Source organism: Streptomyces sp. NPDC058619, from assembly GCF_042717785.1.
In the GTDB taxonomy this organism is placed as follows: domain Bacteria; phylum Actinomycetota; class Actinomycetes; order Streptomycetales; family Streptomycetaceae; genus Streptomyces.
In genome coordinates, this window is sequence record NZ_JBHXQN010000039.1 from 1 (window position 1) to 55,555 (window position 55,555).

Annotated in this window: 53 protein-coding genes and 3 pseudogenes (1 of these 56 cut by a window edge); 33 read left to right on the forward strand and 23 right to left on the reverse strand. The window is 72.6% G+C overall.

Features of this window, described 5'->3' with window-relative positions:
- Window positions 1-114: 114 nt before the first annotated feature.
- Complete coding sequence (locus tag ACFWTC_RS28350; RefSeq protein WP_383920139.1) at window positions 115-561, reverse strand: nitroreductase family deazaflavin-dependent oxidoreductase; 447 nt, start codon at window positions 559-561, stop codon at window positions 115-117.
- A gap of 107 nt (window positions 562-668) precedes the next feature.
- Between ACFWTC_RS28350 and ACFWTC_RS28355 the strand changes: the two genes are divergently transcribed.
- Both ACFWTC_RS28355 and ACFWTC_RS28360 read left to right on the forward strand, forming a co-directional pair.
- On the forward strand, window positions 669-1,670 hold the full coding sequence (locus ACFWTC_RS28355; RefSeq protein WP_384028979.1) for a LysR substrate-binding domain-containing protein: 1,002 nt from the start codon (window positions 669-671) through the stop codon (window positions 1,668-1,670).
- Between the two features lie 73 nt (window positions 1,671-1,743).
- A complete protein-coding gene (locus tag ACFWTC_RS28360) occupies window positions 1,744-2,397 on the forward strand; it encodes a TOPRIM nucleotidyl transferase/hydrolase domain-containing protein (protein ID WP_384028977.1) in 654 nt (217 codons plus the stop codon).
- 135 nt (window positions 2,398-2,532) lie between these two features.
- On the opposite strand, the gene ACFWTC_RS28365 is transcribed toward ACFWTC_RS28360, so the two are convergent.
- Together ACFWTC_RS28365 and ACFWTC_RS28370 are read right to left on the reverse strand one after the other, a co-directional pair.
- Entirely contained in the window at window positions 2,533-3,399 is an 867-nt protein-coding gene (locus ACFWTC_RS28365) for a GyrI-like domain-containing protein (RefSeq protein ID WP_383920131.1), read from the reverse strand.
- Between the two features lie 199 nt (window positions 3,400-3,598).
- Window positions 3,599-3,784, reverse strand: a complete 186-nt coding sequence (locus ACFWTC_RS28370) for a hypothetical protein (RefSeq protein ID WP_383920129.1) — start codon at window positions 3,782-3,784, stop codon at window positions 3,599-3,601.
- 188 nt (window positions 3,785-3,972) lie between these two features.
- On the opposite strand from ACFWTC_RS28370, the gene ACFWTC_RS28375 reads away from it, so the two are divergent.
- Complete coding sequence (locus tag ACFWTC_RS28375) at window positions 3,973-5,340, forward strand: carbohydrate-binding protein (RefSeq protein ID WP_384028975.1); 1,368 nt, start codon at window positions 3,973-3,975, stop codon at window positions 5,338-5,340.
- Between the two features lie 172 nt (window positions 5,341-5,512).
- Here the strand turns inward: ACFWTC_RS28375 and ACFWTC_RS28380 are convergent, their stop codons facing one another.
- Genes ACFWTC_RS28380 through ACFWTC_RS28390 form a run of 3 tightly spaced genes read right to left on the reverse strand, consistent with a single transcriptional unit; the run spans window position 5,513 to window position 9,434 of the window.
- Window positions 5,513-6,520, reverse strand: a complete 1,008-nt coding sequence (locus tag ACFWTC_RS28380; protein ID WP_383920123.1) for a YdcF family protein — start codon at window positions 6,518-6,520, stop codon at window positions 5,513-5,515.
- Between the two features lie 5 nt (window positions 6,521-6,525).
- Complete coding sequence (locus tag ACFWTC_RS28385) at window positions 6,526-8,124, reverse strand: amidohydrolase family protein (protein WP_383920120.1); 1,599 nt, start codon at window positions 8,122-8,124, stop codon at window positions 6,526-6,528.
- Between the two features lie 11 nt (window positions 8,125-8,135).
- Entirely contained in the window at window positions 8,136-9,434 is a 1,299-nt protein-coding gene (locus ACFWTC_RS28390) for an amino acid deaminase (protein ID WP_383920117.1), read from the reverse strand.
- 175 nt (window positions 9,435-9,609) lie between these two features.
- Between ACFWTC_RS28390 and ACFWTC_RS28395 the strand changes: the two genes are divergently transcribed.
- The gene (locus ACFWTC_RS28395) at window positions 9,610-10,377 is read left to right on the forward strand and encodes an IclR family transcriptional regulator (RefSeq protein ID WP_383920114.1); all 768 of its coding nucleotides are present in this window, start codon (window positions 9,610-9,612) and stop codon (window positions 10,375-10,377) included.
- The gene (locus tag ACFWTC_RS28400; protein ID WP_383920111.1) at window positions 10,374-10,793 is read left to right on the forward strand and encodes a RidA family protein; all 420 of its coding nucleotides are present in this window, start codon (window positions 10,374-10,376) and stop codon (window positions 10,791-10,793) included. The genes ACFWTC_RS28395 and ACFWTC_RS28400 overlap by 4 nt, the downstream gene beginning before the upstream one ends.
- Before the next feature lie 106 nt (window positions 10,794-10,899).
- Here the strand turns inward: ACFWTC_RS28400 and ACFWTC_RS28405 are convergent, their stop codons facing one another.
- Entirely contained in the window at window positions 10,900-12,234 is a 1,335-nt protein-coding gene (locus ACFWTC_RS28405; RefSeq protein WP_384028973.1) for a M14 family metallopeptidase, read from the reverse strand.
- A 125-nt stretch (window positions 12,235-12,359) separates the two neighbouring features.
- The gene (locus ACFWTC_RS28410) at window positions 12,360-14,057 is read right to left on the reverse strand and encodes a chitinase (protein WP_384028971.1); all 1,698 of its coding nucleotides are present in this window, start codon (window positions 14,055-14,057) and stop codon (window positions 12,360-12,362) included.
- Between the two features lie 399 nt (window positions 14,058-14,456).
- Between ACFWTC_RS28410 and ACFWTC_RS28415 the strand changes: the two genes are divergently transcribed.
- From ACFWTC_RS28415 to ACFWTC_RS28480, 14 genes are all read left to right on the forward strand, one after another.
- The gene (locus ACFWTC_RS28415) at window positions 14,457-15,404 is read left to right on the forward strand and encodes a hypothetical protein (RefSeq protein WP_384028969.1); all 948 of its coding nucleotides are present in this window, start codon (window positions 14,457-14,459) and stop codon (window positions 15,402-15,404) included.
- Between the two features lie 48 nt (window positions 15,405-15,452).
- A complete protein-coding gene (gene cpaB, locus ACFWTC_RS28420; RefSeq protein WP_383920101.1) occupies window positions 15,453-16,154 on the forward strand; it encodes a Flp pilus assembly protein CpaB in 702 nt (233 codons plus the stop codon).
- 28 nt (window positions 16,155-16,182) lie between these two features.
- On the forward strand, window positions 16,183-17,442 hold the full coding sequence (locus ACFWTC_RS28425; RefSeq protein ID WP_383920098.1) for a CpaE family protein: 1,260 nt from the start codon (window positions 16,183-16,185) through the stop codon (window positions 17,440-17,442).
- A gap of 3 nt (window positions 17,443-17,445) precedes the next feature.
- Window positions 17,446-17,826, forward strand: coding sequence for a TadE/TadG family type IV pilus assembly protein (locus ACFWTC_RS28430; protein WP_384028967.1), 381 nt, complete (start codon window positions 17,446-17,448; stop codon window positions 17,824-17,826).
- Window position 17,827: 1 nt separating this feature from the next.
- On the forward strand, window positions 17,828-18,208 hold the full coding sequence (locus ACFWTC_RS28435; RefSeq protein WP_384028965.1) for a TadE/TadG family type IV pilus assembly protein: 381 nt from the start codon (window positions 17,828-17,830) through the stop codon (window positions 18,206-18,208).
- 2 nt (window positions 18,209-18,210) lie between these two features.
- Window positions 18,211-19,557 carry a CpaF family protein gene (locus ACFWTC_RS28440; protein ID WP_384028963.1) on the forward strand — a complete coding sequence of 449 codons (1,347 nt, stop codon included), beginning with the start codon at window positions 18,211-18,213 and terminating at the stop codon, window positions 19,555-19,557.
- Complete coding sequence (locus tag ACFWTC_RS28445) at window positions 19,554-20,489, forward strand: type II secretion system F family protein (protein ID WP_383920091.1); 936 nt, start codon at window positions 19,554-19,556, stop codon at window positions 20,487-20,489. Before ACFWTC_RS28440 ends, ACFWTC_RS28445 begins: the two co-directional genes overlap by 4 nt.
- Before the next feature lie 13 nt (window positions 20,490-20,502).
- Window positions 20,503-21,393: a DUF5936 domain-containing protein gene (locus tag ACFWTC_RS28450; protein WP_384028983.1), complete on the forward strand. Its 891-nt coding sequence runs from the start codon at window positions 20,503-20,505 to the stop codon at window positions 21,391-21,393.
- A 3-nt stretch (window positions 21,394-21,396) separates the two neighbouring features.
- Window positions 21,397-22,755, forward strand: coding sequence for a sensor histidine kinase (locus ACFWTC_RS28455; RefSeq protein ID WP_384028961.1), 1,359 nt, complete (start codon window positions 21,397-21,399; stop codon window positions 22,753-22,755).
- Window positions 22,752-23,438 carry a response regulator gene (locus ACFWTC_RS28460; RefSeq protein ID WP_384028959.1) on the forward strand — a complete coding sequence of 229 codons (687 nt, stop codon included), beginning with the start codon at window positions 22,752-22,754 and terminating at the stop codon, window positions 23,436-23,438. Before ACFWTC_RS28455 ends, ACFWTC_RS28460 begins: the two co-directional genes overlap by 4 nt.
- A gap of 110 nt (window positions 23,439-23,548) precedes the next feature.
- Window positions 23,549-23,794, forward strand: a complete 246-nt coding sequence (locus tag ACFWTC_RS28465; RefSeq protein ID WP_383920082.1) for a hypothetical protein — start codon at window positions 23,549-23,551, stop codon at window positions 23,792-23,794.
- The gene (locus tag ACFWTC_RS28470) at window positions 23,794-24,453 is read left to right on the forward strand and encodes a pilus assembly protein TadG-related protein (RefSeq protein ID WP_383920079.1); all 660 of its coding nucleotides are present in this window, start codon (window positions 23,794-23,796) and stop codon (window positions 24,451-24,453) included. The genes ACFWTC_RS28465 and ACFWTC_RS28470 overlap by 1 nt, the downstream gene beginning before the upstream one ends.
- A 30-nt stretch (window positions 24,454-24,483) precedes the next feature.
- Window positions 24,484-25,077, forward strand: a complete 594-nt coding sequence (locus ACFWTC_RS28475) for a hypothetical protein (RefSeq protein WP_383920076.1) — start codon at window positions 24,484-24,486, stop codon at window positions 25,075-25,077.
- A 4-nt stretch (window positions 25,078-25,081) separates the two neighbouring features.
- Entirely contained in the window at window positions 25,082-25,717 is a 636-nt protein-coding gene (locus ACFWTC_RS28480; RefSeq protein ID WP_383920075.1) for an OmpA family protein, read from the forward strand.
- A gap of 54 nt (window positions 25,718-25,771) precedes the next feature.
- Here the strand turns inward: ACFWTC_RS28480 and ACFWTC_RS28485 are convergent.
- Window positions 25,772-25,861: pseudogene (locus ACFWTC_RS28485) on the reverse strand (TetR family transcriptional regulator); the annotation flags it as partial.
- 8 nt (window positions 25,862-25,869) lie between these two features.
- Between ACFWTC_RS28485 and ACFWTC_RS28490 the strand changes: the two are divergent.
- The 4 genes and pseudogenes from ACFWTC_RS28490 to ACFWTC_RS28505 all read left to right on the forward strand — a co-directional run.
- Window positions 25,870-26,151, forward strand: a pseudogene (locus ACFWTC_RS28490) (hypothetical protein); the annotation flags it as partial.
- Window positions 26,073-26,618: pseudogene (locus ACFWTC_RS28495) on the forward strand (polysaccharide deacetylase family protein); the annotation flags it as partial. The pseudogenes ACFWTC_RS28490 and ACFWTC_RS28495, both read left to right, overlap by 79 nt.
- 99 nt (window positions 26,619-26,717) lie before the next feature.
- Window positions 26,718-27,041, forward strand: a complete 324-nt coding sequence (locus tag ACFWTC_RS28500; protein WP_383920072.1) for a nuclear transport factor 2 family protein — start codon at window positions 26,718-26,720, stop codon at window positions 27,039-27,041.
- A 212-nt stretch (window positions 27,042-27,253) separates the two neighbouring features.
- Window positions 27,254-27,880 (forward strand): hypothetical protein, encoded by a 627-nt coding sequence (locus ACFWTC_RS28505; RefSeq protein ID WP_383920069.1) that lies wholly within the window; start codon window positions 27,254-27,256, stop codon window positions 27,878-27,880.
- A gap of 215 nt (window positions 27,881-28,095) precedes the next feature.
- Here the strand turns inward: ACFWTC_RS28505 and ACFWTC_RS28510 are convergent, their stop codons facing one another.
- From ACFWTC_RS28510 to ACFWTC_RS28520, 3 genes are all read right to left on the reverse strand, one after another.
- Window positions 28,096-29,379 carry an extracellular solute-binding protein gene (locus tag ACFWTC_RS28510; protein WP_383920066.1) on the reverse strand — a complete coding sequence of 428 codons (1,284 nt, stop codon included), beginning with the start codon at window positions 29,377-29,379 and terminating at the stop codon, window positions 28,096-28,098.
- A 265-nt stretch (window positions 29,380-29,644) separates the two neighbouring features.
- Window positions 29,645-30,262 (reverse strand): SMI1/KNR4 family protein, encoded by a 618-nt coding sequence (locus ACFWTC_RS28515; protein WP_383920064.1) that lies wholly within the window; start codon window positions 30,260-30,262, stop codon window positions 29,645-29,647.
- A 59-nt stretch (window positions 30,263-30,321) separates the two neighbouring features.
- A complete protein-coding gene (locus ACFWTC_RS28520; protein ID WP_383920062.1) occupies window positions 30,322-30,690 on the reverse strand; it encodes a DUF192 domain-containing protein in 369 nt (122 codons plus the stop codon).
- 314 nt (window positions 30,691-31,004) lie between these two features.
- On the opposite strand from ACFWTC_RS28520, the gene ACFWTC_RS28525 reads away from it, so the two are divergent.
- The gene (locus ACFWTC_RS28525; protein ID WP_383920059.1) at window positions 31,005-31,814 is read left to right on the forward strand and encodes a prepilin peptidase; all 810 of its coding nucleotides are present in this window, start codon (window positions 31,005-31,007) and stop codon (window positions 31,812-31,814) included.
- A gap of 143 nt (window positions 31,815-31,957) precedes the next feature.
- Here ACFWTC_RS28525 and mgrA read toward each other — a convergent pair whose 3' ends face one another.
- Window positions 31,958-32,995: an L-glyceraldehyde 3-phosphate reductase gene (gene mgrA, locus ACFWTC_RS28530; RefSeq protein ID WP_384028957.1), complete on the reverse strand. Its 1,038-nt coding sequence runs from the start codon at window positions 32,993-32,995 to the stop codon at window positions 31,958-31,960.
- 125 nt (window positions 32,996-33,120) lie between these two features.
- On the opposite strand from mgrA, the gene ACFWTC_RS28535 reads away from it, so the two are divergent.
- The 6 genes from ACFWTC_RS28535 to ACFWTC_RS28560 all read left to right on the forward strand — a co-directional run bounded on the left by ACFWTC_RS28535 (window position 33,121) and on the right by ACFWTC_RS28560 (window position 39,595).
- The gene (locus ACFWTC_RS28535; protein ID WP_267718261.1) at window positions 33,121-33,882 is read left to right on the forward strand and encodes an isoprenyl transferase; all 762 of its coding nucleotides are present in this window, start codon (window positions 33,121-33,123) and stop codon (window positions 33,880-33,882) included.
- 332 nt (window positions 33,883-34,214) lie between these two features.
- Complete coding sequence (locus tag ACFWTC_RS28540) at window positions 34,215-35,531, forward strand: PhoH family protein (protein ID WP_383920053.1); 1,317 nt, start codon at window positions 34,215-34,217, stop codon at window positions 35,529-35,531.
- Between the two features lie 404 nt (window positions 35,532-35,935).
- Window positions 35,936-36,673, forward strand: a complete 738-nt coding sequence (locus tag ACFWTC_RS28545; protein ID WP_384028981.1) for a transglycosylase SLT domain-containing protein — start codon at window positions 35,936-35,938, stop codon at window positions 36,671-36,673.
- Between the two features lie 114 nt (window positions 36,674-36,787).
- The gene (locus tag ACFWTC_RS28550) at window positions 36,788-38,119 is read left to right on the forward strand and encodes an AI-2E family transporter (protein WP_384028955.1); all 1,332 of its coding nucleotides are present in this window, start codon (window positions 36,788-36,790) and stop codon (window positions 38,117-38,119) included.
- A 23-nt stretch (window positions 38,120-38,142) separates the two neighbouring features.
- Window positions 38,143-38,877, forward strand: coding sequence for a hypothetical protein (locus tag ACFWTC_RS28555; RefSeq protein WP_383920048.1), 735 nt, complete (start codon window positions 38,143-38,145; stop codon window positions 38,875-38,877).
- Window positions 38,878-38,896: 19 nt separating this feature from the next.
- Window positions 38,897-39,595, forward strand: a complete 699-nt coding sequence (locus tag ACFWTC_RS28560; RefSeq protein WP_384028953.1) for a hypothetical protein — start codon at window positions 38,897-38,899, stop codon at window positions 39,593-39,595.
- Between the two features lie 99 nt (window positions 39,596-39,694).
- Here ACFWTC_RS28560 and ACFWTC_RS28565 read toward each other — a convergent pair whose 3' ends face one another.
- Both ACFWTC_RS28565 and ACFWTC_RS28570 read right to left on the reverse strand, forming a co-directional pair.
- Entirely contained in the window at window positions 39,695-40,240 is a 546-nt protein-coding gene (locus tag ACFWTC_RS28565; RefSeq protein ID WP_384028951.1) for an alkyl hydroperoxide reductase, read from the reverse strand.
- Between the two features lie 3 nt (window positions 40,241-40,243).
- Window positions 40,244-40,798, reverse strand: coding sequence for a peroxiredoxin (locus ACFWTC_RS28570; RefSeq protein WP_383920040.1), 555 nt, complete (start codon window positions 40,796-40,798; stop codon window positions 40,244-40,246).
- A 135-nt stretch (window positions 40,799-40,933) separates the two neighbouring features.
- Between ACFWTC_RS28570 and ACFWTC_RS28575 the strand changes: the two genes are divergently transcribed.
- On the forward strand, window positions 40,934-41,884 hold the full coding sequence (locus ACFWTC_RS28575) for a hydrogen peroxide-inducible genes activator (protein ID WP_383920037.1): 951 nt from the start codon (window positions 40,934-40,936) through the stop codon (window positions 41,882-41,884).
- A 40-nt stretch (window positions 41,885-41,924) separates the two neighbouring features.
- Here the strand turns inward: ACFWTC_RS28575 and ACFWTC_RS28580 are convergent, their stop codons facing one another.
- From ACFWTC_RS28580 to ACFWTC_RS28600, 5 genes are all read right to left on the reverse strand, one after another.
- Entirely contained in the window at window positions 41,925-44,282 is a 2,358-nt protein-coding gene (locus ACFWTC_RS28580; protein ID WP_384028949.1) for an ABC transporter permease, read from the reverse strand.
- A complete protein-coding gene (locus ACFWTC_RS28585) occupies window positions 44,279-44,965 on the reverse strand; it encodes an ABC transporter ATP-binding protein (protein ID WP_383920031.1) in 687 nt (228 codons plus the stop codon). The genes ACFWTC_RS28580 and ACFWTC_RS28585 overlap by 4 nt, the downstream gene beginning before the upstream one ends.
- Window positions 44,962-45,486: a PadR family transcriptional regulator gene (locus tag ACFWTC_RS28590; protein ID WP_383920028.1), complete on the reverse strand. Its 525-nt coding sequence runs from the start codon at window positions 45,484-45,486 to the stop codon at window positions 44,962-44,964. Before ACFWTC_RS28590 ends, ACFWTC_RS28585 begins: the two co-directional genes overlap by 4 nt.
- Window positions 45,487-45,692: 206 nt before the next feature.
- Window positions 45,693-45,977: a hypothetical protein gene (locus tag ACFWTC_RS28595; protein WP_383920025.1), complete on the reverse strand. Its 285-nt coding sequence runs from the start codon at window positions 45,975-45,977 to the stop codon at window positions 45,693-45,695.
- Complete coding sequence (locus tag ACFWTC_RS28600) at window positions 45,974-46,882, reverse strand: SPFH domain-containing protein (protein WP_383920022.1); 909 nt, start codon at window positions 46,880-46,882, stop codon at window positions 45,974-45,976. The genes ACFWTC_RS28595 and ACFWTC_RS28600 overlap by 4 nt, the downstream gene beginning before the upstream one ends.
- A 232-nt stretch (window positions 46,883-47,114) precedes the next feature.
- Between ACFWTC_RS28600 and ACFWTC_RS28605 the strand changes: the two genes are divergently transcribed.
- Complete coding sequence (locus tag ACFWTC_RS28605) at window positions 47,115-49,391, forward strand: transglycosylase domain-containing protein (protein WP_383920019.1); 2,277 nt, start codon at window positions 47,115-47,117, stop codon at window positions 49,389-49,391.
- Window positions 49,392-49,538: 147 nt separating this feature from the next.
- Here the strand turns inward: ACFWTC_RS28605 and ACFWTC_RS28610 are convergent, their stop codons facing one another.
- From ACFWTC_RS28610 to ACFWTC_RS28620, 3 genes are all read right to left on the reverse strand, one after another.
- On the reverse strand, window positions 49,539-51,887 hold the full coding sequence (locus ACFWTC_RS28610) for a SpoIIE family protein phosphatase (RefSeq protein WP_384028947.1): 2,349 nt from the start codon (window positions 51,885-51,887) through the stop codon (window positions 49,539-49,541).
- Window positions 51,888-52,187: 300 nt separating this feature from the next.
- On the reverse strand, window positions 52,188-52,889 hold the full coding sequence (locus ACFWTC_RS28615) for a DUF402 domain-containing protein (RefSeq protein WP_383933015.1): 702 nt from the start codon (window positions 52,887-52,889) through the stop codon (window positions 52,188-52,190).
- Between the two features lie 111 nt (window positions 52,890-53,000).
- The gene (locus tag ACFWTC_RS28620; protein ID WP_383933017.1) at window positions 53,001-54,404 is read right to left on the reverse strand and encodes a class II fumarate hydratase; all 1,404 of its coding nucleotides are present in this window, start codon (window positions 54,402-54,404) and stop codon (window positions 53,001-53,003) included.
- Window positions 54,405-54,512: 108 nt separating this feature from the next.
- Between ACFWTC_RS28620 and ACFWTC_RS28625 the strand changes: the two genes are divergently transcribed.
- Window positions 54,513-55,555 carry the 5' portion of a ricin-type beta-trefoil lectin domain protein gene (locus ACFWTC_RS28625; RefSeq protein ID WP_384028945.1) on the forward strand. Its footprint extends 493 nt past the window's final position, so only the first 1,043 of its 1,536 coding nucleotides appear in the window; its start codon is at window positions 54,513-54,515; its stop codon lies off the right edge, out of view.

A 55,555-nucleotide genomic window follows, 5' to 3' on the forward strand; every position in this document is an offset into this window, starting at 1 on the left:
TCTGGCACAACGACAAAACCGATCAACCCATCAAACGGTCACTGACCGCCTACGATCACTGACCGCAACGACACCCCTTGGACTCATTCATCTAGGGGCTCCGGCCGCCACCGGTCAGAACGGTTCCAGGACGACCAGGGGGATCTCCCGGTCCGTGGCCGCCTGGTCCTCCTCGTACGCGGGCCACAGGCCCGTCATCAGGTACCAGTACGTCTCCCGCTCCGCCGGCCCGGCGGTGTGGGCCGTGGCCCGGCGCAGGGTCGCGCCGGCCTGGAAGCGGACCTCGGGGTGCGCGGTGAGGTTGTGGTACCAGGCGGGGTGGTGCGGGGTGCCGTAGCCCGAGGCCATCAGGATGAGGCGGCCCGCGTCCTCGCCGTAGATCAGCGGGGTGCGGACGGCGCGGCCGGTGGCGCGGCCGACCGTGGTGAGGAGGAGGGTGTGGACGCCGTGCCAGAGGTGGCCGTCGGCGCCGACGGAGGCGACGTACGCGCGTACGTGGTCGAGCTGCGGGCCTGGTCGCGGGTCCACGGGGTGGTCCCAGTCGACGTCGAGTGCGTGCATTCACCTGTCCTTTGGGTTGTGGCCCCCGGGCGGCTAACGAGCATTCACCGATTCTGGATGCGGCCGACCCGTAGCGCCCGCCCACTGGTCTGAACCAAGCTCGTGGCATGGACCTGGAGCTGAGGCACCTCAAGATCGTCAGGGCCGTCGCGGACGCCGGCAGCCTGACGCGGGCCGCCACCGCGCTGGGGATCGCGCAGCCCGCGCTCAGCACGCAGTTGAAGCGGATCGAACGGGCGCTGGGCGGGGCGCTGTTCGTGCGCGGCCGGGAGGGCGTACGGGCCACGCCGCTCGGGGAGCTGGTGCTGGACCGGGCCCGCGTCGTGCTGCCCGCGGTGTGCGAACTCCAGGAGGAGGCGGTGCGGTTCGCCCGGCAGGGGGCGGAGGGGTACCGGCTCGGCGGGACGCACGGGCCGCTGCTCGGCGGGCTCGTGGACCGGCTGGCGCGCGAGGAGCCCGGGGTGCCCGTGACCACGTACACCTCCTGGTCCGAGAAGGACGTCGCCGGGGGCGTCGCCGACGGGCGCCTGGACTTCGCGCTGGTCGGGGTCTGCGGGGAGAGCGCGCCGCCGGAGCCGGGGCGCCTGGCCTGGATGGAGGTGGCGCGGGACGCGGTGTACGTGATGCTCGCCGAGGACCATCCGCTGGCCGCCCGGCGGGAGATCGACCTGGCGGAACTGGCCGCCGAGGCCTGGACGGACGTGCCGGGCGATGGGTGCTTCGGGGACTGCTTCGCGGCGGCGTGCGTACGGGCCGGGTTCACGCCCGCCTGCGTCTACGAGACCGACACCGCCTCCTGCGTGCACCTCGTGCAGGTCGGGCGGGCGGTCGGGCTGTGCCGGGCCACGTTCCCGGTCACCCCGGGGGTGGTCGCCCGGCCGCTGGCCGGGACCCCGCTGGTGTGGCGGCACCTGCTGGGGTGGCACCCGGCGGCGCGGGCGGCGGGCCGGGCCGCGGACGTACTGGAGCACGCCCGGGCCGCGCACGCGCAGGCCCTGGCCGGCTCGGCCGGGGCGGCGGGCGGAGCCGGCGGCGGTCCCGGGGACGGCTCCGGGACCGGGCCGGCGGCCGCGGCGGTGAGGACGCCGGCCCGGCCCGCCCCCCGCTGACGGCCGGGGCGGAGGCGGCCGGGGCCGTGGAAACGCCCGTGCCGCGGAGCCGGTGACCGGGCAGACTCACCGCATGGCGGATACGGCGGGCACGGCAGGCACGGCAGGCACGGCGGACACCGAGGCGTTCCGGGACGCGGTCGGCGGCTGGGCGGCGGGCGGCCCCGGCGGGACCGCGGGTGACCTCGCCGCGCGGCTGGGGGTGCGTACGGCGGTGCTGCTGGAGGGGCTGAGCGACCTCGCGGCCGTCGAGGCGCTGGCCGGGGCCCGGGGCCGCGACCTCGCCGCCGAAGGGGTGTGCGTCGTGTCGATGGGCGGGGCCATGAGCGTCGCCCGCTACGCCGGCCTCCTCGGGCCGCCCGGCCTCGGCCTGCGCCTGACGGGCCTGTGCGACGCGGGCGAACAGGGCTTCTACGAACGCGGCCTGGAGCGGGCGGGGGCGCCGTACCGGGGCTTCTTCGTGTGCGCGGCCGACCTGGAGGACGAGCTGATCCGCGCGCTCGGCACGGACCGGGTCGAGGAGGTCATCGGGGCCGAGGGTGACCTCCGTGCCTGGCAGACCTTCCTGCGCCAGCCGGCGCAGCACGGCCGGCCCCGGCCGCAGCAGCTGCGCCGCTTCCTCGGCACGAAGAAGGGCCGCAAGATCCGCTACAGCCGCCTCCTGGTCGAGGCCCTCGCCCCCGACCGGGTCCCGGCTCCGCTCGACGACCTCCTGGCGGCGCTCTGACCTCCTGGCGAGACGCTGTCCGGCTGTCCGGCTGCGGCTTTCGGGCTGACCGGCTGACCGGCTGCGGCTGTCCGGCTGACCGGCCAGCCGTCCGGCCGGTCGGCGTACGCCCGCCCGTCCGCCCCCGCCGACGCGTCAGGCCCGCTCCCGCTCCACCGGGAGCCACAGCTCGGCGTCCGCCCGCGTCCCGTCCGGGGACAGCCGGGTGCGCAGGATCTCCGGGCCGGGCCGGCCGCGGTAGGGGTTCGAGGGGAACCACTCCGCGTACACGTCCCGCCAGAGGTACTGGAGGGCCTCCGGAACCGGCCCCGAGGTGGTGAACACCGCCCAGGTGCCCGCCGGAACGGGGAGGACGGTCGTGCCCTCGGGGGCCGGGGCGGAGGTGATCACCCCGTGGTAGTAGTCGAGTTCGGTGCCCTCGGCGCGGCCTGGGTCCAGGTCGTCGCAGACCGCGACGGCGCCCTGCGGCTCCTGGTCCGACAGCTCCTCCAGACGCTGCCGGGCCTCCGGGTCGAGACCGCGGACGAAATCGATGATCGCCCGGTTCGGCCCGAGGTGGACCAGGGGGACCCGGGCCTTGAAGCCGACCACGGTGAAGTCCGGCCTGTCCACGACGCGGTAGTGCATGCTGCTGTTCCCTTCGACGGTGAGACGGAAGGCCAACCGGGGCTGTGAGACGAGCGCGCAGCCCGTGCGGCGCGCCTCGCCGGGCCCGACGCCGTGCACGGCGCGGAACGCCCGCGCGAACGCCTCGCCCGAGCCGTAGCCGTAGCGCACCGCGATGTCCAGCAGCGGATCCCGCCCGGCGAGCACGTCGGCCCCCGCGACCGTGAGGCGCCGGCGCCGGACGTACTCCGACAGCGGCATGCCCGCCAGCGCCGAGAACATCCGGCGCAGGTGGTACTCCGAGGTGGTCGCGGTGCGCGCCAGGGCCGCCACGTCGACGGACCCCGTGAGGTCGCCCTCGATCTGTTCCATGGCGCGGTTCAGTCGCTCCAGCACGTCCGGTTCCCTTCGTTCCTTGTGCTCACCACGCTAGGCGGGCAGCGGCCGGCCGGACCCGACATCCTGTGCCCGTTCCGGTCGGGTGCGCGCGGCGTTCCGGTCGGGTGTGCGCGGCGGGCAGGCCGGCGGGCGCACGCGAGAGCCCCGGCCCGGGGGCGACCCGGGCCGGGGCTGTCTTCAGCATCCGCGTCGAGCGCTACGGCAGGTAGCGCTCGATGACCTGCGGACCCTCCTTCTCGATCATCTGGCGTGCCTTTTCGAGCCGCTCCGGAGTCGGCTCCATCCCGCGCACCATCACGAGGTCTTCGGGGTCGTACGGCCGCTCGCCGCCCGAAAAGAGCCGGTCGGGCTGCTGGGGCTGCTGATCCGCTGCACTGTCCATCGCGTACCTCCTCCGATGCCCCCTGGGGCCATCCTGCGGCGCCCGCCCCATGAACGCACCCCGGGGCGGGTCCGGCCCGGTTGCCCGCCCCGGGCATACCGCCGGGGGAGGGGCCAACCGACAGCTCCCGTACGGTGGTTCGGATTTCTACGGTTTCGGTGACCCCCACCGAACCGAGGAGATCCCCCATGCTCAAGCGACACGCCCGCGCGGCGTGTACCGCCCTGGCCGCCGCCGGGCTGCTGCTGGCCGCGGCGGGCGGCGCCACCGCCGGCCCCGCCCCCGCGACCCCGGCCCCCGCCGCGGGCACCTCCGCCGCCGCCACCCTGCGTACCGCCGAAGCGCCCCCCGAGCTGCTCGCCGCCCTGCAGCGGGACCTCGGCCTGACCCCCACGCAGGCCAAGGCCCGACTCGCCCACGAGGCCGAGGCGGGGGCCACCGCCGCCCTGCTCCGGGACCGCCTCGGCGCCGCCTTCGCCGGGGCCTGGGTGGACGGCGCCGACGCCGCCACCCTCACCGTGGCCACCACCCGGGCCGCCGACGCCGCCGCGATACGGGCCACCGGGGCCCGGGCCGCCGTCGTCACCCGGACCCTGGCCGACCTGGACGCAGCCAAAGCCGTACTGGACCGGGCCGCCGACGCCGCGACCCCGGTCCGGTACGCCGACCCGCGCACCAACCGCCTGGTCGTCGAGGAGACCCGGGCGGGGGCGGCGGCCCGGCTGCTGGCCGTCACCGGCACCGACGCGGCCCTGGTCACCGTGGTGCGTACGGCCGGGGCCCCGCGGCCGCTGTACGACCTGCGCGGCGGCGACGCCTACTACATGAACGGCAGCGGGCGCTGCTCCGTCGGCTTCCCGGTCACCAAGGGCACGGTGAACGGCTTCGCCACCGCCGGCCACTGCGGCCGCGCCGGCACCACGACCAGCGGCTTCAACCAGGTCGCCCAGGGGTCCTTCCAGGCCTCGGTCTTCCCCGGCAACGACATGGCCTGGGTCGCCGCGAACGCCCAGTGGACCGCCACCCCGTACGTCAAGGGCAGCGGCGGCGCGAACGTGCAGGTCACCGGCTCGGTGCTGCAGCCCGTCGGGGCCTCGGTCTGCCGCTCCGGCTCGACCACCGGCTGGCACTGCGGGACGATCCAGCAGCACAACACCAGCGTCACCTACCCCGAGGGCACCATCTCGGGCGTGACCCGCACGACGGTCTGCGCCGAGCCCGGCGACTCCGGCGGCTCCTACATCTCCGGCAGCCAGGCCCAGGGCGTCACCTCGGGCGGCTCCGGGAACTGCTCCAGCGGCGGCACCACCTTCTTCCAGCCGCTGAACCCGATCCTGTCCGCGTACGGCCTCACCCTCAGGACCACGAGCGGTGGCCCGGGCCCCGGCCCCGGTCCCGGCGACCCCGAGCCGGGCGGCACCTGGAAGGCGGGCACGGTCTACGCGACCGGCGCCTCCGTCACCCACGGCGGCGCGACCTACCGCTGCCTCCAGGGGCACCAGGCCCAGACGGGCTGGGAGCCGCCGGTCGTCCCCGCGCTCTGGCAGCGCGTCTGACCGGCGCGCCCCGCCCGGGGACAGGGGTGCCGTGGCTGCCAAGGGGGGAGTCACGGCGCCCCCGCCCGCACGTCCCGGCCCGGCCCGCCCTCAGGCCCGTACGTCCGCCCGGCCCGCGCCCAGGCCCGTACGTCCGCCCGGCCGGCCCCTCGGGTCCGCCCGGCCGCGGTGGTCAGGAGGCGTACGTCGCCGCCACCCCGGCCGCGACCATCAGCCCGCAGATGCCCAGGTTCACGGTCCGGTGCTCCCAGAACACCGCGACGAACTCGCGCAGGGTGGCGCTCGGCCAGAAGTACCGGGCCGTCGGCGATCCCACCACCTGGCCGTTGACGCCCGCCTTGCGGGCCATCATCGCGGCCCGGAAGGCGTGGAAGTTGTTGGTGACCACCACGCACCGGTAGCCGGGGTCGTCCGCGCGCATGAGCTCCCGGCTGAACTGCATGTTCTCCTCGGTCGTCGTCGACCGGTCCTCCAGCGCGACGTGCTCCTCCGGGACGCCGTCCGCGATCAGCCAGTCCGCCATCGCCCGGGCCTCGGACACCTTCTCGTCCGTCCCCTTGCCGCCGGAGACCAGCAGCACCGGCGGGCGGCCGCCGCGGGCCAGCTGGGCCGCGTAGATCTGCCGGCCCTTGCGCAGCCGCGAGGCCAGCAGCGGCGGCACCTGGTCCCCGCAGACCAGGCCCGAGCCGAGCATGACCACGTGGTCGACGTCGCCGCGGACCTTGATGCGGCCGTAGAGGTAGGCGTAGCCGAGGAAGCACATGAAGATGAAGGAGACGTAGGCGGCGACCGCGCTGACGACCGCCGCGACGCCGGTCACCGCGGTCGAGTCGAAGGCCCCCGCGGCGGCCACCAGCGCGATCACCGCGAAGATCCCCAGACCCGCCAGCATCGACAGCAGGTTGGGCAGGTAGGCGCCCTCCTTGCGGACCATGGTCACGCCGTTGGCGACGAGGAAGACGCCCAGGGCCAGGATGCCGAGGGCGGGCAGGCCGAACACCACCAGCAGCACGAGCAGCGCGGCCCAGCCGGGCAGCTTGTCCACCTGGAGGAGCAGGGCGGACGACAAGGTGATGAACGTCAGGCCGAGCAGGACGGCGTTGCGGAACCTGCGACGGTCGTGGCGGGCACTGACGCAGAAGGAGAGGAAGAAGAGCGAGGCGAGGGCGAAGGCGACCATGCCGTTCATCGTATGGGTCGGACGGGGGCCGGCGCGGAGCTGCGACGTACCGACCGACCTGCGAGGACGTCCGTGCGGCGGCCCTCGTGGATCACCGGCCGGCCGTCGATGAACACGTACGGGATCCCGGTCGGCAGGACGCGCGGACGCTCGTACGTGGAGCCGGCCGCGACCGTGTCCGGATCGAAGAGGACGAGGTCGGCCCGGAAGCCCTCCCGGACCAGGCCCCGGTCGGGCAGTCGCAGCCGGGCCGCCGGGCGGCCGGCGAGGTGCGCGACGCACTCCTCCAGCGGGAGGACCCCCAGTTCGCGGACGTAGTGGCCGAGGTAGTGCGGGAAGGTGCCGTAGGCGCGCGGGTGCGGCTTCGCGCCCTGGAGGATGCCGTCGGAGCCGCCCGTGTGGACCCGGTGGCGCATGATCGCCCGGACGTTCCCCTCGTGGCCGACGTGCTGGAGGACCGTCGGCGCCAGCCGGTCGTCCAGCAGCAGCCGCCGGGCGGTGTCCCAGCCGTCGACGCGCCGGCCGACGTGCGCGGCGAGGGCCGGGTCCCCGACGCCCGAGATCTCGACCGTCGACCAGTCGACGGGCACCCCGTGGCAGCCGTCGGCCCCCTCGACCTCCAGCGCGTGGCGGATGCGGCGGGCCACGGCGTCGTCGCGCAGCCGGGCCAGCACCGCCTCGGGGCCGCCCTCGTTCGCCCAGCTGGGCAGCAGGGCGACCAGAGTGGTGCAGCCGGGGGTGTACGGGTAGCTGTCGAGGGTGATGTCACAGCCCCGGGCCAGGGCCGCGTCGAGGAGCGCGAGGAGTTCGGGGGCCCGGCCCGCGTTCTCGCCGAAGTTCATCGTGGCGTGCGCGAGGTGCAGCGCGCAGCCGGCCTCCCGGGTCAGCTCGACCATCTCGGCGTACGCGTCGAGGGCGCGGTGGCCGTAACTGCGGTGGTGGGGGCAGTAGTAGCCGCCGTGCCGCGCCACCACCCGGCACAGTTCGGTCAGTTCGGCGCCGTCGGCGTACATGCCGGGCGTGTACGTGAGCCCGGAGGACATGCCGACCGCGCCCTGGGCCAGGCCCTCGTCGACGAGTTCCCGCATCCGGTCCAGCTCGGCCGCGGTGGCGGGCCGGTCGTCCCAGCCGAGGGCGTACGCGCGGACCGTGCCCTGGGGGACGAGGTAGGCGGCGTTCACGGCGATGCCGCGGCCCCCGTGGGCGCGGTCGAGACGGTCGAGGTAGCCGCCGACGGTGCGCCAGTCGAAGTCGACGTCGTCGCCGGGGCCGTTCCAGCCCGCGATGGCCGTGCGGACCCCGTCGAGGGTGCGCTCGTCGGCGGGCGCGTACGACAGGCCGTCCTGGCCCAGGACTTCGAGGGTGACGCCCTGGGCGGCCTTCGCACTGTGGTCCGGGTCGCGGAGCAGGGCGAGGTCGCTGTGGGCGTGCATGTCGACGAAGCCGGGGGCCAGGGCGAGGCCGTGCGCGTCGAGCGTGCGGCGCCCGCCGCCCGGGATCCGGCCGATCGCGGCGATCCGGCCCCCGTGCACGCCGACGTCCGCGGTGTACGAGGGCCCGCCCGTGCCGTCGACGACGCGGGCCCCCCGGATGACGAGGTCCATGCGGTCGCGGCCTAGAAGAAGGTGCGGACGTAGTCGGTGACCGTGCCGTCGGCCTCCACGACCGGGATGAGCGGCCACTTCTCGAAGATCGTGCACGGGTGGGACATGCCGAGCGCCACCCAGTCGCCGACCTCCAGGTCCCCGGCGGAGTCGGTCTCCAGCCAGGTGTGCTGGTCGGACAGCTTCACCACGCGGACCCCGGTCGCGGGCCGCTCGGTCCCGTCGAGCGCGTCGCGGACCAGCTCGGCCTCCGGCAGGCCCAGGTCGTAGGCGATGTCGCGCTTGCCGGCGTTGACGAACGCCTGCGTGGGGGAGGGGCGGGAGACCACCTGGGTCCACAGGCGGAACGCGGGGCGCAGCCCGCCCTCCTCCGGGATCCGGTTGAAGGGCGTCAGGCGGGTGTACCAGCCGTGGTCGTGGGAGACGTACGCGCCGGAGCGCAGCAGCTTCAGCACCGGGCGGGAGAGCGCGGGGAGCGCGGCGAAGACGTCGGCGACGGCGTCGAACCAGGCGGAGCCGCCGGCACTGACGACGATCTCGTCCAGGTCCGCGGGGAACCGTCCGGCCCCGTCGAACTCGGCGGCGAGGGAGGTCAGGCGGCGCAGGTAGGCGTGGACGGTGTCCTCGTCGGCGCCCGGGACCTCGGCCTCGTACCCGGCGACGCCGACGAGGCGCAGGGTGTCCGTGGCGGCGACGGCGTCGGCGACGGCGCGGCAGTCCTCGTCCGTACGGGCGCCGGTGCGGGCGCCCTCGCCGGCGCCGAGCTCGACGACGACGTCCACGACGGCCGGCTGCCCCCGCAGGGCGCGGTCCATGAGGTGCACCCCGCGCACGGAGTCGACGTAGCAGACGAAGCGGAAGCCGGGGTCGGCGGCGAGTTCGGCGGCGACCCAGCGCAGGGCGGCGGGGTCGACGAGCTCGTTGGCGAGGAAGATCCGCCGGATGCCGAAGGCGCGGTAGACGCGGGCCTGGTGGGGGACGGCGGCGGTGATGCCCCAGGCGCCGTGGTCGAGCTGGCGGCGGAAGAGCTGGGGGGACATGCACGTCTTGCCGTGGGGCGCGAAGGCCAGGGCGTGCCGGGCGGCGTAGGTGCCCAGCGCGGTGAGGTTGTGCTCCAGCGCGTCGGCGTCGAGGGTCAGCACGGGGGTGGTGAACCCGCCGGTGTACAGCCCGCGGCGCTGCGCGGCGAGTTCGCCCACGGTGAGGCCGGCGGCCTGGGCGTCCGGGGGGAGGCCCTTGAACCGGTGGTCGACCGGCTCGTCGGCGAGGTCCTTGACGGGGTCGCTGGCGGGGTCGCTGGCGCTGGCCATGCGGGTGCCTCCCGGGTGTGTGTTGCAGTGCCTGCAACAGTCGTTGCGTAGATCGTTGCATGCTGTCTAACATCCCGGTTGACGGCGGGTCAACGTCTGCGGCGTCGCCGCCGGGGCTCCGCCCCGGACCCCGCGCCTCAAACGCCGGCGGGGCTGAGATCGGGGAGGGGACCGGATGAGCCAGTCGGTGGAGAGGGCGCTCGGCATCCTGCCGTTGCTCGCGCGGGGGCCCGCGGGGCTCGGGGCGGTGGCCGACGCGCTCGGCGTGCACAAGAGCACCGCCCTGCGGCTGCTGCGGACCCTGCACGCCCACGGCCTCGTCTACCGCCAGCCCGACGGCCGCTACCGCCTCGGCGCGAGCCTGTTCGCGCTGGCCGCCGAGGCCATCGAGAACCTCGACGTCCGCGAGATCGCCCACCCCCACCTCGTGGAGCTGAACCGGGCCACCGGGCACACCGTCCACCTCGCCCTGCACCAGGACGACGAGGTCGTCTACATCGACAAGGTCGACAGCCGCTACCCGGTCCGCATGTACTCCCGCATCGGCAAGCCCGTCCCCCTCACGGTCGCCGCCGTCGCCAAGCTGCTGCTGGCCGACCTCCCCGAGGCCGAGCGCCGGGCGCTCGCGGCGCGGGTCGAGTACCCCCGCTACACCTCGCGCTCCACCCCCGACGCGCAGGCCTTCCTGCGCGAGCTGGACCTCGTACGGGAACAGGGCTGGGCCACCGACCTCGGCGGCCACGAGGAGTCCATCAACTGCCTGGGCGCGCCCGTGTACGGGCCGGACGGGCGCGTCGTCGCCGCGCTGTCGGTGTCCGCGCCCGGCGTGGTGGTCGCGGCCGAGGCGCTCCTCGAACTGCGGCCCCTGGTCCTGCGTACCGCCGACACCATCAGCCAGGAGTACTCCGGCTCCGGCTCCGATCCGAACAGGGACCCCGCATGAGCGACACGACCGCCAAGACCGCGATCACCCCCGGCACGCACACCACGCCGCCGGCGAAGTTCTCGCACGGCGTGCGCAAGGGCAACATCCTCCAGGTCGCCGGCCAGGTCGGCTTCCTCCCGCACGTCGACGGGCAGCCGCCGACGCCCGCGGGCCCGACCCTGCGCGAGCAGACCCTCCAGACGCTGGAGAACGTCCGCTCGGTCCTGGAGGCCGGCGGCGCCGGCTGGGACGACGTGATGATGATCCGCGTCTACCTCACGGACACGGACCACTTCGCCGAGATGAACGGCATCTACAACGCCTACTTCGAGGAGCAGGGCCTGAAGGAGGCCCCGGCCGCCCGCACCACGGTCTACGTCGGCCTGCCGGCCGGGCTGCTCGTCGAGATCGACGCCCTCGCCGTCCTGGGCTGAGCGGACGCGCCCGGGGCAGCGGCCGGGAGGGGCGCCCCGCACGGCGCGCGGGAGGGGCGCCCCCCTGGCGGTGAGGCGCCCCGGTCACGTGGCGGTCAGGCCGCGGTCAGGCGCAGTACTGCGCCTCCTTGCCGATCGAGCGGTACATGCAGTCGGCGTTCTCCAGCAGCTGGAGGACGGCCTCCTTGTTGCGCGACGTCTCGCGGTCGATGACCTCGTCGGGCGGGTAGAAGCCGCCGCCGCCCGCGCTCGACGGGTACAGCTCGAAGGTGTAGGCGAAGATCTTCTGGCTGCCCCACAGCCAGTCGTCGATCGTCCCGTCCGTGATGTACAGGTCGCTCGACTGCTCCGGCGTGTAGCCGTTGCTCGCCGCCATGCCCGTACCGATCTTCTTGAAGACGGCGAGGTCGTCGGCGGTGAGGCCGGGCGCGGTGTCGTTGTACGTCCAGCCGAAGGGCCAGAGCACCAGCTGGCTGTAGGTGTGGAAGTCGATCGAGGCCTTGATCTGCTGCTTGCCGCCGATCACCCGGCTGCGGACGAAGTCGGAGACGACCTTCACCTCGGGCGCCGACTCGGCGGCCGCGCCGCGGTAGGTCTCGGAGCTCTTGCTGCTGCTGGAGCCGCCGCAGCAGCCCCACTTGTAGTTCCAGTTCCGGTTCTGGTCGGTGCCGACGTAGGAGGAGCCGGAGTTGGGCTGGCGGTTCTTGCGCCAGGAGCGGTAGGAGCCGGTGGCGATGTCGTACTCGCCGCCGTCGGGGTTGAGGTCCGGGATGATCCAGATCTCGCGGCCGTTGACGGCGTTGGTGACCCGGGACTCGCTGCCGTACTTGGAGCCCAGCTCCTTGAGGAGGTAGAGGGCCATTTCCACGGTCAGGTGCTCGCGGGCGTGCTGGTGCGCGGTGAACATCACCTCGGGTTCGGCCTCGTCGGTCGCGACGTTGTCGCTGATCTTGATGGCGACGAGGTCGCGGCCCTGGTACGACTTCCCGATGACCCGCTTGCTCATGATCGAGGGGTACTGGGCGATGCGCTGGTCGATCTCCGCGCTGGCCTCGGCGTAGTTGTGGTAGCGGGAGTCCGCCGAGGGGAAGTCCATCGTGCCCGACGCGATCCCGGGCAGTGAGCGGTCGGGCGGCCCGGGGAGGGCCGTGAGCTGGTAGCCGAGCCTCCGCAGGCTCTTGGCCTGCATCGTGTCGGCGCTGACGACGACGGTGTGGTCGTCCACCTCGTCGATCGACACCCCGGTGCGGAGCAGGGCCGTGCGGTCGGTGACCGTGGAGGGCCCGTGGATCCGGTACTGGACGATCGCCTCGTCCTGGGTGGCGGTGGACGGAGCGGCCGGTGACGAGGCCGTGGCGCTCATTCCGTACGCGGGCGCGCCGAGCGCGAGCGCCAGCAGGGCGGCCGTGACGGCAGCCCTCCGGCGGGTGTGGAGCCGCATGCGTTCTCCTGGGTGGGGAGTGTGGGGGTAGCCGTGCGGACGCGCACAGCGTGCTCTTGTGGCATGTTCTGGTCAAGAGCCCGCCGTGTCCGCCGTACCGATCCGGCCACCCCCACACCTACCGCCTACGGGAGGGCGTGGACCTTCGGACCCACCGCGTTGGACCAGGCACTACCCGCCTTGGCGTCCCAGTTCGTCGACCAGGTCATCGCGCCGCGGAGCCCCGGGTAGGTCTTGGAGGGCTTGAACGTTCCGCAGTTCGTGCCCCGGGCCAGGCAGTCCAGGGCGTTGTTGACGATGGTCGGGGAGACGTAGCCGCTGCCCGCGCCGCTCGGCGAGGCCGGGACGCCGATCCCCACCTGGGAGGGGGCGAGGCCGCCTTCCAGCTGGATGCAGGCGAGCGCGGTGAGGAAGTCCACCGTGCCCTGGGAGTAGACCTTGCCGTCGCAGCCGTTCATCGAGCCGCTGTTGTAGTACTGCATGTTGACGACGGTGAGGATGTCCTTGATGTTCAGCGCCGTCTTGAAGTAGCCGCCCGCCGTCGACTGCATGTCGATGGTCTGCGGGGCCATGGTGATGACCAGCGAGGGACCGGCCTTCTGCGACAGCGCGCGCAGCGCCTGCGTCATGTAGGTCGGGTTGATGCCGTTCTCCAGGTCGATGTCGATCCCGGTGAAGCCGTACTCCTGCATCAGCGCCCAGGCGGAGTTCGCGAGGTTGGTCGCGGAAGCCGAGTCGTTGACCGTGATCGTGCCCTTCTCCCCGCCGACGGAGAGGATGACGGACTTGCCCGCCGTCTTTTTCGCGGCGATGTCGGCCTTGAACTGGGCGACGGTGTAGCCGTTCAGCCCGGCCGAGTCGAGGTTGAAGGTGATGCCGCCCGGCGTGGCCGTGGCGTCGGCGAAGGAGACGGCGATGATGTCGTACTGCGCCGAGACGTCGGAGATCCTCTGGACGGTGGCGCCGTTGTCGAAGTTCTGCCAGTAGCCGGTCAGCGCGTGCTTGGGCACCGACGGGTTCGGGTCGGGGTTGCCGCCGCCCCCGGTGGTGGTGCCGGTCACCGCTGCGGACTTGGGGCCCTCGCCCGCCGCGTTGTGGGCGCTCACCTGGAAGGAGTACGAGGTGGAGGCGGCGAGCCCGGTGATCTGGGCGGAGGCCGACGTGACGGACTGGACGCGGACGCCGTCCTGGTACACGTGGTAGCCGGCCGCCCCGCTCACGGCGTTCCACGAAAGGGTGAGGCCGCTCGCGCTCTGGCCGGAAACGGCGGTCCCGGCCGGGGAGCCGGGGATGCCCGGGCCGGGGTCGGTCCCGCCGCCCCCGTCCGGGCCGAAGACGCTGAACCCGTCGGCGAAGTAGGCGGGCTGGCCGTACCAGCCGTGCGTGTAGACGGTGACCTGGGTGGTGTTCGGGCCGGTGGAGAAGGTGGTGGAGAGCTTCTGCCAGCCGGAGCCCGAGCCGGGGGTCCAGGTGGAGACGTCCTGGGTGCCGGTCCCGGTCGCGCCGAGGTAGACGTAGCTGCCCTGGACCTGGGTGCTCAGCGTGTACGTCGAGTTCGGCTTGACCGTGACGCTCTGGCTGCAGCGCGCGTTGTCGGACCCGGCCGGGGTGGCCTTGAGGGCGCCGGCCCCGGCGTGCACCGGGGAGGAGACGACGGCGCCGCTCCCGCCGGAACAGGACCAGTTGGCGAGGCCGGACTCGAAGCCCCCGTTGCGGGCGACGTTGATGTCCGCGGCTTGCGCGGTACCGGTGGCGAGGGCGGTCAGGCCGCCGGCGGTGAGCGTGGCGGCGCCCAGCAGGGCGAGGGAGCGTATGCGGTTCACGTGGGCTCCGGTGGGGGGAGTGAAGGGGTGGGGAGGGTGCGGGCCGCGTGGGGGAGGGCGACTGAAGGCCTGCGGTGCCAAGTTGGTCCAGACCAATCTCCGTGTCAAGGGTCTTTGCTATCTGGCTTGAAATGGCCGGAGTGTCGATCCTTGTTGTCCGGGTTTCCGGCCACCTGTGACACCTGCCCGCGGTACGGGAATCGGCAAGGCCCTGCCCTGCCAGGGGCGACGCGGATATGGTGCTGGAGCAAGGGGGAAGCGCGTCGATCGTTTGCGGTCGCGCAGGGTTTGGGCGTACGCGGCGAGCGGGATGCGCGTGCGCGACACGGGCGCGGAAGCGCCCGCAGGGGCACCGCCCAGCGGCAGCTGGGGGCGTACGGGGTGAACAGGGGGACTCGCGTGCCGACCGCCATCGCTGTCACCAGCGCCGACCTGGTACTGCCGGCCCCCGACCGGCACACGCCGGGCGCCGCCGTACTGGAGCCGCCCGGGCGGCTCGACCTCGACGGCGCGCTCACCGGGACGGCCGCGCTCCTGGAGCGCCACGGCCACCTGGTCGCCGTCGTGCCGTCCTGGCTGCCCCGCGCCGCCGTCCAGCGGCTGCACACCGTACGGGCCATCCTGGAAACCGACCGGATAGCGCTCCTCGACGTCGACCTCCCCCCGCTGGGAACGGCCCTGCTGGTCCGTCAGCTGCGCCAGCTCAGCGTCTTCGACTTCAGCCCCGGGGTCATCGCCTCGGCGGCCCGGCTGCTGTCCCACTACATCTACGCGGGCGCCCTGCTGGGCTCCGTGGCGAAGCTCGACCGGATCCCCGTCAGCCTCAAGGCCCACGCCCGGTCCTGGTCGCCGAGCGCCCAGTTCGCCGTACTCGCCCACCCGGCCCCGCACCTGGCCCGGCTGTCCGGCGCCGGCGGGGGCCGCACCGGCGGCAGCCACGGGGCCGGCCACGGCGCGGGCCGCGCGAAGGGCTCCGGCGGGGCGGCGGCCGCCCTGCCCGCCGGACCCGAGTTCGCCACGCACCTCACCTTCGCCCGCGGCCAGCTCGCCTCCGACTGGGTCACGGCCGAACTGGCCCCCGCCTGGCAGGTGCAGGGCGTCATGGAGAACCCCCTCCCGGCCGACTCCGCGGGCTGGTGGGGCACGCCCAAGCTGGTCGAGTTCGCCGCCGGCATCCCGGACCCGTCCGTCCTCTACCAGCTGGTCGCCTCGGTCCGCCGGGAGGAGTGCCGCTGGTGCGGCCTCGAACTCATCGGCGACCGCTGCGGCTTCTGCGCCGCGCCGCTCACGGCACCGCCGCCGCCGCCGCCGGCCGAGCCGGCGAGCACCGCCCGCTCCAGACGCTGACCGACCCGACCGCACGAACGAACGAAGAACGGCGAGGTAGTACGGACCATGAACTCACGCCAGCGCCGCGGCGTCATCCTGCTGCTCCTGTCGGTCCTCTGCGCACTGGGAGCCTTCGCCGGAGTCCTCGTGGTGATCGGCGACGTCAACTCCAAGGTCGGGGCCGAGGTCGTCGCCTACCGCGCCAAGGGGGACATCGCACCGTACAGCCCGCTCACGGCGGGCCAGTTCGAGGAAGTCACCATCCCCAGGCGCTGGCTGTCCCAGACGGCCGTCACCCACCTCGGCGCGCTCGACAACAAGATCGCGCTCACCACCCTGAAGAAGGGCTCGCTGCTCCAGGCCGACATGTTCGTCGACCGGCCGCAGCTCCAGCCCGGCGAGCAGGAGATCGCCATCATGATCGACGCGGCCACGGGCGTGGCTGGCAAGATCACCTCCGGGGCCAAGGTCAACATCATCGCCACCTTCAAGGGCGCCAAGGACACCGACCCCGCCCGCTCGGTGATCATCGTGGCCAACGCCCGCGTCCTGGGCGTCGGCAAACTCACCGCCCTGGAGAAGAACGCCGACCGCAGCGGACCCGCCGAGGCCGTCCCGATCACCTTCGCCCTGAACACCAAGGACACCCAGCGCGTCGCGTACGCCGAGTCCTTCGCGGAGCACGTACGCCTGGCCCTGGTCGCCCCCGGAACCGACTCGGCGCCCAGCCCGAGCGACCGCACGTACACCCTCGACGGGGACAAGTGAGGCCCGGCCCGGGCGAAAGGAGAGCGCAATGACCACCCGAATCCTCCCCGCGGTCGGCGACCCGGACGCGGCCCGCGCCATCGTCACGCTCCTCAGCCAGCTCCCCGCCGCCGAGCCCGCAGCCCCCGTGCCCGACTCCACCTCGCTGCTCGACACCCTGGCCCGGATGGCCTCCGAGTCGATCGACGAGCTCCCCGAGGTCGTCCTGGTCCACGAGCGGATCGGCCCGGCCCCGGCCCTGGAGCTCATCCGGGAAGTCGCGCTGCGCTTCCCGGCGGTGGGCGTCGTCCTGGTCTCCTCCGACGCCGGCCCCGGCCTCTTCTCCGCCGCCATGGACTCCGGCGCGCGCGGCCTCATCGGGCTGCCCCTCTCCTACGAGGAACTCGCCGCCCGCGTCCAGGCCGCAGCCCAGTGGTCCGTGGGCGTACGCCGCCACCTGGGCCGCAGCCCCGAGGCCTTCACCGGCCCGGGCGGCCGGGTGGTCACGGTCACCGGCGCCAAGGGCGGGGTCGGCGCCACCTTCACCGCCGTCCAGTTCGCCCTGGCCGCGGCCGCCTCGGGGCGGCGTACCGCGCTGGTCGACCTGGACCTCCAGGCCGGGGACGTGGGCTCGTACCTCGACGTGCAGTTCCGCCGCTCCATCGCCGACCTGGCCGGCATCCAGGACATCTCCCCGCGCGTGCTCCAGGACGCGGTCTACGACGACCGCACCGGCCTGGCCCTGCTGCTGGCCCCCGCGGACGGCGAACGGGGCGAGGAGGTCGACGACCGGGCCGCCCGGCACGTCATCGCCGCCCTGCGCGGCCGCTACGAGCTCGTCGTCATCGACTGCGGCACGCAGATGACGGGCGCGAACGCCGCCGCCGTGGAGATGGCGGACGTCGCCGTCCTGGTCACCACCCCGGACGTGGTCGCCGTACGGGCGGCGAAGCGGATGGTGCGGATGTGGGAGCGGCTCCAGGTGCGCAAGGCAGAGGACACCGCGATGGTCGTCAACCGGTGGAGCAAGCACACCGAGATCCAGCCCGCCCTGATCGAGAAGATCACCAAGACCCGCGCCACCCGGACCCCGGTCCCGGCGGCGTTCAAGGAACTCCAGGCGGTGGTCGACGCGGGCCGCGTCCAGGACCTCGACAACCGCTCCACGGTCAAGCAGGCCCTGTGGACCCTCGCCGGCGAACTGGGCCTCCTCTCCACCCCGGACAACCCGGCGCAGCCCCCGGACGGCGCCCTGGCGGTCCGCGCGGCGGGGCCGGTGGCGCGGCTGCGCCGCGGCCGGGAGGGCTGAACCGTGGCCGCCCGGAGGGGAACGCGCGCGCGGGGCAGCGCCCGCGACCGCGGCCAGGTGGCCGTGGAGTTCGTCGGCACGGTCCCGCTGATCCTGCTGCTCGTGGCGGCGGTGTGGGAGTGCGTACTGATCGGGTACGCGTTCTCCCTGGCGGGCAACGCGGCGGACGAGGCGGCCCGGGCGGGGGCGGTGACGGGCGACGCGGCGTGCGTGGCGGCGGCGGGGGAGCACGTGGGATCCGCCTGGGGCATGGACGTGGACTGCGGCCCGGCGGGCGACCTCTACACGGCGAGGGTCACGCTCAAGATCCCCGTCTTCTACCCCGGACTCAACTTCGGCGCGATCGACGGCACCGCCGGAGCGGCCATGGAGAGGGAGGACTGACGTGGACAGGCGACGCGTGCGCTCCGACCGGGGCCAAGTGGCCCTGGAGTACATCGGCTTCGTCCCCATCCTGCTGTTCGTCGCGCTCTGCGCCATCCAGCTCGGCTGGGTCGCCTACGCCGAGGAACAGGCCGGCACGGCCGCCCGTGCGGCCGCGCGCGTACAGGCCCAGAAGGGCTCCGGAGGGGAGAGCGCCGGGCGGGCGGCCATCAGCGGCGGCCTGGCCTCGTCCGCCCGGTTCGACTGGTACACGTCCGCCGACGCCGTCAGCGTGAAGGTCACCCTCACGGCCAAGTCCATCCTGCCCGGACTCGACGCGCACGAGGCGTCGAGCACCGCCGTCATGCCCAACGACGACCCGACGCTCCCGAAGGGCCCCTGACCATGAGCCTGCGTTCCCGGGTCAACATTCCGGACGACCGCCACGGCCCCCGCGAGGACGGCCGGCTCGTCTCCTCCTACCGCGCCAAGCTGCTGGAGGAGATCGACCTCGCCGAGATGTCGGCGCTCGCGCCGGCCGAGCGCCGGGCGCGCCTGGAGCGCGTACTGGGCCACATCATCAGCCGCGAGGGACCGGTCCTCTCCACCGTCGAGCGCGCCCAGCTGATCCGGCGCGTCGTCGACGAGGCCCTCGGGCTCGGCGTGCTCGAACCGCTGCTGGAGGACGCCTCCATCTCCGAGATCATGGTCAACGGCCCCGACCAGATCTTCGTCGAGCGGGGCGGCCGCGTCGAACAGCTCCCGCTGCGCTTCGCCTCGCACGAGCAGCTGATGCAGACCATCGAGCGCATCGTCTCCACCGTCAACCGCCGTGTGGACGAGGCCAATCCGATGGTCGACGCCCGCCTGCCCAGCGGCGAGCGCGTCAACGTCATCATCCCGCCGCTCTCCCTGACCGGCGCCACCCTCACCATCCGCCGCTTCCCGCGCGCCTTCACCCTGCACGAGATGATCGGCCTCGGCTCCCTCGACGAGCAGATGCTCCTGCTCCTGTCCGGGCTGGTCCAGGCGAAGATGAACCTGATCGTCTCGGGCGCCACCGGCACCGGCAAGACCACCCTCCTCAACGCCCTCTCCGGGCTGATCCCGGAGGGCGAGCGCGTCATCACCATCGAGGACTCCGCCGAGCTCCAGCTCCAGCAGGCCCACGTCATCCGGCTCGAATCCCGGCCGGCGAACGTCGAGGGCAAGGGCCAGATCACCATCCGCGACCTGGTCCGCAACTCCCTGCGCATGCGCCCCGACCGCATCATCGTCGGCGAGGTCCGCGGCGGAGAGACCCTCGACATGCTCCAGGCCATGTCCACCGGCCACGACGGCTCGCTCGCCACCGTCCACGCGAACAGCGCCGAGGACGCGCTGATGCGCCTGCAGACCCTCGCGTCGATGTCCGAGGTGGAAGTGCCCTTCGAGGCGCTCCAGGACCAGATCAACAGCGCCGTGAACGTCGTCGTCCAGCTCACCCGCTTCGGCGACGGGTCCCGCCGCATCACGGAGATCGCCATCCTCGACTCGCACGGCCGCGAACCCTTCCGGATCACCACCGTCTGCCGCTACGTCGCCCAGCCCATGGGGGCCGACGCGCGCGTCCACGGCCGCTTCGAGTACTACCCGCTGCCGCGCCGGATCGCGGACCGCCTCTACATGAACAACCAGCCGATCCCGCAGGCCTTCGGGGTCGCCCTGTCCGACGACCCGCTCACCGCCCGCATCACCCGGACCGCCCTGTGAACCCGACCGTTCTGCTCACCCTCGGCGCCACCCTGCTGGCCTGCCTGTTCGTCATCCTCGGTGTGCACGCGTACGCCGCCGGCCGCGCGCAGCGCGCCGCCCTGGTCGAACGCCTCACGTCGGCCGGCGCACCCGAGCCGACGGGCCGCCGCCGCTTCCCCGGAGTGGACCGGCGGCTGCGCCGGACCAAGCTCGGCCGCCGCATCGAGGTCAGGCTGGCGACGACGGGCCTGGACATGACCCCGGGCGAGTTCTTCGTCTACATGCTGCTGGGCGTCGGCGGGGTCTGGCTGATCGCGGCCGCGCTGCTGGCCCCGTTCTTCGGCCCGGTGGCCGGCCTGATCGGGCTCTGGTCGGCGAACGCCTTCCTCACCTGGCAGCGCTCCCGCCGCACCGAGCGGTTCATCAACCAGCTCCCGGAACTCGCCCGGATCCTGGCCAACGCCACCCAGGCCGGCCTGGCGCTGCGTACGGCCATCGGGATCGCCGCCGACGAGCTGGAGGCCCCGGCGGGCGAGGAACTCGGCCGGGTCGCCGACCGGCTCGCCCTCGGCCACTCCATCGACGAGTCCCTCGGCGAACTCGCGGAACGCCTCCCGTCCCGGGAACTGGTCGTGCTCGTCTCCACGCTCGTCCTGTCCGCCCGCGCGGGCGGCACGATCGTCGAGAGCCTGCGCAACCTCACCGTGACGCTGGAGCAGCGCAAGGAGACCCGCCGCGAGATCCGTACGCAGCTCTCCCAGGTGACGGTGACCGCGTACCTCGTGCCGGCCATCGGGCTCGGCTCGCTGCTGCTGGTCGACATGATGATGCCGGGTGCGCTGGACCGGATGACGGGGGCCTTCATCGGGCAGAGCGCGGTCCTGGTCGCGCTCGGCCTCTTCACCCTCGGATTCGTCCTCATCCGCCGCCTGTCCAAGATCGACGTGTGAGGGGGCCGACGTGATCACCGTGCTCCTCGCCCTGCTCATGGCGCTGTCCGTCCTCGGCGCCTTCCACGGCATCCGGCTCTACCGGGCCGACGTGAAACTGCCGACCGACCTCGCGCTGGCCCTGGAGGTCGGCGCGACGCGCACCACGGCGGTCGGCTCGCTGGTGGACCGGATGGGCATCCGCTGGGCGCCGCTGGTGCTGCGCCTGATGGGCCCGGACCGGGTGGCGCGCAAACGCCGCCAGATCGACATGGCGGGCAACCCGGCCGGCCTCACCATCGACCGGTACGCGGCGCGCCGCGCCGTGTACGGCCTGCTGGGCGGGCTCGGCGCCTTCTCGATGCTGATCAACGGGCAGTTGGTGGCGGCCCTGCTGATGGTCGCCTTCGGCCTGTTCTGGATCGAGGCCGGCCTCTGGTCGGCCATCCGCGTCCGCCGGGACCACATCGAGCGCACCCTGCCGGACTTCCTGGACGTGCTCGCGGTCGTGGTCAGCGCCGGTCTCGGCTTCCGGCAGGCGCTGGAGCGCGTGGCGCACAAGTACGAGGGCCCGTGGGCGGACGAGATCCGGATCACCCTCCAGCAGATGGACATGGGCGTCGGCCGCCGCCAGGCCTTCGACGAACTGCGCCGGCGCAACGACTCCGAGCAGGTCGCCCAGTTCGTCACCGCGCTGCAGCAGGGCGAGGAGCTGGGCTCCCCGATCGTGGAGACCCTCATCGCGATCGCCGAGGACATGCGCCGTACGGACGCCCAGAACGCCCGCCGGCGCGCGGCGCGGGCCGTCCCGAAGGCCACGTTCGCCGTCACGATGTTCATGCTCCCGGGCACGCTGATCCTGCTCGTCTGCGGCTTCGTCTACGGGGCGAACGTCGACTTCGGCGCGCTGCTCGGGGGCGGGTGAACCATGGCGGCACTGGACGTCGCGTCGGACGCGGCGCTGGACGGCGCACGGGCGGGGTGGTGCGCGGCGGCGGCCCGGTGGGTGCGGGCGACGTGGCCTGCCGGGGTGGCCAGGACTGCCGGGGCGGCCCGGCCTGCCCCGGAGGCGGCCCGGCCGGGAGGCGGCCCGTCGTTCGCGCTCCAGGTCAACGCCCTCCAGGCGCTGTGCCGACAGGTGTTCGCGTTCCGGCTGGTGATGATCGCGCTGGGCGCGCCGCTGGCGCTGGGCCGGACCGCCCCCGGCGGGCCGACGTACCTGGTGGGCGCGGCCGTACTGGTCACGTTCATGCTCTCGTACGCCCTCTTCCGCGACTGGGAGCGCTTCGGCCCGCTGCTGCTCCGGCGCCGCTGGCTCCTCGTACCGGACATGGCGTTCAGCGGACTGCTGCTGGTCACGGCGACGCCGGAGTCCCCGCTCGGGCTGGTCGCCGTCTGCACCCCGCTGCTGGCCGGCCTGCTCTATGGCTGGCGCGGCTCGGCGCTCTACGCGGCCGTCCAGGCGGTCGTCGTGGCCGCCCTCGCCCACGGGCCGGTCCTGCCGGCCCTGTGCCTCCTGGCGGGCGCGGCGGGGGTGTGCCTGCGCGACCTCCTGTTCCGCTTCGGCGCGGCCGGCCGGGACCTGACCGAGACCCGCGCCCGCCTGGCGGCCGCCGAGGCGGTCCGGGCCGAACGGAAGCACCTGGCCCGGGAGATGCACGACTCGGTGGCCAAGACCCTGTACGGGCTCGCCCTGGCCGCGGACGCCCTCGCCCGCACCTCCGACCCGGCGGCGGTCCGCCGCCAGGCGGACCTGCTCGCGGACGCGGCCCGCCGCGCGGCGACGGAGTCCCGGGAGCTCCTGACGGACCTGCGCCGGGACACGGACGCGCGCGCGGCCGGTCCGGGAGCGCCGTCGGGCGCCCCGATCGTGTCCGCGCTCCGCACGCTGCTGCGCTCCGCGACGGAGGCGGGCACGGGCGAACTGAAGGTCACGGGCGTGACGCCGTCCGTCCCGTCCCCGGTGGCCCGGCACCTCGTATCGGTGGCGGCGGAGGCGCTGGAGAACGTACGCCGCCACGCGGACGCGGCCCGCGTGGTGGTGGAACTGGCGACCGGCGGCGCCGAACTCACCCTCACCGTCACCGACGACGGCCGCGGCCTGCCGGCCGGCGGGGCCGACCTCGCCGCCCTGCGCGGCCAAGGCCACTTCGGCCTGCTCGGCATGGCGGAACGCGCGGCGGCGATCGGAGCCCGCCTCGGGCTCGGCCCGCGCCCGGACGGCCCCGGCACCAGGGTCCGCCTGACCCTCCCCCTGGCCGCCCTGACCCCGGAGGGGCGCCCGTGACCCCGACCCGCGTCCTGGTCGCCGACGACAACCCGGTCGTCCGGGCGGGGCTGGCCGCGCTCCTGGCCACGACGGAGGACCTGACGGTCGTCGCCGAGGCGGTGGACGGCCGGGAGGCCCTGGTCCTGACCCGGAGCCACTCCCCGGACGTGGTCCTGCTGGACGTCCGGATGCCGGGGGTCGACGGCATGTCGGCCCTGCCGCACCTGGTCCGGCTGGCGCCGGTGCTGATGCTGACGTACAGCCAGGAGGAGAACCTGGTCCGGGAGGCGCTGCTCCTGGGCGCGGGCGGCTACCTGGTGCACGGCGAGTTCACGTCCGACGACCTGGTCCGCGCGGTCCGTGACGTCCGCGTGGGCCGCGCCCACTTCACGCCGACGGCGGCCAACGCGTTGGTCACGGAACTCCGGTCCTCTTCGCAACAGCAACGAACTGTGGGACAGTCTTCTGAGCGGATCCACAACTCCGTTGCATTCGGCTTGAGTTCCCGGGAGGTGGAGATCATGGACCTGATCGCGTCCGGGATGAACAACCAGCGGATCGCGGCTGCGTGCTTCATCAGTGAGAAGACCGTCAAGAACCACATCAACCGCATCTTCGCCAAGCTCCAGAGCACCACCCGCAGCGAGGCGATAGCCCGCTGGCTGGGAATCGCCCGTCCAGGAGTGACCGGCCATGGGTAGACAGAGTGCGCAGTGGGTCCGTAATTGGGCCCCGGGACCCTTGGTAACGACCGGTGACTCGCCGTACCGTCCGCAAACCAACAGCGGTACCGGCCCGGGAGGGACCCCCCATGTCACACAGCTCGCTGCTGAAGGCGACCGTCGGTGCGAAGATCCGCCTGACCACCTGGTCGGACACGACGATCACCCGAATTCGCCAACGCCACGCGAACCTCGACCGAGGCCAGACCGCGTTCGAGTACCTGGGCATCATCCTGGTGGTGATCGTGATCATCGGAGCCGTAGTCGGTTCCGGCGTCGGTTCGGAGATCACCAAGCGGATCAAGCAGGCAGTGACGGACATCAAAGCCGGCTAGTGCCCACGCGCAGAAAGTACACAGGCGACCAAGGGCAGGCCTTCCCCATCTATGTAGTGGTGGTGGCAGGCCTGCTCTTTGCCGCGTTTGTCTTCTTCGTCGTGGGCCAGGCTTCGGTCACCCGGAGCGACGCGCAGGGTGCAGCCGACGCGGCTGCACTTGCAGGCGCGAGGGCAGCCAGAGACGGCGCGTTGGTCGGTCTCGATCTCGGTGCGTTGAAGCCTGGGGACTGGGAGGAGTTCCTGAGGGGGAAGTTGCTCACCGGTAACGGCGCCTGCGCTGCAGCCGTGGATTTCGCAGCCAGGAACGGTGCGGAGGCTCAGTGTCAGGCGCCGATCCCCCGTGTCACGGTTGCGGTGAAGACGCACCGGACGGTGGGCAACTCGGTGGTCCCCGGCACGGACGGCATGCATGGCACGGCCGACGCGGCAGCCGTGATCGAACCCCTCTGCCTGTTGGCGGTGGCACCTGCGCCTAGTGCGACCCCCATACAAGGCGGCGCTACGCCGGCCCCGACTTCCACTCCGACACCTCCCCCTGCATCGGACCCCGTCACATTCAAGTGCCAGGGCGGCAAGTCCATCGAGGTCAACCCGCTGAAGCCTGGATCTTTGCGCGCGCTGTCGCGGAACCTCTTCAGCGTGCGACTGGTCGACTGACAGCGAACGAGAGACAAGGAGCCTGTGTACATGAGCATTCGGCAGTTGGTGAAGGTCCGTGGGGGAGCGGCCGCAGTGGTTGCGGCGGTCTTCGCCCTGACGTTGGCCGGGTGTGGCGGTAGTGGTGACGACGGCAAGCAGAAAGATCCTAAGCAGCCCTCGGCCCCTCAGTCTGCGGTTGCGGGCGCTCCGACCCCGGGCTCGAGCCAGGGGCAGATTTCGCAACCGGTCGAGGTGATCGCCACGCTGAACGGTGAAGCAGGCATGGCTCTTGTCATCAACTCGGTACGCCGAGAACCCGGTGGCTTCCTCACCGTCAACGGGCAGATCAAGAACACGGGTAGTCAGTCTTACAAGGACACAGTGGCGTGGCGTGGAATCGAGTTGAAGGGCACCGGAGAGTCGGTGGCGGGAGCGACCCTGGTCGACAAGGTGGGCAAGAAGCGCTACTACGTGCTTCGTGACACGGAGGCCAGGTGCCTGTGCACTACGGGGGTCTCCAGCGTTGATGCCGGCCAGGTGATCCCCTTCTTCGCCCAGTTCCCGGCACCGCCCGCCTCCACCGGCGAGGTGGAGTTCAGCCTCCCCACCTTCGCTACGGCCACCGTCAAAATCTCCGGGTGACCTCATGAAAACAAGCCATCGCGCAGCAGCAGCCACGGCGATCTCCGCTCTCGCCATCGGAGCAGCCCATCTCATCGGCGCCACCGCCGCCCACGCGGACGACGTCAAGCCGTCCGTGCCCCCCGGCACCGAGCCGTCCGCGTCCGCCCCCGTTGCCATCGACTCCAACGCCCCCGGGCTGAAGATCCCGCAGGGCGGAACCCTCGCGCCGGTCAAGGTGCTGGACATCGCCGAGGTCGTCGAGGACCTCGGCGGGGAGCAGCGGCGGCAGGAGACGAACCAGACCGTCATGATGGCGCTCCAGTCCGAGGTGCTGTTCCCCGAGAACAGCGCGGTCTTCAACGCGCAGGCCGCCGCCCGGATCCAGGCCATCGCCAACGAGATCAACCAGCAGAAGGCGACCCGCATCCGCGTCTTCGGGTTCACCGACGACCAGGGCAGCTACGAGCACGGCCAGGTGCTGTCCAAGCAGCGGGCCGACGCCGTGCAGTCGGAGCTGGCCAAGACGGTGACCGCCCCCGGCGTCGTGTACGACGTGCGCGGGTACAGCGAGGACTACCCGGTCGCCGACAACAGCACCGAGGAAGGCCAGAAGAAGAACCGCCGCGTGGAGATCACCTTCCCGCGCAGCGAGAAGTAGCGGACGCCCGCCCCCCGGCCGGCCCTGCGGCGGGCCAGGGGCGGGCAGCGTTCGCTACGCGTCGTGGTGGGCCTGCGTGATGAGGTCCGTCGCGACCTCCAGCGCCCGGCGGGTCTCCTCCGGGTCGCCCTCCACGTGCTGGAGGAACATCTTTGGACGCCGCGAGCCTGGCCAAGCTGCCCGAAGCCGTACGCGACGCCTGCCAGCACGCGGTGGCCGCCGGCACCCACTCGGCGTTCCTGCTCGGCGCGGCCATCGCCGTACCGGACTTCGCGGCCGCCTGGTTCGTCAAGGAGGTCCCGCTGCGCGGGGGCGGACCCGCGGCCCCGGCCGCGGACGCGGACGACGAGCAGGCGGCCCCCAGGCCGAGGCCCACCCCGACCTGGTCAAGCGGGTCGCCGCGGCGGGCCACCGCCTCTGTGACCACACCATGAACCACGACACCGCCATGGACAAGAAGCCGGTCGCCTACCAGGAGCAGCAGATCCTGGACGCGAAGAAGCTGATCGAAGCGGCCGCGGGCGGCGCGAGAGTGGGGTACTACCGGGCCCCCGGCGGCGCGTTCACGCCCGACAGCCGGCGCATCGCCGCCGCGAACGGGATGCGGCCGCTCGGCTGGAACGTCGACACGAAGGACTTCGGCAAGCCCGGCGCGGGCGCCATCGTCGAGGCCGTGAAGCGCGAGATCGGCAACGGCCCGACGGTCCTCTTCCACGACGGCGGCGGCAACCGCGCGCAGACCGTCGAGGCGCTCGACGGGGTGCTCGCCTGGCTGAAGCAGCAGGGCCGGCCGACCGGCTTCCCGGTCCGCACCGCCCCCGACGCCGTCGAAGCCCCCGGTGGCGCGGAGGCGGGCGCAGCCTCCGGAGCCGCGGAGTCCGGCGGGGGCAAGGCCTCCTGACACGCCGTCCGGGGCGAACGGGTGACGGTCGGCGCCCCGGCCCGCCGCCCGGTGTTCCCTGGGTCGCGCAAGTCCGCCCCGCCGTCCCAGGAGGCCCCCGTGATCGAGCCGAGCCAACTCTCCGACCCCGCCGTCCGCGCCTTCGTCACCGCCGTCAACGCGGGCGACCGGGACGCCTTCCGCGCCGTCCTCACGCCCGGCGCGACCATGTCCGACGACGGGTCCGACCGTGATCTGATCCAGTGGACGGAGAAGGAGATCTTCTCCTGCCGCGGCCACATGTCCGTCGAGTCCGAGTCCGACGGGGGCCGCGCCCTGGTCGTCGACTACCGCAACGACACGTGGGGCGAGATGCGCACCGCCTGGCGCTTCACGGTCACCGACGACGGCCGGGTCGGCCGCTTCGAGACCGGCCAGGCCTGACCCCGTCCACCCTGACGTACCGCCGCCGGGCCCCGGGTAGTCGAAGCCCCGTCCGGTGAACTCCGGGCGGTACGCCGACACCGCCCCGGCGGTCCAGCTCCAGTACGCCGTCCTGCACGAGCAGCGCCACCACCAGGTGGGCCGGGCTCCCGTACGGGTGAAAGCGCGCCCGGCGTCGTTCCGGCCCCCCGCGGACGCCCGTTGGTCCCGGCATGAAGCGCACCCGCATCGCCGCTCTCGCCCTCGCCGCAGCCACCGCGGCCCTCGCCCCCGCCCTCGGCCAGGCGGCCACCGCCGCGGAGGGGACGGCCTTCCTCCAGGACCCCGCCGGCGGGGAGAAGTCCATGAAGTCGATGTGGACCAAGGACGAGATGCACAAAGTGGAGGGCCAGTTCCGCTTCCACCCCGGGATCCAGTACAAGACGGTCACCAAGCCCGGCCCCTCGGGCGCGCCGGAGTGGGAGCGGAAGGTCGCCGACCCCAAGACCCTGGCGTGGCGGCCGTCGTACGAGTTCGCCTGGTCGGTGTCGGACTCCACGCTGGTCAAGAAGGCACTGACCACCAAGGACGGCAAGCACCCGATCGTCGTGCACGCCGTACTGCGCACCGCGAAGCGGGCCGTGGCGGGAGAGGTGCGCGAGGAGCTGACGGGCAGCGCGGCGACGGGCCGCAAGAAGGTCGCGGGAACCAGGCGGATCGCCTGCGACACCGGTGAGTACACGGTGGAGTGGTCGGTCACGCGCTCGGGCTACGGGACGCTGACGGGCACCCTGCGCTGGGACTCCAGCTGCGAGGAGTACCGCACCGCCTTCTCCGCCGACCACGGCAAGCAGGGCTGACGCGGACCGCGGGGGCCGGGCGGTACGCGGACCGGGCGGGGCCGGGGAGGCGCGGGCCGGGCGGGGCCGGGAGGCGGGGGCCGGCCGCCCCGCGCACCTTGTGGGTGCTCGGCGGGCGACTGGGCCGGCGGCCTCGGATCGAGTGCCGTACTGGCCATCGTGCCGCACGGGGGTGGGAGGCGGCACGGGGCGAAGGTCCCGTCTCACGGGGCCCTTCAGTTCTTCTTTGCCGCCTCGTTCGCCTGGGCGGCGATGTCGTCGAGCACGGCCTTCGGGTCGCCGGCCGGCTCCACGGCCCGCCCGATGTTGCGCTTGATGGTGTCGCTGACCTTCACCCAGGACGGGTCGTTCACCGGGTAGAGCTGGGCGCCGCGCAGCGCGGTGAGGAACAACTGGTCGTTCGTGTCGAGGCCGCCGCCGGCCGGGGTGCGCGAGGCGGAGACGGTGGACGGCAGCAGGTGGTAGCGGCCCGCGAAGTCCGTCAGGTTCTTGTCCTGGTACACGAAGTCCAGGAACGCGCCGATCTCCGCACGGTTGCCGTTCTGCTTGAACGCCATCATCCAGTCGGCGACGCCCACGGCCGGCGTGCTCTCCCCGGCGCCGAGGGTGTTCGACACCGGCATGTCGACGGTGCCGACGGTGATGCCCTTGCCCCGCGCCTCGTGCGCGAGCGAGGGGTAGCCGTTCAGCATGCCGACCTCCCCGCGCAGGAACGCGGCGAAGGCGTCGGCGCGGTTGAGCTGTCCGGGCGGGGTGGGGCCGACGAGTCCCGGCGTGACCAGGTTGTCCTTGACCCACTGCCAGGTCTCGACGTTCTGGTCGGAGGCGAGGCTGTAGTTGCCGCTGCTGTCGGCGTAGCCGCCGCCGTTGCTCAGCTCCCAGATCATCGCCTCCGCGTGCGCCTCCTCGGGGCCCAGGGGCAGGGCGAACGGGTACTTCACGCCCTTGTCCTTGAGGGCCTTGGCGGCGGTCTTGAGGTCGGCCCAGGTCTTGGGGGCGGCGACGCCGGCCTTCGTGAAGAGCGCCTCGTTGTAGAACAGCAGGCGGCTGCTCGCCACGAAGGGCAGGCCGTACAGGGTGTTGCCGACGGAACCGGCCTCGGCGAGGGGCTGGAGGAAGTTCGCCTCGGCGGTGACCGAGAGGAGCTCGTCGGCGGGATAGAGCTTGCCCTGCGCCGCGAAGTCCGAGTAACCGCCCATGAGGGCCAGGTCCGGGGCGTTGCCCGCCTTGACCATGCGGGTGACCTCGCGGTCGATGTCGGTCCACGGCAGGAGCTTCACCTCGACCTTGATGCCGGGATGGGCGGCGGTGAAATCCTCCGTCAGCCTGTCCCAGAAGGCCTTGGAGCTCGTGGCCGGGGTGTCGCCGTACTCGGCGGCCACCAGGCGCAGCGTGCCGCCCCCGTCGGCGCCGTCGTCGGACAGCCCGCATCCGGCCACGGGTATCAGCAGACCGAGCACGACCGTGGTGGCGGCCGCACTGAAGATTCTTCGTCGCACGGGTGTATTCCCCTGATTTTCTTTTGGATCCCGTTATTACTTATGAGTTACTCCGGGTCGAGGTGTCCCTCCATGGCCCGTTGGCCGGAATTCTCTCCTGAGGGAGGGGTGGTTGATTCCATTGGGGGCGTCTTTGTGGTCAATGCTCCAACTGGGGCTTTTCCGACTGGTGTTTTCCGATATGTGATCAACATTCCGGACGCGCGTAGACATGCCGAAAAGCCCGTTTCCTGTCGCGGAACGGGCCCGGGCGGGGGAGCGTCGGTCAGTCGGCGAACTCGCCGGCGTACGGGTCGGGCTCGCCCGTCTCCGGGTTGCGGCCCTCCTGCCACCGGCGCTGCGCCTTCCTCCAGTGCACGAAGCTGAGGTGGCCGCCGTCCCAGAACGTGATGCTGACGGGGCTCACGTCGAACTCGTCCGAGCAGAGCCGGTAGAGGAACTCGGCCATGCCGTACGGATACACGGCGAAGGAATCGGCCGTGTGCCGCCCGCACACCAGGACCGGCCACCGGTTCGGGTCGGGGTCGGAGGTGAGCCAGCACAGGATGTCGGACCCGCCGGTCACACCCCAGGCGACGATCGCCTCCGGGTCCACGTCGAAGGCCGCGCGGCCGCCCTCGGCCTCCCAGACCTGCCGGGCGTTGCCGGTCTCCTCGGCCATCTGGGCGGGATCCCACTGGAGCCCCGGCTTGGGCAGCGGCAGCAGGATGCTGGCCTCGCCGTTGATCGAGCCCGCGCCGTAGCGGCCCATGAAGGCGACGAAGTCCGCCGGGAACCGGATACCCCACACCGCCTCGGCCGCCGGCCAGTCGATGTCCTCGTCGGCGCCGTGCGTCGCCGGCATGATCTGCTCCAGCGCCTTGATCCGCGCGTTCTCCGTCATGCCGCTCCCCTGCCACCCCAGCTCAACCGCCCCAACCTACCGCCACGCCGCAGCACCGCCTACCCGGGCGTGAGACGCCCGGGTACGTCCACCTTCACGGTGGTACCGGCCGTCAGCCCCCAACCGGCCATCGCGCCCGCCGCCGCCTCCAGCACGTGCCGGGAGCGGAGCCGGGGCAGCCCGAGGTGGCCGGGGCGCATCGTGACGACCGCGAGCACCCGCAGGTGCCGGTCCAGGTGGGCCACGTCGATCGGGAACCGCATCCGGAACGTGTGCACGCTCGCCGCCGGGGTCAGCAGCAGCGCCCCGTCGACGCCGTCCCGCCCCAGCAGGCCGCGGGTGCGGGCCCGGTAGGAGGCGGCGATCTCCAGGGGTACCGCCACGTCTCCGACCCGGAGGGTGGCCGTGCCGTCGTGCCAAGTCGCCATGGCGGCACCTTAGGTGGTCGCGGTTCCGTCCGGGGGGTGCCGGTCCCGTCCGGGGTGCGGGTGCGGGTGTGGGTGCGGATGTGCGTGCCGGTGCGGGTCCGCTGCCGGGGCTCCGCCCCGGACCCCGCGCCTCAAGCGCCGGCGGGGCTGGGGGTGCGCCTCAAGCGCCGGCGGGGCTGGGGTGGGCCTCCGGTGTCGGCGGGCTGGGGGTGGGTCTCAGGTGCCGGCGGGCTCGGGGTGGGCCTCCAGTGCCGGCGGGGCTCCGGGTGCGTGCGCCCTGGCGGGGTGGGGCGGGCGGCCCTACCGTTCGGCGGATGGGTGTGGTCGTGATCGTGCTTGCCGCCGCGTACGGGCTGGTCGCGGGGCTGCTGCTGCCGCGCGCCGCGTACCGCCTCTCCGTCCCGCCGGGGGAGCCCTGGCGGGACCGGTGCCCGGAGGGGCACCCGCTGTACGGCTGGCTCGGCCCGGCCCGCTGTGCGCCGCGCCGGAGCCGGACCGGTGAGCCGGCGGGGGTGTCGGCGGGATCCGCCGCGCCCGCTCCGGGAGCCGCGGACCCGCCCGGGGTCGCGGTGGCGCACCGGTACGGGCGGCGGGGCGTTCCGCTCGCGCTGCTGGGCGGGGTCGTGTGCGCCGCGGTCGGGGCCGCCGCCGGGTGGCGGCCCGAGGCCTGGGCGTTCGTCGGGCTCGCGCCCGCCGCCCTGCTGCTCGCGCTCGTCGACCGGGCCGTGCACCGGCTGCCCGACGTCCTGACCCTGCCGCTCGCCGCCGCGACCGCGGCCCTGCTCGGGGCGGCCGCGGCGCTGCCCGGCGCCGCGGGCTCCTGGCGGCTCGCGCTGCTCGGCGGGGCCGCGCTCGGAGGGGCGTACCTGGTGCTCTTCCTCGTGAACCCCGCAGGCATGGGCTTCGGCGACGTCAAGCTGGCGCTCTCCCTGGGGGTCGCTCTTGGGTGGTACGGGTGGGGGGTATGGGCCGCCGGGGCCTTCCTGGGCTTCCTCTACGGGTCCCTGTACGGCCTCGCCCTTGTCCTGCGGGGCTCCGCCACCCGCAAGCAGGGCTTCGCCTTCGGACCCTTCATGGCGGCCGGGGCTCTCACCGGATTGCTGCTGGGTGGTTTCGGAGCGTAATCGTGGCGCGGCAATGCACGCATCACGCTTTACGAAGGGTTATGGTGGAACTCCCCCCCTCGGGCCGGTCCGTATCCCCCCCACGGACCGGCCCGTTTTTTGTTCTCCGCGCCCCGGGGCCCGGCCGCCGGCGATAGCGCAGGTCAGCCGCGCTGGGCCCAGATGTTGGCGCCGGGGGTGGACACCGCGAAGGAATCGATCTCCTCCAGCTCCGCCTCCGAGAGCGGCGCCCCGGCCAGCGCGGCCACGTTCTCCTCCAGCTGCCGCACGCTCGACGCCCCGATCAGGGCCGAGGTCATGCGCTCGTCCCGGAGCACCCACGTCAGTGCCAGCTGCGCCAGCGACTGACCGCGCCGCGCCGCGATGTCGTTCAGCCCGTTCAGCCGGCGCACCACGTCATCGGACAGCAGGTCCGGGTTGAGGGACTTGCCCTGCGTGGCCCGCGAGCCCTCCGGGATGTCCTTGAGGTACTTGCCGGTCAGCAGCCCCTGAGCCAGCGGCGCGAAGGAGATGCAGCCCATGCCGGCCTCCTCCAGGGTGTCCAGCAGCCCGTCCTCCTCCGTCCAGCGGTTGATCATGGAGTGCGAGGGCTGGTGGATCAGCGGCCGCACCCCCATGTCGCGCAGGATCCGGGCCGCCTCTGCCGTCTGCTCCGCGGTGTACGAGGAGACGCCGACGTACAGCGCCTTGCCCTGCTGGACCGCGGACGCCAGGGCGCCCATGGTCTCCTCCAGCGGGGTCTCCGGGTCGAAGCGGTGCGAGTAGAAGACGTCCACGTAGTCGACGCCCATCCGCTTCAGCGAGGCGTCGAGGGAGCCGAGCAGGTACTTGCGGCTGCCCCACTCCCCGTACGGGCCCGCGTGCATCAGGTAGCCGGCCTTGGTCGACAGCACCAGCTCCTCGCGCAGGGACGCGAAGTCCTGCGCGAAGACCTTGCCGAAGTTCAGCTCGGCCGAGCCGGGCGGAGGACCGTAGTTGTTCGCCAGGTCGAAGTGGGTGACGCCGAGGTCGAAGGCCCGGCGCAGGATCGCCCGCTGGGACTCCAGGGACTTGTCGTCACCGAAGTTGTGCCAGAGGCCGAGGGAGATCGCGGGGAGCTTGAGGCCGCTGTGGCCGGTGCGTCGGTACTCCATGGAGTCGTAGCGGGAGGGCTCTGCCCGATAGGGATTGGTATCAGTCACGTTGTCCTCCCTATCACGGAGTTGTGACAGACCGAGTTGGGTACCCCTCCCCACCGCGCAGTAATGTGGCGCACTCGGGGGACCGCAATTCGCACGGGGGCATTGCACGGAGGGGCTGGAAGATCGTGAAGCTGCGCGACCTGGTGTACAGGCTCTACGCACGCCGGGTGGAAGGCCGCCTCGACCATGATGCGGCGCCCAAGCACATCGGCGTCATCCTGGACGGGAACAGGCGCTGGGCGAAGGCGTCCGGAGGCACGACGGAGCAGGGCCACCAGGCCGGAGCCGACAAGATCTCCGAGATGCTCGGCTGGTGCACGGAGACGGACGTCGAGGTCGTCACCCTGTGGATGCTCTCCACGGACAACCTGGACCGGCCGGAGGTCGAACTCCGCCCCCTGCTCAACATCATCGAGAACACCGTGCGGGGCCTCGCCGCGGACGGCCGCTGGCGCGTCCACCACGTCGGCAACCTGGACATCCTGCCCGGGCAGACCCAGACGGTCCTCAAGGAGGCCGAGCAGGCCACCCACGACGTCAACGGGATAACGGTCAACGTCGCCGTCGGCTACGGAGGCCGCCAGGAGATCGCCGACGCGGTCCGCTCGCTGCTCCTGGAGCACGCGCAGAAGGGCACCTCCTTCGAGCAGCTCGCCGAGATCCTGGACATCGACCACATCGCCGAGCACCTCTACACGCGCGGCCAGCCCGACCCGGACCTCGTGATCCGCACCAGCGGCGAGCAGCGGCTGTCCGGATTCATGCTCTGGCAGAGCGCGCATTCGGAGTACTACTTCTGCGAGGTCTTCTGGCCGGCCTTCCGGAAGGTGGACTTCCTCCGGGCCCTGCGCGACTACGCCGCCCGTCACCGGCGGTACGGAACCTGACGTCACCGGGACGGCCGACACCCCCTCGGCGCATTCCCGGCCCCGACACGCCCTTCCCTCGAAGCCTTCACCAGGGATTCACCGAGCGTCCGTCATATGCCATGGCATGGCCTGGCCTGATCGGGGAATATCCCTTTCAGGTCGATGCCCGATCCACGGGTGTCGAGTCTCAGCGGACGGCATGGGGTCGTCCGCCCGGGAGGCCCTTTGCACCAGGACGCGCGTGCGGTTCGCACGGTCGGACGGGAGGGCCGGAAATCGGCCCTGGCATGGGTGCCGATGACCGGTCCGGTCTTCATGGCCCGACCTCTTCCGAGGGGGTACGTCCTTCCGTGGTGACCAGCACGAAGCGCCGCCTGCCCGACAGGCGGACCTATGTCCTCGACACCAGCGTCCTGCTGGCAGACCCCAACGCGATCTCCCGCTTCGACGAGCACGAGGTCGTGCTCCCGATCGTGGTGATCACCGAGCTGGAGGCGAAGAGGCACCATCCCGAACTCGGCTACTTCGCCCGCCAGGCACTCCGCCTGCTCGACGACTTCCGGGTCCGGTACGGACGTCTCGACGCACCCATCCCCCTGGGCGATCTGGGCGGCACCCTGCGTGTCGAGCTCAACCACTCCGACCCCGGCGTCCTGCCCGCCGGCTTCCGGTTGGGGGACAACGACTCGCGGATCCTCGCCGTCGCCCGCAACCTCCAGGCCGAGGGGTACGACGTCACGGTCGTGTCGAAGGATCTCCCGCTGCGCATCAAGGCCTCCTCCGTGGGGCTGATCGCCGAGGAGTACCGCGCGGAGCTCGCGATCACCGACGCCGGATGGACGGGGATGAGCGAGCTCGCCCTGTCCGGGGAGCAGGTGGACCTCCTCTTCTCGGAGGAGCGGCTCTACGTCCCCGAGGCGGCGGAACTGCCCGTGCACACCGGGCTGGTCCTCCAGTCCGAGCGGGGCAAGGCGCTGGGCCGCGTCACGGCGGACGGGAACGTGAAGCTCGTACGGGGCGACCGCGAGGCCTTCGGGCTGCACGGCCGCAGCGCCGAGCAGCGGATCGCGCTCGACCTCCTCCTCGACCCGGAGATCGGGATCCTCTCGATGGGCGGCCGGGCCGGCACCGGAAAGTCGGCACTGGCGCTCTGCGCGGGCCTGGAGGCCGTGCTGGAACGGAGGCAGCATCAGAAGGTGATGGTCTTCCGGCCGCTGTACGCGGTCGGCGGGCAGGAGCTCGGCTACCTGCCCGGGGACGCGTCCGAGAAGATGAGCCCCTGGGCGCAGGCGGTCTTCGACACCCTCTCGGCCGTGGCCGGGCGGGAGGTCATCGAGGAGGTGCTGAACCGGGGGATGCTGGAGGTCCTGCCGCTCACGCACATCCGCGGCCGCTCGCTGCACGACGCCTTCGTGATCGTGGACGAGGCGCAGTCGCTGGAGCGCAACGTCCTGCTGACCGTCCTGTCCCGGATCGGGGCCAATTCGCGGGTGGTCCTCACCCACGACGTGGCCCAGCGGGACAACCTCAGGGTCGGCCGGTACGACGGAGTGGTCGCCGTGGTCGAGAAGCTGAAGGGGCATCCGCTCTTCGCGCACATCACGCTGACTCGTTCCGAGCGGTCCCCGATCGCGGCACTGGTCACCGAGATGCTCGAAACCCTCTGACCTCCGGAGGACGCCCGAAAGGGTCAAAAACCCCATAGGGGGAAAGCGAGTTGACGCCGTCCGGCAAAGGCCGAGGAGCCTAGCCGGACGGCGTCGCGCTGCACAGCCCTTTGGCGAAAACAACGGTGACATGCCAGGTGTGACCTTTCCCACGCAGTGGAGAATTGCCCTGTGCCGCCGCCGTCCGGCAGAGTCTGGTTTCCGTCAGGCCCCGCATACGGCACACCTGTATCTCCCGTGAGGTACGCGCAGCACCACAACTCCACACTCGATGCCGTATGCCGCCCGGATTCACACGGCAGCCCCTGCAAGGGAGTTGTCCACGGGCCAGCGTCTCCAGCGACCAATGCACCACGGAGGCCAGTGTCGAGGGGCACTCTTGCGCCCGCCCGGTCCTGCGGACGCTGCTGGAAGGACACCATGTGAGTCGGATCTCGGTCCGGGGGTTCGCAGTGGCTTCGGCCACCGCGGTCACCACCGTGGGCGCAGTCGTGGGAGTTGCCGCAGGCGACCCCACCACGAACGATCTCGAGACGACCGCGTCGGGCGCGACTCTCCTCACAGACATCCCGGTCGGCGACCAGGCTCAGGTCCAGAGCGCGTCCCTGACGCAGCAGGCCGACGCCATCGTCCAGGCCGCCGACGCCGACGCCAAGCGCTCGGCCGAGGAATCGGCGCGGATCCAGGCCGCCGAGACCGCCAAGACCAAGAAGGCGGAAGCGGAGAAGGCCGCGGCGGACAAGAAGGCCGAAGCCGACGCCAAGGCCAAGGAGGACCGCGAGGAGAAGGAGCAGGTCGCCAGCCGCTCCGCCGCCCGCGACGCCGGCGACTTCGCGCCGCAGAGCTCGTACACGGTCGCCCAGGTCAAGGCCATCGCGCAGCAGATGGTCCCGGCGGCCCAGTTCCAGTGCTTCTCGAAGATCATCAACCAGGAATCCACCTGGAACTACAAGGCCGTCAACTCGTCCTCGGGCGCGTACGGTCTGGTCCAGGCGCTCCCGGGTTCGAAGATGGCCTCGGCCGGTGCCGACTGGCGCACCAACCCCGCCACGCAGATCAAGTGGGGCCTGAACTACATGGAGGACCGCTACGGCGGCCCCTGCCAGGCCTGGAGCTTCCACCAGGCCAACGGCTGGTACTAGGCGCGGCCACTGAGCCCCGCCCGACTCCGGGAAGCCCCGCACCGTCCTACGGTGCGGGGCTTCCCGCGTGTACGGTCGGATGTCTGTGACCAGTGGGGCGGGGAGAGGAACGACATGTCGAAGTGGGCAGGCTGGCTCGGCCGGCTCGGGAACAGGCTGAACCGGATGGAGGCCCGGCTCGACGAGCGGCGCGCCGAGGTGGAGGCCGAAACCCGGGGCGACCTGCCGCGCTCCGCCGCGTCCGCCCCGTCCCGCCCCGAGGCGCACGGGCACGCCGTCGCGCGGTCCGCCCCCGAACGCCCCGACCCGGTGAGCGTGGTCCCGTGGGGCGTACGGGTCGCCGCGGAGGTCAGCTGGCGCCTGCTGCTCCTCGCCGGGATGCTCTGGGTGCTGATGAAGGTGATCAGCGAAGTCCGCCTGGTGGTCCTGGCCTTCGCCGCAGCCCTCCTCGTCACGGCGATGCTCCAGCCCTTCGTGGTCCGGCTGCGCCGCCTCGGCCTGCCCCGGGGCCTGGCCACCGCCGTCACCGCGATCCTCGGCTTCGTCGTCATCGGGCTCGTCGGCTGGTTCGTGGTCTGGCAGGTGATGGACAACCTCGACGACCTCTCCGACCGGGTCCGCGACGGCATCAACGAGCTCAAGCTGTGGGCACTGGACAGTCCGTTCCACGTGACCGAGAAGCAGATCAACGACATCGCGAAGAACCTCAGCGAGACCATCGGCACCAACACGGAGGAGATCACCTCCGCCGGGCTGCAGGGCGTGACGGTGCTCGTCGAGGTCCTGACGGGCATGCTGCTCGCGATGTTCTCGACGCTCTTCCTGCTCTACGACGGCAAGCGGATCTGGACCTGGGCGCTCGGCCTCGTCCCCGCGCCGGCCCGCCCCGGTGTGGCCGGAGCCGGACCGCGCGCCTGGCGCACGCTGACCGCGTACGTGCGCGGCACCGTTCTCGTCGCGCTCATCGACGCCATCTTCATCGGCCTCGGGCTGTACTTCCTCGACGTGACGATGGCCGTGCCGCTCGCCGTCTTCATCTTCCTGTTCGCCTTCATCCCGCTCGTCGGCGCCGTCATCTCGGGCGCCCTCGCGGTGGTCGTGGCGCTGGTGACCCAGGGGCCGTTCATCGCGGCCATGGTCCTCCTCGTGGTCCTGGCGGTGCAGCAGATCGAGGGCCACGTGCTCCAGCCCTTCATCCTGGGCCGCGCGGTACGGGTACACCCCCTCGCGGTGGTGCTCTCGGTCGCGGCCGGCGGGCTGATCGCGGGCATCGGCGGGGCCGTGGTCGCCGTACCGCTGGTCGCCGTCACCAACACGGCGGTCGGGTACCTGAGGGCGTACTCGCGCGAACAGCAGCTGGACGGCGCGACGCCCGCGGGGCCCGCGCCGCACGGGGCGACGGCCGTGGAGCGGGAACCGGACGAACCGGCGGACGGTCGGGCCTAGCGGGCCACACGGGGGGCGGGGAAATGATCAGCGAGCCCGAGCTCGACGGGGAATGGGAGTCCGCGCGACCGGCCGAAGTGGCGGAACAGGCCCCGCCGCCCGAACGGGGGCCCGGCCGGCCGTGGCGGTGGGTCGCGGCGACCGCGGTGGCCACCTCGGTCCTGTGGGGGGTCGGCCTCTACGCCTTCGGGGACCGGCTGGCCCGGCCCGAGATGCGCTACCGGGTCCCGGACAACCTGTGCGAGCAGTTCGCGGCGGAGGCACTGAGCCCGCTGCTGTCCGACCTGTCGAGTTCGACGGAGATGCACCACGAGAGCCGCCATCCGGCCATCGACTGGGCGTCCTGCGGCCGCTCCGACAGCAACCCCATGGGGTCGGACAACTACATGCTGCAGGCCGAGGTCGAGCTCCACAAACGGACCGACCCGGCCGCCGAGTTCGAGGCCGGCGGCCAGTACGACCGGATGTTCGGCACGCCGGACGGGGGCATGTCCTGGGAGCCGGTGTCCGGACTCGGGGAACGGGCGCTGATCAACGCGCGCGGGGACGGCTCCGACGTGCACCTCAAAGTCCGCGACGGGGGGACCGTGTTCAGCCTCCGGCTGATCTGGATCGGCGGTCCCGCACGGGACGCCGACGCCCCGCAGGAGGGCGGCGAGGGCGACGGAGGGGAAAGCCGTGCGCGGCCCGGCCGGAAGGCCCTGGACGCGGCCATGACCAAAGACGTGCGGGCGCTGATGGCGGCGCTGCGCACGTGACGACCGCGGGGGGAGAGCCGTGATATCGGAGCCCGAGATCGACGGGGCGTGGGACGACTACGGCAGCGCGGCCCGGGCGACGGCCGCCGGACCGGACGAGGTGGGCGCGGCCGCGCCCGTACGGGGCCGGCCCTGGTGGTGGGCGCTGGGCGGGGCGGTGGCCGCCTCGGCGGTGTGGGCCGCCGTCCTGGGCATGGCGGACCGTAAGGGCCAGGAACCGCCGCCGCTGGCGTACCGCATCAGCCAAGACCTGTGCCGGGAGGCGCCGTTGTCCGCCCTGGCGCGGGCCGCAGGCGTTGTCGGACCGACGTCGCCGAGTCTGGGCGAGAGCCCCGCGGGCGACTGGGCGTACTGCTCCTACAGGTCCTACGCGGCGGGCTCCGCCGCCGAGGAGGTGGTCTACGGGGCCGAGCTGCTCGTGGAGCTGCACAAGAAGGCCGACCCCGAGGCGGAGTTCGCTGCCGGACCGGGGCTCACCCCGCACCTGCGGCGCGGGGCCGTGCGGCACGAGGAGGTGGCGGGACTCGGCGAGCGGGCCCTGCTCACCGACTCCGTCGGGGACCAGGGGCCGCAGCTCCACGTCCTGGACGGCGGCGCCGTGTTCACCCTCTCGGTGGAGTGGTCGACCGGGCCGGACGACGAGACGCCGGACGAGGACGCGATCAAGGCGGCCATGATCGAGGACGTACGGGCTCTGATGGCCGCACTGAGGAGCTGACGGCCGCGCCGGGGGAGCGACCGCACGCGCAGGGCCCCGCTGCCGGGATCGGCGGCGGGGCCCTGCGCGTCGTGCGGTACCGCGTCGTGCGGTGGGGACCTACTCGGCGGTGGCGGCGGCCAGCGTCGCCTCCCCGTCGAGGGTGACCGCGACGGCCTGGATCACCGAGGCGATCTTGAAGGCCTCCTGGACCGTCTCGCGGTCGACGCCGGCCTTGCGCAGGACCTGCTCGTGCGAGTCCAGGCACTGGCCGCAGCCGTTGATGGCCGAGACGGCGAGCGACCACAGCTCGAAGTCGACCTTCTCCACGCCCGGGTTGCCGATGACGTTCATCCGCAGGCCCGCCCGCAGCGTGCCGTACTCCGGGTCGGAGAGCAGGTGGCGGGTGCGGTAGAAGACGTTGTTCATCGCCATGATCGCCGCGGCGGACTTGGCGGCGGTGTACGCCTCCGGCGACAGGTTCGCCTTCGCCTCCGGCTCCAGCTCACGCAGGACCTGCGGGGAGCGGGCGGCGATCGCGCAGGACAGGACCGTGCCCCACAGCTGCTGGGCGGGCAGGTCGCTGTTGCCGATGACCGAGCCGAGGTTCAGCTTCAGGTCCTTGGCGAAGTCCGGTATGGCGGACTTCAGGGAGTCGAGGGACATCCGTCACTCACCGGCCAGCAGCGAGCCGGCGTCGAGGGTGCCCTCGCCCTTGTTCCAGTTGCAGGGGCACAGCTCGTCGGTCTGCAGGGCGTCGAGGACCCGCAGGACCTCCTTGGGGTTACGGCCCACGGAACCGGCGGTCACCATCGTGAACTGGATCTCGTTGTTCTGGTCGATGATGAAGACGGCGCGCTGGGCGAAGCCGTCCTCGCCCTGGATGCCGCACGCCTGCATGAGCTCGTGCTTGGAGTCGGCCAGCATCGGGAAGGGCAGGTCACGCAGGTCGGCGTGGTCCTTGCGCCAGGCGTGGTGGACGAACTCGGAGTCGCCGGAGACGCCGAGGACCTGGGCGTCGCGGTCCAGGAACTCCTCGTTGAGCTTGCCGAAGGCGGCGATCTCGGTCGGGCAGACGAAGGTGAAGTCCTTCGGCCAGAAGAACACCACGCGCCACTTGCCCTCATAGGTCTTGTGGTCGATCTGGGCGAACTCGCTGCCGGCCTCGAGCGAGACGCAAGCGGTCAGATCGTAGGTGGGGAACTTGTCGCCGACAGTGAGCACGTGCTCTCCTTGCGCATCGGGAAGTGACCTTTTTGAGGGCTTTCCCAGGGGGTTGGACGGATCTCACATGCTGACACAGCTGCATTGATTACGGAAATAGCTACTCTTGTGTCGAGTGATCGGAGGTGCCTATCAGTGGCTATCGGTAACAGGGGAGTGAAGCAGCCGACCCTGGCGCAGCTGCGCGCCTTCGCGGCGGTCGCCGAGCACCTGCACTTCCGGGACGCGGCCGCGGCCATCGGCATGAGCCAGCCCGCGCTCTCCGGGTCCGTCTCCGCGCTGGAGGAGACCCTCGGCGTGCAGCTGCTGGAACGGACCACCCGCAAGGTGCTGCTGTCCCAGGCCGGCGAGCGGATCGCCGCCCGGACCCGCGTCGTACTGGACGCCGTGGGAGGGCTGTTGGAGGAGGCCGAGGCCGTACGGGCCCCCTTCACCGGGGTGCTGCGGCTCGGGGTGATCCCCACGGTCGCCCCGTACCTGCTGCCGACCGTGCTCGGGCTGTTCCACCGCCGCTACCCGCGGATGGACCTCCAGGTGCACGAGGAGCAGACCGACACGCTGCTGGAGGGGCTGGCCGGCGGCCGCCTCGACCTGCTGCTGCTCGCGGTCCCGCTCGGGATGCCCGGGGTCACCGAACTACCCGTGTTCGACGAGGACTTCGTCCTCCTCGCGACGCGGGAGCACCCGCTGGCCGGGCGCCGGGACATCCCCCGCGAGGAACTGCGGGGGCTCCAGCTGCTGTTGCTCGACGAGGGGCACTGCCTGCGGGACCAGGCCCTCGACATCTGCCGCGAGGCCGGGCGCACGGCGGGCGCGGACGTCACGACCACGGCGGCCGGACTGTCCACGCTCGTACAGCTGGTCGCCGGGGGACTGGGCGTGACGCTGCTGCCGCGGACCGCGCTGCGGCTGGAGACCGCCCGCAACGAGTACCTGGCCACCGGCTGCTTCGCCGAGCCGGCCCCCTCGCGGCGGATCGCGCTGGCCATGCGGACCGGGACCGCGCGGCAGGAGGAATTCCGGGCGATCGCCGCCGCGCTGCGCGAAGCCGTACGGCCGCTGCCCGTGTGGCCCACCGACGGGTAGCGGCCCCCGGCCCGGGGGGACCGGCCCTGCCCCCCGGGGCTCACTCCGTACGCAGGCCGTCCGGGCGCATCAGGCGCAGCAGCGGCGGCAGGCTGAGCAGGGTCACCAGGACGACCACGCCCGCGCCGACGCCGGTCATGCCCGCCACCGAGGCCCAGTCCACCTGGACGGGCCGGCCCGCCATCCGCACCAGCACCGCGCCGAGGCCGATGCCCACCACCGCCGCCAGACCGAGGCCGAGCCCGACCGGCAGGGCCGTCTGCCAGAGCACCGACAGGCTCAGGGTGGAGCGCTTGGTGCCGAAGGCGACGAGGGAGGACAGCAGCTTGCGGCGCTCGCGCAGCTGCTCCAGCTGCGAGACCAGCAGGCTCGCGCCGATCAGGACGAGCACCCCGACCGCGCCGAAGAACAGCCCGACGCGGATCGTGGAGTACGGACCGGCCTGCCGGGTCGACTTCAGGGTCATCGCGGTGGCGAACGGGTCCGCCTTGAACGCGGCCGTGCGGACCCGGTCCAGGGCGTCCGGCACGGAGTCGTCGAGCTGGACGAAGATCTGCGCGGACTGGGCCGCCTGCACGCCCTTCGGCGCCGCGGCCGGGGTCACCAGCAGGCCCGTGCGCAGCTGGCCGACGGGGTCCTCGCGGCTGGCGACGGTGCGGGCGGCGGCCGGGAGGGTCCACGTGACGGCCTTCTCGGCGTCCGGGGTCCCGTCGTCGTAGCCCAGGACGTTGCCGGCGTAGAGCCGGTCGCCCGGCTTGGCCGTGGTCCCGTACGCGCCGGTGTCCCGGGAGGGGGAGCCGGTCAGGACGAACGCGTCGCCGTCCGCGCAGGAGTCGAGCACCGCCACCTCGCGCAGCGCCTCGCAGGTACCGGCCGTGACGGGGATCCGCCGGTCCGCCGCGGGAATCTGGTGCGCGGCGTCGAAGGTGGTCAGCGGCACGGTCTTGGAGATGCCCCGCGTACCGGAGATCTCCTGGGCGAGGGCGGCCGCCCGGGACTCGGTGCCGCTGTGCATCAGGATCGAGACCGAGGCCCGGGCCGGGTCCTCGCCGGTGTCCTTCGTGTAGTTGCCCTCGACGCCGCTGAACAGCATCTGGAGGGCGATGGCTCCGGCGACGGCGACCGCGATGCCGTTGACCAGGCGGGCGGCGGCCCCGCTGCCGACCTGGAGGCGGCGTACGGCCAGCTGCCAGGAGACCGGGCCGCCGGACAGCCGCCCGACGAACCGTTCCAGCAGCAAGGGCAGCAGGGCGGTGACCCCGACGAGGAGCAGCACGACCCCGCCGGTGACCTGCCACTCGTTGAAGTAGCCGCTCTCGTTGCCACGGCCCATCAGCGGGACGAGGAGCGCCAGTCCGCCGAGGGGCAGCAGCAGCCGCCACCAGACGCGCCGCTTGCGGGGCGTGGCCGTCCGTACGACGCCGAGCGGTTCGATGACGACCCCGCGCAGGGCGAGCAGGGTCACGGCGACGGCCGCGGCGGGCACCGCCACGGCGACCAGTGCGGCCAGCCACAGCGTCGGGTCGAGGTCGGCCGGGAAGACACTGCGCTGTTCGACGGTGAGCGTGCCGACCAGCCAGCGGCCGACCACGAAGAAGCCGGCCCCGAGCACCAGCCCGATCAGGGAACCGGCCAGAGCCTCGCCGGCGGCGATCCGGCGGACCATGCGGCCGTCGGCGCCCACGAGCCGCAGCGCGGCGAGCCGCCGGTCGCGCCGCTCCCCGCCGAAGCGGACGGCGGCGGCGATGAACACGGCGACGGGCGTGAGGAGGGCGACGAACGTCAGCACGATCAGCAGCATCAGCACCGGGTCGGGCTTCGGCGTCTCCATGGTGTTGGCGAAGCCGGTGACCCGCTGGACGCGGTGGTCGGCGGGGTCGGTCTTCGCCGGCTTGTCGCTGCCCAGGTAGAAGAGGAGCTCGCCCGGACCGACCAGGCCGGCGTCGGCGATGACCTGGGTGATCGGGCCGTCGAGGCGCTCGCGCAGCAGCGTGCCGTCCGCCGAGCGCAGCAGCGCGTCCAGGGCGGGGGAGACGGCCAGTTCGCCGACCCCGGGGATCCGCTCCAGGCCCGGCGGGACCGGTGCCTGCGGCCCCTCGGCGAGGACCAGGAAGCCGCCGATGTCCAGGCCGCGGTACGTCGTGTTGCCGTTCGCGACGAGCAGGCTGTCGGCGCGCGGCCCGTCGGCGGTGGGCGCGGTCAGCGTGGAGCGGGCGTCGCCGCGCTCGTTGCGGGCGGCGAGCGCCCCGGGCAGTGCGGTGGTCAGGAGCAGCAGTGCGACGCCGAGGCCGACGCCCGTGCCGGTGAGCGCGGTGCGGGTCCAGCCCTCGCGGCCGCCGCCGAAGGCGAAGCGGACGCCCATGGCGAGGTCGCGGGTCCAGGCGCGGAGCGTGTTCATACGATCCGCTCCATGTCGCGGGACCTGCCGTCGCGCACGACGATCTCGCGGTCGGAGTAGGCGGCCACGCGGGTCTCGTGCGTGACGAGGACGACCGCCGCGCTGGCGGAGCGGGCGGCCTCGGTCAGCAGCTGCATGACGAGCTCGCCGTTGAGGGAGTCCAGGGCGCCGGTCGGCTCGTCGGCGAAGATGACCCGGGGCCGGGTGACCAGGGCGCGGGCCACGGCGACGCGCTGGCCCTGGCCGCCGGAGACCTCGCCGGGGCGCTTGGCCCCGAGGTCCTCGACCTGGAGCCGCTCCATCCAGTGCAGGGCGGTGGCCTCGGCCTCCTTGCGCTTGACACCGGTCAGGCGGAGCGGGAGGGCGACGTTCTCCACGCAGGTCAGCTCCGGCACGAGCTGGCCGAACTGGAAGACGAAGCCGAACTCGCTGCGGCGCAGGGCGCTGCGCCGGCCGTCGTTCATGGCGGACAGTTCCTGTCCGGCGTACGTGATGGAGCCGGAGTCGGGCGTGACGATGCCGGCGAGGCAGTGCAGCAGCGTCGACTTGCCCGAGCCGGAGGGGCCCATGACGGCGACGACCTCGCCGGGGTGGATGGAGAACTCGGCGCCGTCGAGCGCGGCGGTGGGTCCGTACGCCTTCCGCAGGTCCGTGGCGGCGAGGAGCGAGCCGGCCGGGGTCATCGGCGTACCTCCCGGGAGAGCTGGTCCAGGCGGGCGGCGGTGAGTTCCAGCCACCGCAGGTCCGCTTCGAGGTGGAACAGGGCGTGGTCGCAGACCAGCTGGTCGGCGAGGTCGCCCTTGCGCTTGCGCTGGGTCAGGATGCGCATCAGGCGCAGGTGTTCCGCGCGCTGGGTGTCCAGGAGCTCGGCGGCGCTGCGGCCGGTGAGCAGGGCGAGGACGACCTTGGTGTAGAGGGTCGAGTGGAGATACGGCTCGGGCTTCTCGGGCTGGGCGAGCCAGGCCTCGACGTCGGTGACCCCGGCGTCGGTGATGGCGTACCGCTTGCGGTCGGGACCGCCGCCGCTCTCGATCCCGTCGACCTCGACGAGGCCGCTCTTCAGGAGGCGGGACATGGTCGAGTAGACCTGTCCGTAGGCGAGGGGGCGGTCGTGGCCGAACTTCTCGTCGAATGCGCGCTTGAGGTCGTAGCCGTGGCGCGGGCCGGCCTCCAGGAGGCCGAGCAGGGTGTGACCAATGGACATGCGGAGGACTGTACACGGGGTGTATACCCCCGGTGTATACGTGGTGGGTATAGCTGGCGGGAAAGTGTCCTTCCGTGCAGATCGGCGGCGCGTGTCACGATCCCGCACGGGGCCGGGGCCGGGGCCGGGACCGCGCGCGGGCCGGGTCGGGCGCGCCGCATCCGACCCCGCCCGCGCCGCCGTCCGCCCCTACCGCCGCCCGCCGGTCAGCCGCCGGCGGGGCCGGAGCCGGACTTCGGGGGGCGGCCGCGGCGGGGGAGGGGGCCCGGGACAGGGGGCAGGCGGCCGGCCTCGGAGAGGGCACGGCGCAGGAGGAACTCGATCTGGGCGTTGGCGCTGCGCAGCTCGTCGCCCGCCCAGCGGGCCAGCGCGTCGTACACCTGCGGGTCGAGGCGCAGCAGTACCTGCTTGCGCGCCTGCCGGCCCGCGGGCGGCCGCCCGGGCCCCGGGCCCGGGTCGGCCGGGGGCGGTGTGCCCTCGGACGGGGTCACTGGTGGAGGGTGCCCGTGTTGATCACGGGCTGGGCGGCGCGGTCCCCGCAGAGGATCACCATCAGGTTGGAGGCCATCGCGGCCTTGCGCTCCGCGTCCAGCTCCACGATGTCCTCCTCCTGCAGTCGGGTCAGGGCCGGTTCGACCATGCCCACCGCCCCTTCCACGATCTGCCTGCGGGCCGCCACGACCGCGCCCGCCTGCTGGCGCCGGAGCATCGCGGAGGCGATCTCCGGAGCGTACGCGAGGTGCGTGAAGCGGGACTCGACGATGTGCACGCCGGCCGCCTCCACACGGGCGTGCAGCTCGATCGCCAGCTTCCCGGTGATCTCCTCGGCGTTCCCGCGCAGCGACAGCCCGGCCTCGTCGTGGGCGTCGTACGGGTACTCGATGGCTATGTGCCGGACCGCGGCCTCGGTCTGGGTCTCGACGAACTCGGTGAAGTCCTCGACCTCGAAGACGGCACGCGCGGTGTCCTCGACCCGCCACACCACGACCGCCGCGAGCTCGATCGGGTTGCCGTGCGCGTCGTTGACCTTCAGGACGGCCGTCTCGTGGTTGCGGGCCCGCGTGGAGATCATGCGGCGCGAGGTGAACGGGTTGACCCAGCGCAAACCGTCCGTGCGGATCGTGCCCCGGTAGCGGCCGAACAGCTGGACCACCCGGGCCTGGCCCGGGGAGATCGTGTTCAGCCCCGTCATCGCGATGACCGCGGCGAGGGTCAGCAGGATGCCGCCCGCTATCAGCGCCGCCTTGACGGCGGCGGCCGCGGCCAGGGCGCCGCCCGCGATCAGCCCCGCCCCCGCGACCACGCCCACCAGGCCCAGCAGCAGGGGCAGGCCGCCGCCGACGCTGCGTGCGGTGAACTCCCGTACGCCTTCCGGTATGACGGCCTCGGTGGTCATGGTTTGCCCCGTTTCGCGTGATGGCCGCCCGTGGGTCGCCTAGCAAAGTGATAACACTTTTCCTTCGTACGGCAACCCTTCGGGCCCCACGTGCGTCGGTTCCACTGGTGTGGGTGCTGATTCTCACGTCCGAATTGGGCGGTATTGAACAAAGTTGACCATCCTTTGTCACAGCCTGCGGTGTTAGCTTCGTTAGCTGACGTCGGGGGGGTAATCGAGCGGAGCGGGAGCGATGGGCCGAGCAGAAGTGCGTAAGGCGCAGCAGCAGCGCGGTGCGCGGCGCGCGCCGAGCGGACACGGTGAGGGCGAGGAGAGCGCCGGCAAGCGCAGTGGCATACGCCGGTTCTTCACCTGGAAGAAGATCCTCGGCACCTTCCTCGGGGGGATCCTGCTCCTGATGACCGCCGCGGTCGTCCTCTACTTCTCCGTGAACGAGCCCTCCGACCCGAACAAGCTGGCCGTTCAGCAGAGCAACACCTACAAGTGGTCCGACGGGACGGTCATGGCCCGCGTCGGCAAGACGAACCGCTCGATCGTGCCGATCGACAAGATCCCGGAAGACGTCCGGACCGCGTTCATCGCCATCGAGAACAAGTCCTTCTACCAGGACCGCGGCATCGACGTGATGGGCCTGGCCCGCGGCCTGTTCAACACCGTCACGGGCAAGGGCAAGGCCGGCGGCTCGACGATCACCCAGCAGTACGTCAAGAACTACTACCTGACCCAGGACCAGTCGGCGACGCGCAAGCTGCGGGAACTCGTGATCTCCCTCAAGGTCGACCAGCGGCTGGAGAAGAACGACATCCTCGCCGGTTACCTGAACACCAACTTCTACGGCCGCAACGCGTACGGCATCCAGGCCGCGGCCCAGGCCTACTACGGCGTCGACGCCGACAAGCTGACGCTGGAGCAGGGCGCCTACCTCGCCGCCGTCATCCAGGCCCCCAGCCAGTACGACTGGGCGACCGCCGGACCGAACGGCAAGAACCTGGTCATGATCCGCTTCAACGCCGTCCTCGACAACATGGTCGAGATGGGCAAGCTGGACGAGGCCAAGCGCAAGGCCGTGGTCTTCCAGGAGCCCATCAAGCCCAAGCCCACCCCGGGCATGGACGGCCAGAAGGGCTACCTGGTCCAGGCGGCCGAGGCCGAGATGAACCGGCAGAAGATCACCGACGCCGAGATCGCCGCCGGCGGCTGGGAGATCACGCTCAACATCGACAAGAAGAAGCAGGAAGCGCTGGAGAAGGCGGTCAACGAGGAGCTGGAGTCCAAGCTCGACCGCAAGGACACCAAGAACCGCCCCCAGGACCAGAGCGTCCAGGCCGGCGCCACCTCCGTGGACCCCAAGACCGGCGCGATCGTCGCGATGTACGGCGGGACGGGTCTGGCGGACAAGGACCGGAGCAACGCCCTGCGCGAGGACTACCAGCCGGGGTCGACCTTCAAGCCGGTCGTGCTGGCCTCCGCGCTGGAGACCGGCGCCACCACCCAGTCCGGCAAGCCGATCACCCCGAACGCCCTCTACGACGGCACCAGCAAGCGCCAGGTCGTCGGCAGCAAGATCCCGTTCAACCCGCAGAACCAGGACGACAAGGACTTCGGCAAGGAGATCACCGTCCAGGAGGCCACCAACTTCTCGGTGAACTCCGTCTACGCGCAGATGATCGTCGACGTCACGCCGCCCGCCGTGAAGAAGACTGCCCTCGCCCTCGGCATGCGGACCCGCGAGGGCTGGCCCGAGGACAAGCCGGCCATGTCGCTCGGCACGATGAGCGCGAACACCGTCGAGATGGCCGCCGTCTACGCCACCCTCGACAACCACGGCAAGAAGGTCACGCCGACCATCGTCAAGTCCGCCGAGCACAAGGACCGCGAGTACACGCCCGAGGCGCCCATCGGCAGCCAGGCCGTCAGCCGCCAGACCGCCGACACCGTCACCAAGGTGCTCACCGGCGTCGTCAACGACGGCTCCGGCAGCAAGGTCAAGAGCAGCGCCTACGAGGCGGCTGGCAAGACCGGCACCACCGAGTCCAACGTGGCCGGCTGGTTCACCGGCTACACCCCGGAACTCGTCACCGTCGTCGCGATGTTCGGCGAGGAGCCGGGCACCCACAAGCAGGTCACCCTGACCGGCACCGCCGGCGGCGGCCGCGCCGGTGGCTCCAGCTTCCCCGCCGAGATCTGGAAGTCGTACACGCTGGCCGCGCTCAAGGGCGCCAAGACCGGCGAGTTCGACGTGTCGGAGGCGGAGATGGGCGCCCCTCAGGCACCGTCCCGCAGCCCCTCCCCGTCGCCCACGCCGAGCCCGTCCGCCAGCCCGGTGCCCTCGCCCAGCAGCAGCCCGCCAGCGAGCAGCCCGACCCCGACGAAGAGCGTCACCAAGTCGCCGGACCCGACGAAGAGCGCCACCAAGTCGCCCGATCCGACGAAGAGCGCCACCAAGTCGCCGGACCCGTCGAACAAGCCGCCGGACCCGCCGCTGTTCCCGCAGAACCCCGAACGGTGACAGCATGCCGCCCCGCAGCCTCCACGGCTGCGGGGCGGTGTCGTTTCCCGCGGGCGGTACGCCGGTCCGGCGCGTCAGCCGCCCGAGACGGCGGCAGCGATCCGGTCGCCGGACCGCGAACGCCGGGCTGCCCCCTCGCCCGCCCGGTCAACGCCGCTCTTGCGCCCCCGGCAGCGCGAGCTCGAACCAGACCACCTTTCCGCTGCTCAGCCGCGTGGCACCCCACCGGCGGGCCATCCGGTTGACCAGGAACAGCCCGCGGCCGCCCTCGTCGGTGTCCCGGGCCCGCCGCTGGCGCGGCAGCTGCGGGGAGTCGTCGCCGACCTCGCAGCGCAGGACGTCCGTCCGCAGCAGGCGCAGCGTCACGGGGCGCTCGGCGTACCGGACGGCGTTGGTGACCACCTCGCTGACCAGCAGCTCCAGCGAGTCGCTCAGCTCCTCCAGGCCCCACCGCGTCAGCGCCCGGCGGGCGAACCGCCGCGCCCGGCCCGGAGCGGTCTCCTCCGGGTCCAGGAACCAGTACGCGACGTCGCTGGGCGCGATCCCCTCGAAGCGGGCCGCGAGCAGCGCGATGTCGTCGTCCCGGTCGCCCGGGCCGAGCATGTCCAGCACGTCGTCGCAGAGGGCCTCCAGCGGCGGCGGGTGGTCCAGGCCCGTCAGCTGGGCGGTCGTCGCCAGCCGCTCCCGCAGCTGCTCGATTCCGGTCCACACGTCGCGCAGCCGCGACTCCACCAGGCCGTCGGTGTACAGCAGCAGGGTGGCCCCGGCGGGCGCGTCCAGCTCCACGGCCTCGAAGTCCACGCCGCCTACGCCGATCGGGGCACCGGGCGGGACGCGCAGCACCTCGGCGCGGCCGCCCAGGTGCAGCAGCACGGGCGGCGGGTGGCCGGCGTTGGCGATGGTGATCCGGTGCGAGACGGGGTCGTAGACCGCGTACAGGCAGGTGGCCATCCGGTCCGAGCCCAGCCGCTGGGCCTGCTCGTCCAGGTGGTGCAGCACCTCGGCCGGCGGCAGGTCCAGCTGGGCCAGGGTCTGGGCGGTGGTGCGCAGCTGCCCCATGATCGCGGCGGAGGTCATGGAGTGGCCCATGACGTCGCCGACGACGAGCGCGACGCGGCTGCCGGGCAGCGGTATGGCGTCGTACCAGTCACCGCCGACCCGGGCCGTCTCGGCGGCCGGCAGGTAGCGCGAGGCGAGCCGTACCCCGGTGGGCTGGGGCAGGCTGTCGGGCAGCATCGTGCGCTGGAGTTCGTCGGCGATGTACGCCTCGCGGCCGTACAGCACCGCCTTGTCGATGCCGAGCGCCGTGTGCGTGGCGAGCTGGGCGGCGACGAGGAGGTCGTTCTGCTCGAACGCGGGCCGCTCCGGGCTGCGCAGGAACACGGCCGCGCCGATCACCCGGCGGCGGCCGCGCAGCGGCGCGAGGACGGCCCGGTTGCCGCGCGGCAGCGGGTGTTCCGCCCCCAGCAGCTCGGGCAGTGCCGCCTTGGCGGCGGCGGAGGACCCGAAGACGGGCCGAACGCCGCGCAGCACCTCGGCGAGCGCCCCGCCGGGCCGGATCTCGCACAGCTCGGCGGCCGGCAGGTCACCCTGGAGCCCCAGCAGCGGCAACTGGCTGAAGTCGAGCTCGCCGGTGGCCCCCGCGGCCCCGGCGAGGTCCATCCCCGCGCCGATCGTGCCGCCGATGTCCGTGAGGTCGTCGATCGGCCGCAGCCGGTCGGTGCGCCGGAGCCTTAAGACGACCGGTCCGACGGGACGCTCGTCCCCCACCGGGAGCGGGTCGCGCAGGTACACCAGGATGGCGTCCGAGAACGTCGGCACGGTGGCCCGGCACAGGCCGAGCACGATCTCGTCGAGGTCGATGCCCCGCGCGATCCGGCGGGTGGCGGCCCCGACGAAGCGCAGCCGGTCCCCCTCGCGACGGGCCGCGGTGTCCGCCGGGCCCGCCGGCACCCCGGTGCCGCCGCCGTGCCGCCCGTCGCCCCCGGCGCCCTCCGGGGCGCCTCCGGGGCCCGCGCCGAGCCCCTGCGCCGCCCGGGCGTCCAGGTTCCGGCCGAGCGGTACGGGACCGGCGGAGTCCGCCGCGTGGTGCGCGCCGCCGGTCGGTGCCCCCTGGGCCGCGGGGGTGTCCCCGCAGCCGGGTGCCGGGGCCGCCGGGTGCCGGCCCGGCGTACCCGGGCCGCCGGATGCGGCGGCCAGGCCGCGCGCGGCCTCGCCGTCCCGGGTGCGGGCGGCGGGGACCTCGGGCCGGGTGGCCTCGGCGGCCGGGACCGCGGCCTTGCCGTGGCCGGGCTCGTCGCTGCCGGCGCCGCCCCGGGCGGCGGACGCCGCCGCAGCGCGTCCCGCGCCGCCGCGGGCCGGGCCGGGGGTGCCGGTGCCCGGCGCGGGAGCGGCCGGCGCGCCGGAGGCGAACGGCGCGGCGGAGCCGCCCGGGACCGGTGTCGCGGTGGCCGCGGCAGGCTGCGGGCCCTCCTGAGAGGTGGGGTACTCCGTCACGCGTGGAATTCCGTCCGTTTGCGCTCGATGTGCGCTGCACTCAACTCGGTCAGTCGCGGTATACCCGCTCAGCGGCCGGGACACCACCGCCCCGGACATCCTCCCCCAGACTTCGTCCGGGGACCCCGCCGTATACGCCCGGCGGACCCCGCCCCCTCGTCAGTCAGTCCCGCCGGCCTCCGGTCAAGTCCCCTGTACGACAAGCCACTTCCGAATGCCCGGCCCGACCGGCACCGTCCCGCGCGCGTGACCTCGCGGAGGACGATCCTACGTTTGGACCCCGGGGGCGCATCAAGGGTCTCATGACGTCATGTGCGCCGGAGTGCGGTCCCAGTCCTCCGGGAGGGCCGGGACCGTCCACGACGGGTCCGGCCGCCAGTCCTGCCAGCCGTCGGAGAAGGGCGGCCCCCAGGAGGCGATCAGCTCCACCGCGGCCCGCCCCGCGTCCCGGACCCGCCGGGCCTGCGCCCGGTCCATCAGCCCGGCCCGCTGCGCCTGCGCGAACTCGTCCTCGTCCAGCCACGCCCAGCTGCGATCCGGGTGCACGGCGATGTCGAGGAAGTGGTCCTCGGAGTCGACCCCGCCCGCCCAGCGGGCCCGGGGCTCCTCCAGGTTCACGTACCAGTTCTTGAACCGCCAGCCGCGCTCCCAGAACAGCCATACGGAGAAAGGCTCCCCGGGCCGCGCCAGCTTCAGCACCCCGGTGCCGAACCAGCGGGAGCGCACGGTCGTCCGGGGCGCGGTGTAGCGCGTGGCGAGCGGTTCGGCGTGCACGGGCGTGCCGTCCGCCAGGACCGGCTTGACGCACTCGGTACCGGGGGCCATCCACACGGCCAGCAGCTCGTCGGTGTCCCGCACCACGGTCACGGGGCGGCAGATGTGCACCCCGCCGCGGGGGCCGTTGTCGCGGTAGCGCCAGAGGATCTGCTCCCCGGGCGCCCAGCGCGCGGCCCGCGGGTCGCCCCGCTCCGCGCCGCCCGCAGGCCGGAAAGTACCTGTCATGCGCAGATCTTAGGGCGGCACCCCGCGCCCCCGCTGCGGTGCAGGTCACGGAGGTGTTCGGCGACGGGATTCGACCGGATCCGGACCCTGCGCGGGGGCGGGGGTGGCGCGTCAGGGGCGGGTCATGCGCAGCACGTCGAGGGCCTCGTCCAGCTGCTCCAGGGTGAGCGCGCCGCGGTCGACGTAGCCGGACTCCAGGACGACCTGCCGGATCGTCTTGCGTTCGGCGAGCGCCTTCTTCACGACCTTGGCGGCCTCCTCGTAGCCGATGTAGCGGTTCAGCGGGGTCACGACGGAGGGCGAGGACTCCGCGTACTCCCTGGCCCGGGCGGTGTTGGCGGTGATTCCGTCGACCGTGCGGTCGGCCAGCAGGCGGCTCGCGCTGCCGAGCAGCCGGATCGATTCGAGGAGGTTCCTGGCCATCACCGGGAGCATCACGTTGAGCTCGAAGTTGCCGGCGGCGCCCGCGACGGCGACCGCGGCGTCGTTCCCCATCACCTGGGCGGCGACCATCAGCACGGCCTCCGGGATGACCGGATTGACCTTCCCGGGCATGATCGAGGAGCCCGGCTGGAGATCCGGGAGATTGATTTCGGCCAATCCGGTGCGCGGTCCGGAAGCCATCCAGCGCAGGTCGTTGGAAATCTTGGTGAGCGAGACGGCGACCGTACGGAGCATGCCCGAGGTCTCCACCAGCGCGTCCCGGGCGCCCTGGGCCTCGAAGTGGTTGCGGGCCTCGGTCAGCGGCAGCCCGGTGGCGGCGGCCACCTCGGCGATGACGGCGGCCGAGAAGCCGGGCGGGGTGTTGATCCCGGTGCCCACCGCGGTACCGCCCAGCGGCAGTTCGGCCAGCCGGGGGAGGGTCGCCCGCAGCCGTTCGACGCCGTAGCGGATCTGGACCGCGTACCCGCCGAACTCCTGGCCCAGGGTGACCGGGGTGGCGTCCATCAGGTGCGTCCGGCCGGCCTTGACGACCTCGGCGAACTCCTCGGCCTTGCGCTCCATGGAGGCGGCGAGGTGCTCCAGGGCCGGGATCAGCGCGCCGGTGACGGCGGCGGTCGCGGCGATGTGGATGGAGGACGGGAAGACGTCGTTGGAGCTCTGCGAGGCGTTGACGTGGTCGTTGGGGTGCACCTCGCGGCCGAGCCGCTCGGTGGCCAGGGTCGCGATCACCTCGTTGGCGTTCATGTTGGACGAGGTGCCCGAGCCCGTCTGGAAGACGTCCACCGGGAAGTGGTCGTCCCAGCGGCCGTCGACGACCTCCTCCGCGGCCGAACGGATGGCCTCGGCGACGTCCGGGTCCACGACGCCCAGCCGCGCGTTGACCACGGCGGCCGCGGCCTTGATGCGGGCGAGCGCCGCGATGTGGGCGTGTTCCAACCGCTGCCCCGAGACGGGGAAGTTCTCCACCGCGCGCTGGGTCTGGGCGCGCCATTTTGCGTGCGCGGGCACCTGTACGTCGCCCATGGAGTCGTGCTCGGTCCGGAACGCTTCGGCCTGCTGGTCTTCGGTCATGTTCGTGGCCTCCTCAAAAAGTTGAGCAATTGTCTTGTTCGAAGTGTTCCCAACTCCCCTACCAGCCAGTAAATACCGTGGGTAACACTGACATCCGGGGAGGCGTTCATGGCACGTGCCGCAACGAAGTCCAGGCTCAGATCTACCGTCGTCGCGGTCGCGGCGTTCGCGGCCGCCCTCGGGGGCGTCACCGCCGTCACCCCCATGGCCCAGGCGGCCGTCCCCGCCGCACCCGCCGCCGCGGCCACCCCCCTCCCGCCCGAACTGGAGGCGATCCGCGCCGCGGAGGCGGTCCGGATCTACGGTGACGCGGCCGTGCGGCCGCTGAACCAGCGCAAGACCGGCCTGATCTCACTGGGCGACAGCGAGATCTCGGGCGAGGGCGTCGGGAACTACGACCCCGCCACGAACACGCCGAACAACCAGTGCCACCGCTCGCCCGACTCGGCGATCCACCGCACCGGCATCCCGGCCGACCTCACCTTCAACGTCGCCTGCTCCGGCGGGTACACCGGGAACATCAGGATCGGAGGCTCCAAGCAGTACGCCGACGAGCTGGTGCAGAGCGACAGCCTGGCCATCAAAGCACGCAACACGAAGATCAAGATGGTCCTGCTCGTCGCCGGAGCCAACGACGACCTGCAGTTCGGCCCGGTCATGACCGACTGCGTGACCCGCTGGGTGCTCATCCAGGGCACCTGCGAGCCCAAGTACGCCCCCGGCTGGCAGGCGCGCGTCGACGGCCTCAAGCCCAAGGTGGAGTCCACCGTCTCCGACCTCAAGAAGGTCATGCGCGACGCGGGCTACGCCGACACCGACTACAAACTGGTCGTCATGGGCTACCCCAGCCCCATCGGACCCGACTTCCACGACAACCCCAACTTCCCCGGCAAGCTCCCCGGAGGCTGCGCCGGATACGACTCCGACGCCACCTGGGGCCGCAACTACGCGGTGCCCGTCTTCGAGAAGGGCATGCGCGCCGCAGCCCTCGCCTCCGGCGCGACCTACCTGGACAACTCCCGCCTCTTCCACGGCCACGAGGTGTGCATGGAGGACCCCTGGGCCCGCGGCCTCTACCTCGACCTCGCGGACCACTTCCCGTGGGACGAGAACACCGCCCGCCAGTCCTTCCACCCCAACTACCGCGGCCA

Coding starts and splice junctions, on each gene's coding strand:
- ACFWTC_RS28620 (WP_383933017.1), bottom strand. CDS start 54,404: ATGACCGAAGACCAGCAGGCCGAAGCGTTCCGGACCGAGCACGACTCC.
- ACFWTC_RS28400 (WP_383920111.1), top strand. CDS start 10,374: ATGAGCGACACGACCGCCAAGACCGCGATCACCCCCGGCACGCACACC.
- ACFWTC_RS28385 (WP_383920120.1), bottom strand. CDS start 8,124: ATGGACCTCGTCATCCGGGGGGCCCGCGTCGTCGACGGCACGGGCGGG.
- ACFWTC_RS28370 (WP_383920129.1), bottom strand. CDS start 3,784: ATGGACAGTGCAGCGGATCAGCAGCCCCAGCAGCCCGACCGGCTCTTT.
- ACFWTC_RS28425 (WP_383920098.1), top strand. CDS start 16,183: ATGACCACCCGAATCCTCCCCGCGGTCGGCGACCCGGACGCGGCCCGC.
- ACFWTC_RS28505 (WP_383920069.1), top strand. CDS start 27,254: ATGAAGCGCACCCGCATCGCCGCTCTCGCCCTCGCCGCAGCCACCGCG.
- ACFWTC_RS28590 (WP_383920028.1), bottom strand. CDS start 45,486: ATGTCCATTGGTCACACCCTGCTCGGCCTCCTGGAGGCCGGCCCGCGC.
- ACFWTC_RS28585 (WP_383920031.1), bottom strand. CDS start 44,965: ATGACCCCGGCCGGCTCGCTCCTCGCCGCCACGGACCTGCGGAAGGCG.
- ACFWTC_RS28580 (WP_384028949.1), bottom strand. CDS start 44,282: ATGAACACGCTCCGCGCCTGGACCCGCGACCTCGCCATGGGCGTCCGC.
- ACFWTC_RS28555 (WP_383920048.1), top strand. CDS start 38,143: ATGATCAGCGAGCCCGAGCTCGACGGGGAATGGGAGTCCGCGCGACCG.
- ACFWTC_RS28465 (WP_383920082.1), top strand. CDS start 23,549: ATGTCACACAGCTCGCTGCTGAAGGCGACCGTCGGTGCGAAGATCCGC.
- ACFWTC_RS28355 (WP_384028979.1), top strand. CDS start 669: ATGGACCTGGAGCTGAGGCACCTCAAGATCGTCAGGGCCGTCGCGGAC.
- ACFWTC_RS28615 (WP_383933015.1), bottom strand. CDS start 52,889: ATGACAGGTACTTTCCGGCCTGCGGGCGGCGCGGAGCGGGGCGACCCG.
- cpaB (WP_383920101.1), top strand. CDS start 15,453: ATGAACTCACGCCAGCGCCGCGGCGTCATCCTGCTGCTCCTGTCGGTC.
- ACFWTC_RS28390 (WP_383920117.1), bottom strand. CDS start 9,434: ATGGCCAGCGCCAGCGACCCCGCCAGCGACCCCGTCAAGGACCTCGCC.
- ACFWTC_RS28550 (WP_384028955.1), top strand. CDS start 36,788: ATGTCGAAGTGGGCAGGCTGGCTCGGCCGGCTCGGGAACAGGCTGAAC.
- ACFWTC_RS28360 (WP_384028977.1), top strand. CDS start 1,744: ATGGCGGATACGGCGGGCACGGCAGGCACGGCAGGCACGGCGGACACC.
- ACFWTC_RS28525 (WP_383920059.1), top strand. CDS start 31,005: ATGGGTGTGGTCGTGATCGTGCTTGCCGCCGCGTACGGGCTGGTCGCG.
- ACFWTC_RS28480 (WP_383920075.1), top strand. CDS start 25,082: ATGAAAACAAGCCATCGCGCAGCAGCAGCCACGGCGATCTCCGCTCTC.
- ACFWTC_RS28350 (WP_383920139.1), bottom strand. CDS start 561: ATGCACGCACTCGACGTCGACTGGGACCACCCCGTGGACCCGCGACCA.
- ACFWTC_RS28405 (WP_384028973.1), bottom strand. CDS start 12,234: ATGCGGCTCCACACCCGCCGGAGGGCTGCCGTCACGGCCGCCCTGCTG.
- ACFWTC_RS28440 (WP_384028963.1), top strand. CDS start 18,211: ATGAGCCTGCGTTCCCGGGTCAACATTCCGGACGACCGCCACGGCCCC.
- ACFWTC_RS28565 (WP_384028951.1), bottom strand. CDS start 40,240: ATGTCCCTCGACTCCCTGAAGTCCGCCATACCGGACTTCGCCAAGGAC.
- ACFWTC_RS28395 (WP_383920114.1), top strand. CDS start 9,610: ATGAGCCAGTCGGTGGAGAGGGCGCTCGGCATCCTGCCGTTGCTCGCG.
- ACFWTC_RS28600 (WP_383920022.1), bottom strand. CDS start 46,882: ATGACCACCGAGGCCGTCATACCGGAAGGCGTACGGGAGTTCACCGCA.
- ACFWTC_RS28475 (WP_383920076.1), top strand. CDS start 24,484: ATGAGCATTCGGCAGTTGGTGAAGGTCCGTGGGGGAGCGGCCGCAGTG.
- ACFWTC_RS28605 (WP_383920019.1), top strand. CDS start 47,115: ATGGGCCGAGCAGAAGTGCGTAAGGCGCAGCAGCAGCGCGGTGCGCGG.
- ACFWTC_RS28515 (WP_383920064.1), bottom strand. CDS start 30,262: ATGACGGAGAACGCGCGGATCAAGGCGCTGGAGCAGATCATGCCGGCG.
- ACFWTC_RS28520 (WP_383920062.1), bottom strand. CDS start 30,690: ATGGCGACTTGGCACGACGGCACGGCCACCCTCCGGGTCGGAGACGTG.
- ACFWTC_RS28380 (WP_383920123.1), bottom strand. CDS start 6,520: ATGGTCGCCTTCGCCCTCGCCTCGCTCTTCTTCCTCTCCTTCTGCGTC.
- ACFWTC_RS28455 (WP_384028961.1), top strand. CDS start 21,397: ATGGCGGCACTGGACGTCGCGTCGGACGCGGCGCTGGACGGCGCACGG.
- ACFWTC_RS28375 (WP_384028975.1), top strand. CDS start 3,973: ATGCTCAAGCGACACGCCCGCGCGGCGTGTACCGCCCTGGCCGCCGCC.